This window comes from Bacillus sp. TH13, from assembly GCF_016651175.1.
Taxonomy (GTDB): domain Bacteria; phylum Bacillota; class Bacilli; order Bacillales; family Bacillaceae_G; genus Bacillus_A; species Bacillus_A thuringiensis_S.
The window spans coordinates 57672-107051 of the sequence record NZ_JAEKEJ010000022.1 but is presented as its reverse complement, the minus strand read 5'-3'; the positions used below and the strand labels follow the sequence as shown (position 1 = coordinate 107051).

Below are 49380 nucleotides of genomic sequence, written 5' to 3'. Positions count from 1 at the left end.
CTATAAGTTCCTTATTTATATTGTTTTGAATGTATATTTTTATCGCGTAAGTTGAGGGTATTAGGGGATTTGGCGTGAAGTCAATGTTTAAGGGGAAATGAAAGTAAACTAATATTGGGGTAGCGTCCCGAAAATGCGGATTTACAACGTTAAGCTGTTTTATAGTGTAAAAAATGAAGAACTTAACAAGGATAAGGTTTTTGAGACAAGTCATATGGGACATTTTTAAGCCTTATTTGTTACAAAATCGATTAAATCCCAATAGAGTAAACCCTATTGATACAAGGTTTTTCCCTTAACGTTGTAAATCCGCATAAATCTGACGATACCCCATATTCAAAAGTTTTACATTTAATAAAAACAAAAAAGAGTCCTGTGTTTATTAACGGGTTCCCTTTTGGGAGGGAAGACAAAAAAATAGATATCTACTCAGCCCAAACAACAACTTTTTGTTATTTATACTTGTAGTTTAAATAACAAAAAAGGACGGATATTTCGTCCCTTTAATTTGATCCATACTTTAAAAACTCATTTAGTGATGAAAACATTACTTCTGGTTCCCAATCACCCTCGCCGTGCATTGCGGTCATTACAGGATAATTTTTATCTTCAATATCTACAAAAATCGGGTCTCCTAAATTTTCATCGTATCCAATTACATACCAAGTTTCTTTCCAATCACCTTCACTATCCCCAGTTAAAGAATTATCTTCTTCATCTACACTGTATCCTAATTGTCCTTCTTCAAATTCCTCTCTTGAAAATAGGTGAATAGATATAGTTTCAATTTCAGTGTCATCAATTTCCAGCTCAATTTCAAGATTGTCCAACGCTTCAATCTTATCTAAAATAATCTTTAAATCCTCATTTAACACAATATATACCTCCTGATGTGAGTTACTATCTAAGATAGATTATATCATTTCCATTCCATCAAAAGGATACAGGCTAGAACAATTGCTTGCTATATTTCTTAGCGAACTGATTGGGACTAATAAAGGAATGAGAGGATGTTAGGGAGGAGTTTGATTTTCTTTTTATCAAATGTAAACAAATATTTAAAAGTTTACTTTCATTCTATAGGCGCACTTATAAGTGTGTTTAACCTAGATAAAACCTCGCTATCTTGTCATTAGGCCTAATATAATAAGCCAAAAATCATACTGATCCTATAAAACAACAAATAAAAAAGTGCAAAATCTATCTACAGATTTCGCACAAAAAAACAGATGACAGATAACAGATACAATCACTCGAAACATAGGAGAGTGTTTCAACACTTATTATAACCTATATATTTATATTTTTGCGTATTAATTTGAAAATATGTAATAATCCATCTTTTTTATTTTGAATTTTCTTTTTATTTTAGTTATACTAAACAATAAAGAGACAAATCTCCCTTAGGCTGTCAATAATTATGCTAACGAAACACACCCAAAATCAAAAAACCAATTCCCGTGTAATGGAATTGGTTTTTTGATGTACAGTTCATTCAAACAACAACTTGAACCCACTTTCATTTTCAATCTAATTTTATCATAAAAAACTCGTATTCCTTATATTTTTCTAACAAATAACTGAAAATCTAACAATTGTAGAAGATTTGAAATGCATATTTTAAAGTTTAATCTAAGTATAATTTAGAATATTATGTCTTAATCCCCTTTTTCGGGGGATGGGAAAAAACATCCAGATTGTATATATTCTTGATAAATCTTTTATGAATCTATTTCTGAAATGTTTCGTTTTTTCATTTCAGTTTCAATGAGATCTATTTCTTGATACATAGCTGTTGAAAGAATTCCTTTTGCTATGTTTTTATTAATTTCTATAAAAAAACCTACTAAAAGAGCATCTGATAATTGTTTATATAAAGACAAAAATGTTTCCTCCTCATAAAAAATCATACAGATAAAACACTGTTATTTACTATATATTCTATAAACTAAATTTTCACCCTGGTTTACTTAGACGGAATATTGGTGAACAAAATTAATAATTGTATGTGTGTATATACTATATCTTAATGTCATGATTTCAGTATATATATAATATATTTCAATTTCTAATGTAAACAAATATTCAAAATTTTACTTTCGAATTGATTATAAAATGAGCATGAAATAAAAATGGTATTTTCTTTTACACACAAAAATCCTAGTAGTAAAACAGCATTGTGGGAATTAAACAAAAGGTTCTTAAAACCATTAAAGTGTTAGTTAACAAAGCTGATGGTAGAGCGAGAATTAAATAATTTAAAAAAACTTTGCTACATATGTAGCAAAGTTTTTTCAGAGTGTTGGGAAACCCTTTAGGGTTCCCCACACTCTGGAATCATTTTGATTTTAGCGAATAAAAACAACATAAAATAATAGAGTTTCAAAAAAATAGCCCTCCACCAGACCTTTTTTGGTCAGATGGAGGGCTATTTTTTTCATGTTTTGACAAGTTGCGGTAAGATAAGCCTGCATTTGGACAGACTTCAGCCCCCGAAATCGAGCATATCGATAGCCATGTAGTTCTTTGGCGTCCGCAAAGCTTCGCTCTATAGTTGAACAGCGTACTTTGTACAACTTTTTCCCTGTAACTGTTAGTTTGTTTTTTCTAGCGATATCCTTATATTTCTCCCATATATGATGAGTGATAACTTTTTGTTTTTGTTTCTTTGAAAAACATACCTCACGTAGCGGACAAACAGCGCAGTCTTCTGGGTTGGATTTATAGTGACGATATCCTTCACGATCCGTTGTCGCATACTCTAAAATACACCCCATCGGACAAGCAAATGCATTCATTTCTTCTACATATTTAAATTGGCTTTTTGGTACTTCTTTATTTCGTTTTCCAAATCGACGATACCCCATCACCATAAATATATTTCTCTCCGATAATTTCTTACAGATATACCCTGTAAAATAGCCTGCATCAAGAGCTACAGCTTCCACTTTAAATCCGAATTTATCAATTTGAGCTTGTAGACGTGCTAAATATGGCTCGGAATCTGCCATATTTCCAGCCGTTACATAGGTATCTGTAATAATATTGTACTTCGCATCAGTCGTACGATGGTCTAAGAAATGAAAACCGTTCGGTTTTCCATCTCTCATTAAAAATCCACTATCTGGATCCGTAGTACTTATACGAGTTTTTTTAGTGGGAGTATCACTTTCCTTTCTAGGTTTTAATTCTTTTTTTCGTGTACCTCACGATCTTCAATTACCGCAGCTTCTAGTTCATCTATATAAAACTTTGCCTTTTCTTTTTTATATTTATGTACAAACTTATTTTTATTAGCATTGGCCTTAATGTGCGTAGAATCTGTCATCAGCGCACGTCCTCCCACCATCCGGTGCTCTGTCGCTTGCCTCACGATCTCATCAAAAATTTCTTCGAAAATATTTGTATGAATAAAGCGAGTACGACGATTCCAACTGATTGTAGAATGATCTGGAATAGTATCTGATAGAGAAAACCCTAAAAACCAACGGTAGGCGATATTCGTTTTAATCTCTTTTTCCAATTGACGCTCCGAACGAATACCGTAAAAATATCCAATAAACATCATTTTAAATAAAACGATAGGATGGATTGACGGACGTCCATTGTTTTCACAGTAATAAGGGCGTAACTTCTCTTCAATAAAATCAAAACTAATTGTCGCTTCGATCGCACGAAGGAAATGATCTTGTGGAACCAACTCTTCTACAGAAACAGATACACGTTCATCACGATGATTTTTTAAAGCACCCATCATAAAAAATCTCTCCTTTACCTCTTTTTATCAGTGTTGACACATAAAAAGAGGTTCAGACACAAAAACAGGCTGTGGAGAAGACTTTCTCCACAGCCTGAAAAAACTTTGCTACATATGTAGCAAAGTTTTTTCTTAGCGTACCAAATTTGCGTTATGTTGACGACCCCAAATAGCGCAATAAAAGCCCTGGTTTTGATTGCACCAGGGCTTTTGTTGCTTACATGAAACTCTTTCTATTGCTGTTTATTCCAAAATTGAACGTATCTATGTAGGGCCTCAACGCTTTTTAATCCTAAAAACGCTTTAATTTCAATGGGTTTCATGCCATTTTGTAGCCCATTTAATATAAAACGGTTCCGTAGCATGGTAGGCGTGACATGAATTTCAGCGCGTTTCGCTTCTTTCTGTAACATGCGTTGTACAGCGATTCGAGTTAAAGCGGCGGGTTGATCGTTTTCATAGTCCCAGCGGAACGTTTGCGGGCCGAAATCAAAAGCTACAAAAAAGGGGTCACCTGTTTGCTGGCGCGGTTTTACAAGGTTAGGAATCTTGTTGTAATAAGATAAGGCAAGTTTTACATTTTCTTTTGAAAGGGTAATAGATCGCTTGTAGGCGTGTAGTCCTCCTGGGGTAATGGTATTCGTTCCAAAGTGTATATCATGCATGGATAACGTTAAAATGTCCTGGATAGATAGCCCATAATCTAACATGAAATGAATTAATAAAAGGTTTCGTTCCAAAATAAACTTTCTTCCTGACGCCTGGTAGTCGGTTAATCCGTTATAACTACGCATGACGCGGAATAGTTTTTTTATTTCTTGATCCGATGCAAAGTGTTTAGAAGTCAGTCCAGGAGGGGAGACATCACTTTTTAAATCCTGGGCCGCGCCATGAAATTGTAAAAAATTAATCAGAATACCTCGTACACGCTTGATATTAGAAATTGACGCCCCACGTTCCTTTTTAAGAGCTGTTAAGTATCCTTCTAATATATTTGTATCAAAAGAACGAAAAAACGATTCTGGAGGTAATTTGACGTGTTTCTGAATCCATGATGTAAAAAGCGTGAGATCGTAGCGGTATTGTTTAACGGTGGAAGATTTACGGCCATGTTTTAACAAATCAGAAAGGAAAACATCAACAGAAAGTTCCCAAGTCATGTTTACATACTCCTTTGTCCTAAAAATTGTGTACCGCAATTATATACGAGAAACATATAAACAAGCAATAGGGGATTCTAGGTCGAGGTGTGTGTTTTGTTGCTTGTGGGATTCCAGGGCCAGGGCATTGCGGGGCTATGCGGAGACATATAGGCCTGGCTAGACAGGGTGTGGGATTGTGATATAGGTGGATATATAGATGTATTGGAATGAGTGGAAGGCGAATGATGGGCCGATGTTGAAGGAGGACGATATGCGAGGAATGGGAATGGCCGCCGCCCCGCCTACGTAGTTTTTTGAAAATCTGCCTGTCAACGGAATCTGATTCATAGCTGAATCAAGATACCCTTAACAGGAGAGCTTCGTTTTTCTTTTTCTTTACGTATGTAGAATAAAGCTAGCGTTTATGTACATCAACCTCAATTTGCACTCATGCCGAAATGATGCCGCTTTTCATCATATATACATAACATAGACATCATATTTGCATCACTTTGGCATAACATAGACAACATTCTTTTTGCTGTATGCTTGGATAGAACTAGGATTGATAATAGGTAAACGATTATCATGATATGTAGGAAAAGAAACGAATAAAGCTACTAATTAGTAAAGTGTTTGTTCGGAAATAGGATGAACAACTGAAATACTGTAGATTTATATATTAAGTGAAGAGAAGATTTTTATTTTCATATTTTGATCAATTTTGGGATGCTATGTAGAAGTTTATAAAAAAGAAACTCTCGATATAGGAAACTCCTTATTATTAAATCTTGTTTTTAAAAATTAAAAGCATTAAATACATTAGGATTTATTTTTGCTCAATGAGCCTTACTCTCACAAGGGATTAGAAAATTCTTCTTATTTAATTACTGATTTAAAAGCAGGTTCAATTCGAGTATAAATTCATAGTGGATTTGTTGTGAAAAACGCCCTTAATTTATAAAAGTATAATAGATTGATAATATGTTTAATCTATTAAAATAAAGAAGGGCATGATAAAAAGCCTTGTTAGGTATGAATTTTTTGAACAAGGCTATAAAACAATTATTTTTTTGTAAAAAACGAGATTTACGCGTTTGGATCAAGCATCTTTTTGAATAAATCTAACGGGAATGTACTCTTATTTGATTTTCTCAATCCTATATTTCTTATGTTTTCTTGCGCTTGTTGCTGTCTACGCTTCCTATTTGCAGTTAACTGTTTTGTATAGATTTTCATGAAATGAGCGGGCGTACTTTCTTGTGATTTGTTTATCTCAAAAAACTGTACACAATCCTCAAAAGTCTTTCTTGCTTCCCAATCTACGTCTGGCAGCATACGCAATGCGATTGTATAAGCATCTTTTTCAGTAATATTTGTATCTTTACTTATGATATACATATAAAGTTTCTTTTGATCTTCGCTCATAAACTCATCCATTTCGCGGAATCGTAGTTCTAGCTTTTCACCCGATTTAGGGGCATTCATTGGCTGTTCTTTTACTTCTACTTCTTCATTTGTAGGAGCAACAGACTCCAATATATCTACTCCCTGGCATGTAGGTACAGTTGGCTTTTCGGTTTGATCTGTAGGTTTCTCCTGTTTTTTACTTAGTTTTTTAGATAGAAACTTTGTAAATGTAGAAAACATATCAATTGAAAACGCCCATTTTTGCTTAAAGTATTCAATGATTTTTAAATAATTGGTATTGAGGCTTAATATGTAAATAGATGGTGCCTTCTTACCATGACGTCTTGTTTTGATTTGATGGCATACCTCGAGGTCCTCTAACCACTTCAGAATAAAGTTGATGATCGGCACAGAAATACCCGACTTTTCACTGATTTGATTTTGTCTCATTTGAGAGTAGCCTTCTTGTACTAGGTAAGATAAAACAACTTCTAATGCCTTATAGCGGCGTGGTGTTTGTTCGAAGTATTCTTTAGTGGTTTTACCTTCATACTCGAACAGAATAATATCAATAGCTTTAATTACTTTTTTAACAGATTTATTGATAGCACCTGTACGAACATGAACAAGGTTTGGACTTAATTCTCGTTTTGCTCTACTCAGCAAAAAGTTATTTAGTAGCATGAAAAAACCTCCTATTTTTCCCACCTAAAATAAACAGAAAAATGCTGGAAAAACAGAGGTTCTATATTCACATTACATATACAATATGGTATAATTTCAGTATCAAGTATGATACTAAAAAAAATCATATAAATTTTTTATGTGAATGAACCCTGTTAGGGAGCTTTTATCTGGTGTCGTCGCCAAACTTCAGCCAGATAAAAGCTCGAGGTGGGTTTATTTTTTTTGTTGTTATATTTGTATTGTAAAACGTTCCTCACAAAATATCAATAAAAGATGAATAAAACCTATTCGAAATTCCAATAAAAATTTAAAGAATTTTCAGAATTTTCAGTATATATTTTTTCAACCAGGTTGGCAAAGATTCGTAATATTCTAAAATAAAAAACATGAAGATATGTTAAAATTTTGTAAAGGGCTAATAGGGTTTAGTGAGGAGGAATTGTCACTATGAACGAGATCATTACAAAAGAATTTACAATGAAACATCTTATGGATGAAATATCGCAAAAAATAAACGAAAAATATACATTACGTAAAATAGCTAAATTATCGGGGGTAAGTAGAGAGAAAATAACTAGGGCAATAGAATGTAAAAATAAATATGAAATGAAATTAGACAGCTTTTTAAAAGTTGTTAGTATTTTATATGATAATTTAGAAGTAAGGCGTCAAAAAATTAATACCTTTATACTCTTAGTAAAAAGCCCTTTGAACATTAGGAAAGCCTTGTGTTATTCGCATGTTTCTGGTGATTATGAGATTATAGATGGATTAATAAAAAAACATATTAATACCGATAGTGTGAGTCAGTACCTGTTAATCTATGATTTATTTAATCGAAGAAATAAAAATGAAATTAAGGGGCAAAAAATAGTTGATGAAATTAAAACTTTAAAAATTTCTTCTAACGCAGAGTGTCAAGCGTTATCAAATTTGCTTTATACTGTGGCTATGTATGATGAGGATGAATCAAATGCAGTTGCTCCCTTTGCAAAAGACGCGGAAAAATTTATAAAAGACATTAAACAGACATATATAAAAGATCATTTATATATGCAATATAGAGAAAGGCTTGCTTATATATATTTATTGAGTGACAAAATTGATAAATGTAGAGAAGTCTGTGAATCGATCATAAAATCAGACTTAGAAATTCCGATGATTAAGGCTGTTGCAAAAGGGTGTTTAGGAGAGAGTTACATATATGAGGACCCTTTGAGGGCAGAAATGCACATGGAATCAGCTTTGGAGCTTCTTGATAATATCCATGTCCCTAGAAAGTCTCAAAAATATTTTGCTTTTAAAACAACATTGGCACATCTGTATATCGAAAATAATTTTAATCTTCATAAGATTGATTTTGATTATATTCATATTGGTGAACACGCTCATTATGAATGTATACATGGAAATCGAGAAAAAGGGCTTGCAATGTATAAAATTTTGGAACAAAATGGATTTAGTGCACATCAATTATATTCTTATTCAAAAGTAGTTGGAGACATACAAGGTTTAAAAGAGGCATTAATATCTTTTGAAAGATCTGGAAACTTGTTTTATGCTAGAGGTGTGAAACAAGCGCTATTGAAAAGCGAGGTGAATTTAGTTGACTAAATATTTAATGTGCATGTTACTTATCTTAGGGATTTCAGTAACTTCTTTACATGACGAACCTGTTCAAAAGTTTGCTAAGGTTCAAGATAATCCCTCTTTAACTACATCTTATATGATGGTAGACCCTGGGACTGGTTGAGTTTAAATTTAAAAAACTGAATTTTGAAATGATTAGACGCTACTTATTGTAGCGTCTTTCGTACTTTTTAGGGGGTGGTGCGATTTTTGATTCTGTAAAAAAAATATACCACCTTGACGCTGATTCTTAAATTATAAGAAAAGGACGTGGCATTGTCATGGAATTAAATATTCAATGGTTAGAGCAAAATGTTAAGAATAATTGTGGTACAACTGATGTATACACTATTTTCAACCTATATATGGATTTAATCCAAATATGTAAACAAGAAAGTACAAGGGAAAATATAGAAAAGACAGGCTAATTTAAACATAATTATTTTAACTAAACTTATTTGATCTTTTTTTGAGATTTAAATTCATTCATATAGGCGATCAATTTTTTCTCTAATTCGGCTCTATGCTCATCTGGAACACTTATGTATGTTTCAAATAAATTTTTAGATAAGCGCGAAATGAGCTTTAATGTATCTTCATCCCTAACGGCCGCTTCTGGATTCAATAAATCATTTATACTTACTTTATAGTATGAAGCTATATTATTGAGCGTGGAAATATCAGGTTCTCTAAATCCATTTTCCCAGCCAGCATAGGTACTATAGGGAGTATTTAATTCTTCGGCGATTTTTTTGCGACTTAGTCCCTTTAATGATCTTAGTCTTTTTAAGTTTTCTTCAAGTGGTTTTAGTATATCTTTTTTTTCTAGATTTTTTATCATATCTAGTTTTTGATTTTGTATCTCTATAGAATCTGATGAAATTATTTGTGTATTAACTAATTCATCAATAAGAAGGTCATAGTAAATAGAAAACTTTTTTAAAGATAGCAAATCGGGTTCCCTTAAATCATTTTCCCAATTGTTATAAGCATAATAAGAGATATTAATTTTGGAAGCTAGCTCTTTTTGAGTTAGCTTTTGTGAGTTTCTGAGATGTTTAAGGTTTTGTCCTAGAAATGTATTGGTCATAATTAAACTCCTTTGCATGGATTTTAAAACAAAATTGCGTTTTTGAATAAAATTTATTCGTTTTGTGTTGACTTTCGGCTTTAAGCCGAATACAATGTAATTAAGGGAAGGGAGGGTGAAAAAATGCTAGCGTCACATGAAAACAAAACCGTTGTACGAGAATACAGGGAATCCAAAGGTTTAAGTATTAAGGAAGTTTCCAAAGGCGCTAAGATTCCGATCGGCACATTATATGATGTTGAAATTGGAAGAAGGAGTCTGAAAGACAATAAAGCTAAAAAAATAGCTGATTTCCTTGAAGTTCCGATCGAGAAACTTTTCAGACCAACATATTATCGTGCAATACCCATCACAGAATGAATAAAAATCATGTTATTGATTACATCTATCTAAGTGTATTGTAAATGAAATTCGGCTAAAAGACGAAATAATTATGACTAAAGTATATTGTTCTATATTTAGAAAAATAAAATTCTAAATATTCTGTCCTTTGAAAACTGAATAATCCTAAAGGAGCTGTAAAAAATGGTTTTGAAACGATCGCATCAAACACTACTACTCTTTACGAGTGTACTTTTATTCGTTATGAGCTTCTTGATTCCACTGAATCAAGCCAGTGCGGAGGTAATCAATCGAGAAAGGTATCAGATGGATTGGGCCTATAGTCCGCAGTATGGGAAAGATGTTCGTACAGAGTTTCTAAAGAACGCGAGTGGTCAAATTGCGTATTGCCTAGTATACGGTTTAAAATCCCCAAATGGAGAGGATTTACCCGAAGCGGGCAAAACAGATGATGTATCCTATCGCGTCTTAATGAATGGGTACCCACAGAAAACACCAGAAAATTTAGGTGTTGCCAATTGGAAAGAGGCCCATTATGCAACGCAATTAGCTCTTTGGAATGCACTTGGCCAAATTTCCGTTGATGAATTACAGTTCAAGAATGCGGCTGTTGAAAAAGCGGCAAAGAACATTATTCATGCGGCAAATCAAAGCCAGGATACACAAGATGTCTGGATGAATGTCATTCCAACGGATAAACAAGAAGCACAATTAAACGGTGAATATTTTGAAACAACAACATACAACGTTCAAACAAATGCAAAAAAAGGTACATTCCACGTAGAAATGAACAATGCACCACAAGGCACACGTATTGTCACAGAACAAGGTGAAGCAAAAGAAACGTTCCAACTAGGAGAAAAGTTCCGTATTCAAGTACCAAAATCCTCTAAGAGTAGTGAACTATCTCTAAAAGTCGTTTCAAATCTAACAAATGTTCATGCAGTCGTATATAAAGGAACAAGTACGATTCAAGATGCAACTGTACTATTAGAGCGCAGTACAGAACAGGTAAGCACAGACTTACAAGTATTCTGGAAAGCAAATGGCGCCTTAAAAGTGATGAAAGTGGATGAAAACAAAAAGCCGCTACCAGGCGCAGTATTTGAAATCGCAAACAGCAATCAACAAGTTATGGGAACGATTACAGCTGATAAAAACGGTATCGCTGAAATGGGTAACTTAGAACTTGGCACATACACTGTAAAAGAAGTGAAAGCACCTGTTGGATATGTGTTAGACGCTACACCAAAGCCTTTTGAAGTAAAAACAGGTGAAGTTGCTGTTGTAGAAATGAAAAATGTACAAATCAAAGGAAATATTGAAATTAAAAAGATCAGTGACACAGGCAAGATTCTCCCAGGCGTTGAATTTACAGTATTTACGCCAGAAGGAAAGGCAGTCACAAAAGTAACAACAGATCAAGAAGGAATTGCGAAAGTACATTCTCTTCCGTTTGGAAAGTATTACTTCCAGGAAACGAAAGGATTAGAAGGTTACTTATTAAATCAAACAAAGTATCCATTTGAAGTAAAAGAGCATAATCAAACACTTACGTTTGAAGTGAAAAACGATCAAGTAAAAGGAAATGTACAGCTCTTAAAAGTAGATGAAGACGGAAAAACGAAATTAGAAGGTGCTGTTTTTATCCTAGCTGATGAAAAAGGTAAGAAAATCAGTGAGCATAAGACAGACAAAAACGGGTTAATCAAAATTGATAATATCCCATTCGGAAAGTACCAATTCATTGAAAAGACATCACCAGCGGGCTATGTACGGGTAAAAGAGCCGATTCCGTTTAGCATCACTGAAAACGGGAAAACAATTGAGCTAGTTGCAAAGAATACGAAGATTAGAGGATCAATTGAAATTACAAAAGTAGACGTAGCCGATGGAAACAACAAGTTACCAGGTGCAGAGTTTACAATCTATAACGAGCAAGGCCAGGAAGTTGTAAAAGGAAAAACAAATGAAGAAGGCATTGCAAAGTTTGAAAAATTACCAGCTGGTAAATACACATATAAAGAGACATTCGCACCAGAGGGATACTTAATCAATGAAGAAACATTCTCCTTTGAAATTAAAACAGATGGTGAGATTATCAAACATGTTGTAGCAGATCAGAAAAAAGAAGTTCCACCAACACCAGAAACGCCACAACCAGAGCAACCGGAACAACCACAGCCAGAACAACCAAAACCACAACCAGAGAAGCCACAAACACCACAGGTCATTGAAAAACCTGTACCAACACCAGAGAAACCACAACACATTGTAAAACAACCACAACCGATGAAAGAACAACCTAAGAAAGTAGAAAGCCATTTACCAACAACAGGCGGCAAAGCTGAAAATCCATATTGGAAATGGATTGGTGTTACATTTGTCGTTCTTGGAAGCATCCTAGCTGTTTACGCATTTAGAAAACGTAAGAATCAAGAAGTGTAAAACACTCTCAACTGATAAGGGAGGGCGGGATCATGTGCATATTTGATGTACATTATCAAATCAATAATAGGAAATATACGAAATCATATTTACTTGCATTGGTGGAAGATGGGTTTCAGTTGCGAAAAAATATCCAACATGTTCTATTCAAAGAGCACCAACAAGAAATTAAGATTCTTTCTACAGATTTAGAGGAATTAGATTTAATAGCTTGATAAAAAATTGATACGAATGGAAAGGTGAGATTGCTATGTGTGGAACATTTATTGGAAGAAGTGCACAAATTCCAGCATTTAGAAAACCGAAATGGTATGACATGAGTAAATCAAATTCCATTGTTGTAGAGAATGAAGGGAACAAAATGAATCCTCAATTTGTATTTGAAGAAGAAAATAGAAATATCCTGGTACGAGGTGGAACAGGAAAAGGAAAAACAGGTTTGATGAAGCAACTTCTTACCCTTGTCATGGCAGATCATCAACAAGCGACTGTCTTAGACGGGGAGGGAGAGTATAAAGAATACGAAAAAATGGGTGCTCACATTATCACCTTTACATCAAAAGATTCTTTTCTAAGTAAAACCGAAATAGAAACATGCAAGAAATCGGATGTCGTTATTATAGATGAAGGATTAAGGTTGTATTCCAATAATCCAGAGGGATTCATCAATCTTTTAGAAGAACTAGAGGAACTGAATGTAAGAGTTTTTGTGAGTTTTCAAGCGATACCAGAAGAGTTATTGCACAGATTTGATGTGTATTTAGAATTAGACCCACTCATCGCTTAAAACTATACAATATTTCTATTTAACGATATAGAATGATAAAACAATACAGGAGGTTTTTTCATGAAACCAATTAAGCATATGCGAAGTAAACGCGTGTTTTATATTGGTCGAGGTCCACTCACAACTCATACACCTTCAACAAATAAGCGTACAGAAGAATGGACGGGAAGAATGGGAAAAAGCATGATTTTCTCTTCTCTCTTAGTCACGCTAGACCCTTATAAAAAAGCGCACAAATCATAATATTCATGGGAGGACATTCTTTCACTGAATATCCTCCCCACTTAAAAGGAGGAAGCAAAATGGGAAAACAAGCGTATCAAAATCGTCAAGAATGCTGGGAAACGTTTTGGAAAGAACAAGTAACGGTAGATGGTGAATTAGATATCGAACAAGTAAAACAAGAACTCTTCAACTATAAAACACTCTTAGATCAAATTAATCAACCTCAAAACGGGATCATGCAACCTCAAATTTTAATTCAACTAGCCGCAGAAGAACGAACACAAAAGCATCGTGAAAAACAATTCGCCCTTGCATAAGGCCATTTCAAGGATAGAAAGGAAGTGAAGAAGTGGCGCACAGCAAGCTCGACAAAGAAATTGAAAACTTCATAGAAAAGAACTGGAAAATGCTTTTAGGTATAGGAGCTGTCGCATTTGTCTGGTTTTCTAAAGAAAAAATCCTCACAGAATTGATGAAGCTGGTGCCAACTGTAGTCGGTGTGTTTCGTGGGATTGTCTTATTGATTCTGTTAGGAATTATCATACGAATTGTCTTACATGGCATCTATTTATACCTAGAAAAGAAGCGGTATCGATATGTATTATTCATCCCTCACATAGATGATGAAGTTACACCAGATAAGCTAGGGCAAATGATTCGGCATGTACATGGTTCGGGGCGAAAACCTTTAGAACGTCTGTTAAAAGGTCGCGATTGGTACCGCATGACGATGTATCGTCCAGAGGGAGAAAATGAGCGTGTTCGCTTTTATGTAGGCGGTCCAGAAGATAAAATCAAACAGGTTGTGCAAGCGATACAAAGCGCCTATACCCACAGTGAAATTTATACCGTCCCAAAGGAAGAAATGCCATTCCCAACAAGAAAAGCGGTAGGGGGACGGATGGTATTAAAAAGAAAGCGGCTAGATGCCACATTATCACTAGCACGCTATACACGTGATGTATTACCGATGTTAGGAAGCGCAATGGAAGAAAAGACATGGATTGATATTGCTTTTACACCAGATAACGGGTATCAGCTGACAAAAGGGATTCGAAAAGCAGAAAAGGCCATTCGAAAGAAGAAAAAGCATGGGCTAGATGCCTTTGAAAAAGAAGAAATTCGCGCATTAAATAAGCGATTTGCCAAAAATGAAGTGGCGTTTCGAGTATCTGTTTCATTCGCAAGTGACTATTATCCTGGTGTACCTGTTATTAAGAACTTAGGGCATATGGTAGCAAGTGTTATGGCCGATGTGAATGAGCTTAGATACAGAAGGTTTAGACGCAGTATGCCAGCTGTACCACATCCCGTATATGGAAAAATGATATGGACGGGATCAGAGCTATTAAACTTGTTCCATCTTCCGAATGTAACGGGGGATAAAAACAGCAAGACAGAGCGAAACATCTTGTATTTAGATAAAGGTGAAAACATGATACCAAATGATTTATTGGCCGAAGGCATTTCAATTGGCCATGTGATGCATCCCTATATCAAGGACCGATTAGTAAAAATTCGAGAAGACTTTTTCAAGAATCATGGCTACATTACGGGGAAAGTTGGGTCTGGTAAAAGTACCATTGCCATGAGATTGATGCAAAGTGTCATTGATAAATGGTTAGAAAATCCGAATAAAGCGGGCGGATTATCTCTATTTGATCCAACAGAAGATTTGGCATATGTAGCAATGAATCGACTCTTAAAAGCGGAAAAGGATGGGGAAAAGGTGGATTGGAGCAAGGTTCACTTTATCCGTTTTCGAAACACAGATCACCCGCCAGCTTTGAATTTGTTTTATCGTTTTCCTAATGAAGATATCCAAACAGTGGTTGAATCCATTATGGAAATGATTAAGTTAATGATTCAAGGGCAAGCCCAACAAACAGAACGATTACTAAGGGCGATTATTGGGACGTTACTTTGTGATAAGAGTCAAATTCATACGATTTTAAGTATCCCACTATTCATAAGTGATGAACTGTTTCGGGCGAATGTAATCGCCAATTTACAAGGGCCAGAACAAAAATATTACTCTCACTTTTGGAAATATGAAGTGGGAAGCGCGTTAGAAGACAGCACACAAGCGATTTTAAACCGATTAGATATCTTCCGTAATACGTTGTATTTAAAGCGTATGTATGGGCAAACAGGCTTTTCCTTAGAAATTCGGAAGTGGATGGATGAAGGGCACCTCATCTTTTATGATTTAGCAGGAATGGGAAAAGAAGATACATTACTGACAGTCGGTTACATTTGTAATCAATATCACCGTATCGCCCAACAGCGGCCGCATGGTTCCAAACTACATTTAGGCGTGATCGATGAAGCTCATGACGTGCCAGTACCCGTTCTTCCGAAAATCATTGCGAAGGATCGGAAACATGGATTTGGATTATGGGTGATTACCCAGCAAGTTTCGGGACAGTTAGACAGAGAGCTAACAGACATGTTAACAGAGGCGGGCGGAAATTACTTTGTATGTAGGCAAGGTCATAATTCCGCAAAGACGTTAGAGGGCATTATGCAAAAGCAATTCCGTACAGAGTATTTGCAAAACCTTCCTAACTTAGTTGTAGCCATACAAACACAAGATTATATCAGAGGTGAAGCAAAAAATGTGTGGTGTACCATACGTGTTCCACCATTAGACCGCTATTTACCAAATGGAAAAGCGGCCAATTACAAAAATGAAAAAGAAATTCATGCATCAAATGAATGGACCAGATCAAAGATTCATTCTTTAGAGCAACAAAATGGGAAAGCAGGATTAGAAATTGACAAGGAAATTGATGAGTTCCTATATGGAAAAGGCAAGTATCAACAAGCCGAAAAAGTCAATTTAACAAAAGAAGAACCTGTTGTGACATCGGGGTTTGATGAGTTAGAAAAGAAATTATCTTCTAATGAAGAGGTGAAAGAACCTGTTTTAGAAACAGAGCCAGTCGAACCCGCACACCAAGCGCAAATTATCCCATTCCGAAAACAAGCTACGACAACAATAGAAGTAAAGAAAGAAGATAAGCCAGTAAAAGAGCCTGTTACAACAATCGAAATAGAAAATGTAGAAATAAAAGAGGATACACCGCAAGAAGTGAGCATTTTCGATAGTTGGGAAAAGGAGTAAGGGGCATGGGAAACATTTTATTTCAAATTTCAGATGAACAACTACTCATGAGCTTGCATACACACATCTACTTGGATATTGAGTACATTCATCAAAAGGTGTATGTGGATTATACAAAAAAATCTGTAACAAATCGTTTATATAAGCTAGAGCAAGCGGGCTATATCCGTTACGAGTATTTACCTGTTACATCATCGAGAAATCAGAAACGAAAAGTTGCGAAACCTCAACGCATTTATACATTAACACCAAAAGGAGTTGAAATGGTTCGTGGATTTCGAGGGGAAGTGCATTGGAAAAATAGTTGGTCCAAACGCTCGGCATCCTTTGTATATCACAGTTTAATGTTAGCGAAAATTGAATGTGCCATGACATTAATATCGAAGCAAGAAGAAAGATTGGAACTAAAGGAATGGATCAACGAACCGCGGGCCACATTTCAATATGCAAAAGGAAAAAGTCGTGTCATACGTCCAGATGGAGTTGCAGTGATTGGGTTAAAAGAAGAGATCGATAAAAACATTGGTGTATTTATGGAAATGGAACGTTCTTACGGATCAAAAGAAGTATTAGAAAAAAAGATTATCCGTTATAACGATTTCATGGCACAAGAAGGAAAAGCGGCAGAGTATCGGACGCATATTGGTATGGGTTATGAAATATTACAATGGCGCCTGGTATTTATCGCGGGTAGTGAAAGTAGAGAAAAAGAATTGATTCGATATTTAAAAGGGGTAAGTAGTCCAGAAATACCAGTGTTTATCACACTGTTTCAAGATATATTGCAAGACCCATTCGGTAACATTTATTGCAATATTCAGAATATTAATAAGAAAGTGAGGCTGTAAAAATGTGTTTCGGTTTATTTTATCGATAAGCGCCAGTATTTTTCTGTTAATTGTCTTTTCAGATTGGTTATTTGAAAGAGTACCAGGATCAAGAGAAGCCTGGGAAGTGGTGAAAAGTAAAGTGGTGGAAATTTACTATACGCAAGGATGGGAAGGCGTGTTACTTCTCTTCCTGGTGGTAGTGGGAATATGGAAGATGGCCGATAGTCGATTATAAGGGGGAGATAAACGATGTTTACACATAAAAACACTTATGAAAGAGGAAGTTTAGAAGAAACTGAAGTTCAATTTCTAGCAGAAATCTATGAGGGAATGGGTTGTGAGGAAATACATGAGATTTGTTTATCTCAAACAGATGTATATATGCAAAAGTTTTATCTGATGGAAAATGGAAAAATTATCGAAATAGAAATCGGATTAGATACAAATGAATTGGAATGGAAGTGCGATGGGATAGAGCTTACAAAAGAAAAAGCAATGTTAGAAATTGAACATGAAATCAGCTGTTATGACATGTTCCAGCAAGCACGGATAGACAAAGGGTGGATGTTTAAAGAAAAGGCAAACAAGTTTCTTACAGTTTTAAGAGAAAAGGAGAGTGCATGATGGACGAATTGGAAGGTTTAGAGTTTGTAAGGGCGTTTCGGGCTACAGATGGGGCGTCCTTTGAAGTGGGGAAGCATGAAGACAAACGGTATGTGGTGCATGCTAGATTCCCATATATCACAGGCAGTCAAACGAAACTCAACAATTTTATCAATTATGCAAGAAATGAAATACAAGATGAATCAACCGCGGTTGGCATGGCTTCATTCGCTTGTGATTGCTACGAACGATCTTTACGCCAGTACCGAAATTGAAAGGGGGATGAATATGCTTCAAAAGGTGAAACAGTGGTTTGCAAAAACATTTGAAAGTAAACAAGGGAAGGCAAGGAAAGCAAAAAGGCTTCCTTCATATAAAGGCCGCTTAATTGGGAAATGGACCTTTTGGCTCCTGTTTTGTTGGATGCTAATTGTATCCATTACAACCGTAGTAAAAGGAAAGGGAGATACACAAGCAAAAGCCAGTACCATTCCAAAAGAAGTCACGCAAAAACAAAACCTTGCCTCGCGTCCAGAAGCGATTGAATTTGCGCGCGGATTTGCAAAAGAATACTTTACATGGCAAAGAGGGGATGAAGGCAAGAAGAAGCGTTCAGAGCGCTTACAACTCTATATACCGAAAACACTTGATCCACAAGTCGGTTTGGATTTTGCAAGTATCCAATGGGATTCCCATTTTCTATACGCAACTGTATTAAAAGTAGATGAGGTCACAGATAAAGAAGCAAACGTAATTTTTAAAGTGAGATACAAATTAAGCCGCATGAAGGCAGATAATAGCGGTCCAGAGGATAAGGAGGTGATCCAGCAAGTGTCGGTTCCTGTTCAATCAGATGGAAAGGCTTTTGTCATTAGTGGATTCCCTCAAATTGTCAAGGTAAATGAAAAAGCAGAAGTACCAGAAGGAAAAGAAGAGAAAGACCGAGAGGAAGTCCATGAACTCGCTGTCAAAGAAGATATTCGAGAATTCCTACCCACTTTCTTTAAATCCTATACCACCGCAACACAAAAAGAACTCGCGTATGTGTTAGCTAATACGGATATTAAAGGGTTAGAAGGAGCCATGAAATTTGAAAATGTACTTTCCTCTAAGATTTATCCAGGAAAAACAAAAGGCACGTATGAGGTACAAACAGAGGTATCTATGATTGATCCGCATTCTGAAACGAAAATGAAAACAGGTTACACGTTGTTTGTCAAACAAGATGGAAAGCAATGGATTGTAAAAGATTTAAAAACAAAATAGGAGAGGGGCATGTATATGTTTAGTATAAATCATTTTGTGTTAGGAATCGGTCTGGAAGGATTTTTCGAAATGATGAAGACACAAGGAACATACGCGTTATATTGTGCGTTTATCATTGTTATCTTGATCGTAGCGGCAAAGCGCGCATGGGGAAAAGCGATCACGTTAATTGTTGGCGGCGGGATTGTCGTATTCTTCATTAACAAACCAGATGCATTAAAAACAATCGGAACGTGGTTAGGCGGATTGTTTGGCGTCTAAGTAAGGGATGGAAAGGAGGGGAGCTACATGAAGGAAAAAGAATCAAAATCTATCATTGTCTATTGTTTCGGAAGCTATATGAATTATATGCGAAGACAGTACGAAATTATGGGGTATCGTCTTCCGCGTGCGGTTACATGGAGGGCACTTGGTTATTTTGCGGCGGTAGAAGCGGGGCTTGTAGCCTTCCGCTTCCTTCCTCCCTTTAAATGGATATTTGGGGATATGATCGATCAAGTTTGGCTCATGTATTATGGTGTGATTCCTCTTTTCCTCGTATGGGGTGCAGATAAATATAAAACAGATGGAAAATCACTTTTCTCTTTTGTTCGGTCCTGGATCACATTTCGTTTACGTAAGCATCAAAGTAGCCGATTAGTGGCCTTGCCGAAATTTAAAAAACATGTGATTCGTGGTCATGTGTGTGTGCAATATAATGTCAAAGATATACCAATCGTACATGTATCAAGTGAAGAAGAAGAGAACGACATACACGCTTATAACCTAACATTTTTACACCAAAAGGAGGAAATGAAAGATGTTGAAAACGATGAACAGATCACCATTAAAGCACGTTGAAAAGAATTTAGCGTTTAGTACAGACGGAAAAGTATCCGCAGTATATGAAGTAGACGGATTCGAATACGATCATCAAGACGAAAGCACGAAAAAAGTATATTATCGCAATCAACTCGCTCTTTTTACCCATCAAGAATATGATATCCACTTGCTTGTGATTCCTCGTACAACAAATTCAGATGAAATTCTGGATGAACATATTTCCACTTTAAAAGGGCCAATGGCACCAACAGGACGCTTTCTTTTCAAAAAGGTAAAAGAATACTTACGAAATGCGGCCATTGTGAAAGAGAACATGGAATATCGTTTTTTCATTTTAGTACAGCTGAACATGGAACAGAAAGAAAGACAAATTCGTAACCCTGTCGTAGAAACATGGAAGTTTATGAAGAAGGTAAGGGAAGGATTTGCAGAGACAGCCCAAAACATATCGGGTATGAATGTGACGGATATTTTAGAAGAGGAAATTGAAAATTATTTAGAAGTAGAAGACGTGTTATTTAGCCAGGTTAGAGGGGCCTTTCATAATACAAGACGTGCGAAACCGTCAACAACGCGCTTTTTATTCCATCATAACTTCAAACGTGGCATGAAAGAACTGAATCGGGATCAAAACTGGAAAGTAGGTTCTACAGTTACCTTGAAAAATGAAGAAGGAAAGGCGGTAAAAGTACGTCGGCCAGATTTACAAGAAATGGTGCACTTAACGGATACGGTGATTGATGAAAGCCCAGGGCGCTCTCTGATACTCGAAAGACAAAATGAAGAAGGGGAAATGGAAACCTCTCATGTTGCTTTTCTTGCGGTGAAAGATATGCCCGAAATATCGGCTTTTCCTGGTGGAGAGTGGATTTATCGCATTCAATCTCATTCATTAAAGTTTCCTGTTGAAATGAGTATTCGAGCGTATCATTTAGAAAACCAGATGGTTACCCAAAAACTTTCGAACAGTGAACTGGAATTAAACGATCAACGCCAACAAGCGATGGTAGGTGGTCGCACCACAGATTTAACAATTGATCGTAAAGCAAGAGGCGTCAAAATTGTAAAAGATCGATTTGAAACAACGGGAGCACCTGGATATGAATTAAGTGTACTGTTTTGCGTGTATGCCGAAGATGAAAAAACATTAAAATCACGTGTAAATACGCTCATTACAGAATATCGCAAAATGAAAATTGAATTGGTCAATCCATTTGGAGAACAGTTAGCATACTTCTATGAGTTCTTACCAGGTTCTAAACGTTATAATACGGACTTCAAATTGTTTGTGGAGCCAGGTGTACTTGCAATGGGCATGTTCGGGGCCACAACACAAATTGGCGACAATCAAGGGTTTTACATTGGAAAGACAAAAAAATTAAATCGTCCTGTTTTTGTTCGTCCCGAACTAGCGGCGAAAGCATTAGATAACATTGTAACAGCATTTGAAAGTTTATCGGTTATGTTTGCAGGGCAAACAGGGAAAGGGAAATCGTTCCTAATGAACTTACTCGCTTTCTGGATTGTGATGAGTGGCGGAAGGGCATTTATCATCGATCCAAAAGGGGACCGCACAAGGTGGCCAGAATTATTGCCAGGGTTCAATGAGGATACCTTGCAGGTATGGACGCTTGGGAAGAATAAAGAGGATGCGGGCTGTTTAGACCCATTCCGAATAAGTGCAACGATAGAAGACGCAAAGAGTTTAGCACTTGAAATTTTAACGTTCTTATCGGATGTAGGTTTAGAGGATATCAGATATGACTATTTATATAAAGCTATTGAACGAGTGGCGGAAAAAGAAGATGCATGCTTAACTTTGGTTCGTGTAGAACTAGAGGAAATGAAGTTAGAACCTAATTTGTTGCCAACTGAATTAGAAAAGTTAAATGCTCTCACAAATCGTTTAGCAACCCTGGAAAACGTTCAGTTAGGAGATTTATTGTTTGGTAAACAAGGTCAAGATTACCGCGTATTAAGCCTAGAACGTCCATTACAAGTGTTACAAATTCAAAATTTACGTATTCCAAAGACAACAGAAGGAAACAAGAATGTGGGGGATCAATTGTCTCGTAGTATCTTAATTGCATTAGCGGCATTTGGTAAATCCTTAATGCATTCCGACCGTAGCATTTTCAAAGTATATCTACAAGATGAAGCGTCTAGTATTCTAAAAAACAAAGAAGGGGCGGAGTCTTCTGACAAAATTATTCGAGAGGGACGTTATCACAATATCGGTCTTTATTTAGGAACACAAAACGCATCGGATTACCAATCAAAAAATAAAGAGATTGCGAATGTGGGTATGAAATTCTGTTTTGCGCTGAAATACGATAAGGAAGCGGAAGAAATGTTGCGTTATTATAACTTGCCAGTTACAGAAGAAAATATCTTGATGTTACGCCAGTTACGACGCGGCGAAGCTTTATTCCAGGATATTTTTGGCCGAACAGCTATTGTAGAAATTGATCCTGTTTTCCAAGAATTAAAGACTGCATTTGATTCCTCTACGAAAACAGACGAAGAACGCGCACAACAATTGGCGTAATTCGTATTACAATACAGATAAGAGTATTCTAAATTATCTGTATATGGAGGATGGAACGATGAAAAAATTACGTATGTTATCGGGATTATGTGTAGCAGGAATGTTGATGGTAACAGGTGTTGCGGGTTGCTCAAATGAAACGAAAAGCAATGCGAATCAACAAGAGAGTCAGAAAGAACGTGACATGAAAGAAGCGGATAAAGCCGCGATGGAATATGTAAGAGCTTATATTGAAATGGATTCAAATAAGATTAATGATTTGTCATATAAGAAATATGATTTAGGTAAAGATGAAGTTATGCATCCTGGTGCTAGCAAAGGAATGAAAGAACGATACGACTTATATCGATATGATTTGAAAGAAAGTGAAAATGAGTATTACTATCGTGTAAAGTATTTTGATCCTGTAGAAAACGCCCAAATGGGAATAAAGTTAAAAATGATAAAAGACAAAAAGGACGGAAAATGGAAAAATTACGAATGGAACTGGGATGGCCATAATAGTTTAGATTCTATTGTGGGAAGTATAGAACCAGTTCATATTCATAAATGGGGGCAAAAGGAATGAAAAAACTTTTCTCTATTTGTATGATTCTTGTAATCTTTTTACTACCGTTAGGGCCTCATGTGGCCCTAGCGGAAGATACAAAAACAGAAGAAAAACAGGAACAAAAAGGAGCACGAATCTCTGAAAATCTATTTAGTGGGTATACAGATGGTATTTACAAAGATAAGTATTATGAAATTGATACGTACCAACCAAAAGAAGATGAAAAAAATGTATTTCAAAAGGTTGGCGGGTACTTGTTTGGCGATGATAGTGTAGGAAAAGACTTGCAAAGAATGTTATATACAACCTGTCAATGGTTTGGAAATATGGCCTTTCAGTTAAATGTGATTCTCGGCCAATTAACAATCTTTTTAGTCGATCAAGCGTTGAACCTGGATATTGTAGATGCGGTAGCGGATAAATTAGGAGCGGCTATGCAAAATATTGCGGGTATTGAAAAAGGCGGCTTTTTATCTTCTGGGCTATTCCCAGCAATTATCGGCATTGCATGTGTGTTATCAGCTTGTTACGCAGGCTATATCTTCTTTATTAAGCGCCAACCATCAAAAGGTTTAAGTGAGTTAGTGAAAACGGTACTTGTTATTGCCTTTATTGTTACGTACATTGGAAACGCAAGTACGATTTTAAAGAGTGCGAATACGATTAGTTCTGAAATTAGTGTGACAGTATTAGCGAAAGCAACGGGAACGGTTGCGGGTGATCCAGGACGTTCCAAAGCGGACGCGATCTTTTCAGTGAAAAAGCAAATTTGGGATTTGTTAGTTGAACGACCATATTTATTTTTACAGTATGGGGAAGATTCAAAAGAAAAATTAGGTGCTCAACGAGTAGATGAGTTGTTAGCGAAACCTCTAGGAAAAGATCGTGACGACTTGGTACAAAAAGAAGTGAAAAAAGGAAATCAAATGATGGTTATTTCCTCTGTAGGAGAGCGCCTTGTATTTACAGTTATGTACTATGTTGTGAATACATTCGCAGGTGTTCCAGTAATCGCGTTTTGCTTACTAATTGTAGCATTCCAATTATGGTTCCTTGTCATGAGTATTATTTCACCGATTGTTATGGCGGTTGCCCTATTGCCAGGACATCGACGCGTAATTGAAAGCTGGGCTTCACAATGGATTCGCCCATTGGCATTAAAAATCTTTATGTCTGTTATGCTGGTCATCATCTTTACAATAGCAGAACTACTATACGTATTACCAGAAGCGGGCGTTGCAGGGTATGTATCTACAATGATTTTTCAAATTCTTGTTTTTGTTCTTTGCTACCTGTTTAGAGGAAATATTGTTGCGGCCTTTAGTCGAGCACGTGGCGTGTATGAGACAGTCACAAATATATCTCTTATGACTGAAAACTTTGTAGATAAAGGAAAAGAGTACGCTGGAAACACAATGTCTTATATTGGAGACAAAATGGGAGCACATTTTAACAGCGCGGCTGAATTAGCGGCGGCAGGCGGCCAGTTAGAAAATGCCGGGACAGACGACGAAAAGACAAAAGCCAACCCGTTAGTGCAAGCGAATATACCGAATGATTTACCAAATAATCAAACGGAACAAGAAAAAGAAGAGAATAAAAAGAAAGGAAATCTTATTTCCTTACAGGATCGTGATAAAGAAGGGAATTTACCACAGCAGGAAGAGGAAGGAAAAGAACAAACGACACCAGGTGAAGAAGAGGCACCAATGCAACAAGACCTTATCAGCTTAGATAAGGAAGCATTAGAACAAGAAATGGAAGAACAACAAGAAGGAACAGAAGTAGAAGAATCAGAAATGGAAGTTCAACCAGAACTTGTATCTTTAGAAGATGAGGAAATTCCAACAGGAGAGGAAATGCCAGCTGATATAGAGGGATATGAAGAGGTACAACCAGAAGTGCCAGAACAAGAGGTACCATTAGAAGATATTCCGACTGATATAGAAGTATACGAAGAGGTACAACCAGAAGTACCAGAACAAGAGGTACCATTAGAAGAGGTTTCAACTGATATGGAAGCATATGAAGAAATCCAAACAGAGGTACCAGAACAAGAAATACCACTAGAAGAAGTTTCAAGCGATATGGAGGCATATGAAGAGATTCAAACAGAAGTACCAACACAAGAACTTCCATTAGAGGAAGTGTCACCAGATCATGAAACATATGAAGAAATCCCATCCGATATCCCACAACAAGACATTCCAACAGAAGAAATTCCGATGGATATTTCAAGAGAAGAAATACAACCAGAACAGGAAACTTCAACACCTATTCCACAACAAGAAATTTCAACTCCAATTGAAACAGAGTCAAATGAACCTTTAATACCAGATACAATTCGTGCAGATGTAAATGAGGAAGGTGTCATTGTACCTCATACACCAGAAACAACAAGTGCAGATATTCCAGATGCTATTCCTGCAGAAGTGAATGAAGCGGGGGAGATTGTTGCAAAGAAACCTGATATAGATGTCGAGTCAACTGTACAGGAAACAAATTCTTCTGATTCATTTATCCCAACGGAACCTATTTCTTCTGATTTGACACCAGTAAATGAGAAAGAAGTAAGTAAAAATGAGCCGATTCAAGAAAAAGCGGTAACGATCGATACGCCAGATATACAATATGGAGCTGTAGCCGCGGGAAGTGAAAACTGGATGCCTTCTACTGATCCACAAAACTTAGATAACTTAGATGATTTGGAGCCACCAAAAAAAGATGAGTAGAGTCCTAGACTTTTAGGACTTTACTATTTTTTTACGAAAAAAGGAGCGATATAGCTATGAAACACTGGGGATTAACGTGTATGAAAATGGTGAGTATCAGTATTTTTCTTTGTATCGGATGTTTTGGGTGGATGAACATAATCATTCTTTTCATACAGAGAGAATGGCCGACAGATTTATTAGGATGGATTGGTTTAGGATTACTTATCTGGTATACACTCATTCTTCTCACTCTTCAAATTATCCATAATGAGTTACATTGTCGTATTGATGATAGAGCGAAATTAGCGTTTTTCATTTGGTTTGTAGGAATCGGTCATTTTGGATTACTACATTTTATACAAGACCAGCAATCTACTGTTTTAACGTTACTATTTCATGTTTTAGCGATTATACCTATTCTTTTGGCCCTTACATATGGGCTGATTGTTCAAAAGTATTCCAATCAAACTTGATACATGTTGTAAGGGGGGAGGGATGATATGAGACCAGAAATAAAAGAAGTTGTAGATAAAACGGTACAAGAAGAGATTGCACAAGAACAAAAAAAGAAGAAGAAAAAGAAATCCTGGTTACTGACATTTCTTTTTGGGAGTTCTACTTTCACGATAGGATTGTTCGTTTGTATTGGATTTCTTTTATTTATTGTTTTAGGGCAAGGCATTGGCAAAAAAGAAGAGGAAGCACCAGCAACCATCCCAAGTAATGGAATGACAGTCTGTCGTCCAGGTGGAAAAACAGTGACACCAGAAGAATTACAGCCCCATTTAGGAGGCGTTTTTGCAGGGAATGCACAAACCTTTTTAAATGCGGGAACACAAAACCAAATCGATCCCGTTTTACTAGCGGCAATTGCAAGATTGGAAACGGGTAATGGTACTTCTAATGCAGTAAAGAACTATAACAACCCTGGTGGCCTCATGGACCCTAGTAGTTCACAAATGAAAGGGTTCATGAAATTTGCCACCTTAGATGAAGGAATCAACGCTATGGCCCGAAACTTATATAAAAACTATATCGGTATGGGGATTACAACTATAGAAGCAATAGGCGCTAAATACGCACCACCAGGCGCCGCAAATGATCCGCATGGTACAAATGGTTTATGGCCTGTATTAGTAACAAAGTTTGTTACGCAAATGGGCGGCCTTACTTTTAATTGTGAAGCGGGAAAGCCAGGCGGCGTTGTAGATACTGGATCAGCAAGCTCACAAGGGTTTATTCGTCCTATCGCTCAAACAACGATTACAAGCCCATTTGGACCACGCTGGGGCACAATTCATAAAGGTATTGATTATTCTTGCCAGGACGGTGTCACCGCAATTGCCGCGTCGAAAGGTGGCGTTGTAGAGTGGGCGAAATTTGGCGCTTCTGGTTCGGGTTTTGGCGGCTATGGAAACGTAGTTGTCATTAATCATGGGAATGGATATTGGAGTTTATACGGTCATATGTCGTCTATTACTGTACAGGAAGGGCAAAATATTGGAGTTGGTCAACAGGTAGGAGTTTGCGGAAGAACAGGGCAGGTAACGGGGCCACATCTTCACTTTGAGATCAAAACATCTTTGATGTTTGGGCAAGTCGACCCAGCGCCGTATTTGCCGAAATAAGCGGAAAGAAAGGGAGGATTCGGGATGAAACAGGGAATCGTTGGTTTAGTCATACTTGTACTGGTGGGTATCAGTTTATGGTTATGGAATCAAAATCGCACTTTACAGCACAAAGTCGAGCAAACGGAAAAGAAATGGACGGAACAAGTAAAAGAGCTAAAAACAGAGAATCGAGCATTGGAAAAGCGCGTGACAGTTTTAACAGAAAATACCCAAGATAAAGGGCAAGAAGTGGCGAAACAGTTTGTAGAGCTGTTAATACAGAATGATAATAAACAAAAAGAAAAGCCAGGGTTTGAGAAAATCAAAGAAATGATAACAGGAGAAGCACGAAACAAATTATTAAACGCGCCAGAGGATGAACATAAACATATAGAAGATGATGGCTCTATGCATATTCAAACGAAAGCAAAGATAACAGATATGTACTATATCAAAACCGCTGATAATAAAGCGGATGTAACAGTTAAATATGATTATCTTGTAACGGTTGATGGAACAGAACAACAAGAAAAACATACCATGAAATTGAATTTATTGTTAGAAGGTGACAAGTGGTTTGTAGAAAATTATGAGTTCCAGATCAATACAGGAATTGAAGGACCATAGAGAAAGGAATGAGGGGAGTTGGTGAATCAAAATGTATTGCATCATATCGGGTATGAAATATTGCAAGAAACGTTTGTATTGATTCGAAATGTATTTTCCTATTCAGAGCAAGATGAATCCAGTGTGACATATGTGCAAGAAATTGCGGATGCCTTGCATAATATCCCGCATTCAATTCAGAAACAACATGATAAATTCCTAGAATTTGAGTTCAAACTGTTAGAAGAAACATTAATGCAAATGGATTTTGGAAAGGTTGCCGCACAAAATATTCCTTATTTTAGAATGTATGCGGCACGTGTACAGCAATTATTACAGAAGCGCTATGAAGAGGTTTAATCGAGTGGAAATGGGGCGATAAAGAATGGTCGTATTGGGAATTGGGCTGTCAGTTTTGCTGATAGCCTTTTTGTTTATCCAAGTATATCCGTTTCACGAACAAAATTTAGAACAAAGAAAATATGATGAATATGGAATTTGGAATTTGAATCATTATTTGTACAGGGGTATGTCTCTATGTTTCGCACCATTTTTTGCAGGAAAACACATGGCAATGGGGATTGAAAATCATAGGTGCAACTTTTTTTACAGGCTTTTCAATTGGATGTGTTGGAAAACAAAGTATATATGACTTTCAACACAAAAAGTTTCCATTTCAGAAAAAATGACGTTTCAGATTCGTTTGTGATTTATTTTAGAGAGGGTATCAATATGTTTAGTATCGAATGAGTTTTCACTCTTTATTCGGCCTTTTAAACGGCTTAAATGAGTTTTTAGAGGAAAAGGGGTGTGGGAATGATTTTTTAAAAGTTATTGCATATATTTTATTAAGTATAGGAGTTTGTACAGTTGTTTTAGCAGGAATAGCCGCGATTGTAAAGAAACAAATGATAATCGCAAATATAAATCTATTATTGGCCATGTATTATTTTTGTTCGGGAAGTCTTCTGTATTTGTGCACGTTATGGGAAACACAAGATATTTTCCTACAAGCCTTTGTGATTTTAATTGTAGGAATTTCGATCATCCGATTAAGAAAAAGCTGGTATGTACCGCAAATGCGTAATCTTCAAAAACTACAAGAAGAAGCGACAAGTAAGAATGATCTGTGAGGAAATCCAGGGGAAAAGGAGTGGAGAAAAATTGATACATCAATATGAATTGAACTTTTCAGTGATGTATAGTGGCAAGGTAACAGACTCACAATCTACGATTATTCCAGCAAGTTCTTTAGAGGAAGCAAATGAAAAATTACAATCGGAAGTAAAGCGGCGATTAGGGAAATGTAGTATAAAAGTGAATGCGGCAAGTTTATGTGTTTCAGAGGATAGTCGGTATGCAATCGAACAAAAATAAAAGGAGAAAAGTCTTGTTTCTACAGCAAGGCTTTTTATTATTTTATGAGCAGCTGATCTTGATGTGAAATTCCTGTTATAAAAGGGGATTAAGTTGCGATTTTGAGAGGTGGACAATCTTTTGGTTTTTTGAGAAAAAAGTCTTGGAAATGTTGAAATGACAACGTTTTTCATCGTTCAGGTATATGTACTTAAGTTATGCACTCTAAAATAGACTTAAGCACATATATTTAGACATATATGCTTAAAGGTATGTGGCTAGTATTATATTACAGTTGGAGAGCAATTAAAAAAAATGACACACAAATCCTTTTGTTTGGATAAGAAATAAGGAAAAATGGTGTTTTTAATGATCGGATTGGATAGAAATTTAAATATATTGAGCTATTTTGTATGAATTTATGTATTGGCATTTTTGTTTGTATTTTGTATACTAAACGTGAGTTTTTCTTACAGTAGGCAATCTTTCAGTTTCTATGAAACGCAACTAATCTGTTAATTATGTATGGTGTCAAACAAGCTCTTATGTCAGTGGATATAAGAGCTTGTTTGCATGTGTATCCCTCTTTTATGTACAATGAAAGAAAAACATCTTATGAGATGGGGAGAGGAAAACCCATGTCCAATCAACAATTAGTGAATTTACGCATTGATTTTGCTTTTAAACAATTATTTGGCACAAGTGGAAATGAAGATATTCTCATTGCGTTTTTAAATGCTTTGTTACAAAATTCTTTAGAATCACCCATTGTCTCGTTACAATTAGAAGATCCACACTTGCACCGAGAACATGAGGAAGATAAATTATCGATTTTAGATATTTCCGCTACATTAGATACAGGAACAAAGGTAAATGTGGAAATTCAATTGAATAATAATCATGATATGATTAAAAGAAGTCTGTATTACTGGGGAAGATTATATACATCTCAATTACAAAAGGGGATGTCTTATAGTTCTCTTCACAAAACCATTACGATTAATTTGTTAAACTTTGTGATGTTTCCAGAATATGAAGCGTTTCATACAACAGGAATCCTATGGAATCAACAACAACAAAAGAAGTTAAGTGATGATATTGAAGTTCATATTGTGGAGATTCCAAAACTTATGCAACAGTGGCAGAATGAACAAATAAATCCCTGGGAAGATTCGTTTGTTCGATGGTTATTACTACTTCCAGCGAATGAAGATGAACATTTAACCCAAACATTGGAGGATATTGCGATGAACCAAGACCCTATTTTACAAAAAGCTATGAATAAATGGGAACGTATGAGTCAAGATTCTTCTTTCCGACAAGCGTATGAAGCAAGGGAAAAAGCGTTGATGGATGAGGCCGCAAAGTTTGCTTATGCAGAACAAAAAGGTATTGAAAAGGGCATTGAACAAGGGAAAGTACAGCTTATTCGTGGTATGCACAAAAACGGAATGCCAATAAAAGATATTGCGAAATTTACGAATTTACGTATTGAAGAAATACAAGGAATTTTACAATCATAAATAAATTAACAAATAACACCTACAGATATATCTGTAGGTGTTATTTGTTAATGACCGTCCCCCCTGGAAGGTAATGACCACCAGCATTTTTAAGCGCATATTTCCAACCTACACCTGGTTCATCAATATAATAACCAGTGTTTCCATCTGCGTATTTATAACTTATATATTTCATTTGAATTCATCCCCTCTTTGTTAATACTTATATAGTCGTTCAGACCAAATTTAAGCGCCTTATCTCTCGAGGATTACTTTAGTATTTTCGTTGCTTAGCCATGTTGATAAATGGTTCATATGTACTTGTTTCATCAAAAGGATGCCCGAAACCATATTCATCTTCTCGTGCATGATAACCATATGTTGCAATACCTACACCTTTCGTGTTGTTTTCTGGAAAATAGATAATGACTTTTGCTTCTTCGGGATTAGATAGGTGCAGAGAAGCATATATTTTTTCTATTAAGTATTTATTAATTCTATTGATTACACTTGTTCCTCTTGTACCCCAACCGATATCATCATAAATATGTAATAAGTGATTTTCTGTATCGACATATAACTCAAAATGATTATATCCCATATTGTGAAAGTTTTCTGTGATTAAATGGAATTGATTGTCACCGATATTTGGAAATAAAAACAAATCATAGGTATCACTAGCAGTAATAACAATAGCTTGTTCATTATTTGATGATTTTTTGAACATGATAAATGCCCCCTTAAGAATATTTTCGTATTATAAAAGTAAGTTACTGTTTAATTATATCTTATTTCACATAATATTTGATTTTATATATTGTGAGATGTGAAAATAATTAGTTTTACAAAATATGCAAAATGAAGAATTTATTCGTAGCAATATTAAAAGTGGTCAAATTAAAACGTTTATAAGTATCACTAATAACGAATATACAAATTTTATAATAAAATATTATCTAAAGCATAATTGTGGGCGTATTCAAACGGAACTTTTAAAAGGCATATTAAAAAATCCTAAAGTTCTTAAAGATTGGACTTATTTTGATTTGCAGTAGAAAATCAATCAGAGATTTATGGAATTGAAGTTATTATAATTGCCCCAGCATATACGATTCAATGAGGGACAAAAACACCCTATGAAGAAATATGATATTAGGCATTCTTCATTTTATAAACTTGCTAAACAGTATGAAGAAGAAAAAAGGAAACCTAATAAATAATTAATAATGATTCAGGGGGATTAAATGGAGCATAATACAAAAGTAAGGATTTGGAATTACGTTTAATTTTCATATCGTAAAAAACCTAATTTACAATTAACCGGATATGTAGTGAGTATTCCACAGAATATAATTGTTGTAGATGTTTTAGAAATGATGAAATGTATGAGATAGATTATATTAGGCAGGTAATAAAACATGGTTGCTATAATAAAGTGGTTCATAAGTAAATAAAAAATAATGTTTCATAAAAAGTACTCCTAAATTTATCTAGGAGTACTTTTTATGATGAAGTTACTGGATTTCTTGAGATGATGAATACCAACTGTTAGATCGTAACATATACATTGAGAAAAAGCATCCAAATAGGATTACTTTTAAGAATTAAAATTTAAAACGTTTTTTGTAATTAATAAGTATAAAATAAACAAACATAATGTTCTATGTTTGCTTGTTTTATATAATATTGTTTTACATGTTTTATATGTTTATATGTTTTAAGAACATATAAAACGTTGGTATATAAAGGTTTTCGCCATTTTAATATAACAAATCTGGTTTCAAAGGTAACAAATTTGGTTTCAAACATAACAGAAGTGGTTTTAAACATAACAAATTTGGTTACTTTAATATAACAAAAATGGTTTTAAAGGTAACAAATCTGGTTTTGACTATAAAAAAATGGTTTAAATATAACAAAAATGGTTTTAAACATAACAAATTTGGTTATTAAAAATTAACTATAACAAAACAAGTATATTTGTTATAGTTATTGTAGCGATAAAGGTAGTAAGGAAAGGACGTATGTAGATATGTCTCTAAAGAAAGATTTGCAGATTAAAGAGAATAATATTGTTTCGAAATCCAATACGTTAATTGAGGCAAATTCACGTTTGAATTTAGTGGAACAAAAGATGCTACTTTGCTTGGCTAGTAATATTGAACCAAGTGATAGGGATTTTAAAACATATACATTCCCAATTAAACAATTTCATGATTTACTCGGTTTGAGTGGATCAACTAAATATACTGAGCTAAGTAAAATTACAAAGGAGTTATTGTCAAAAGTAATTGAAATTAAGGTAGGAGAAGAGTTAATACAGGTATCTTGGCTTTCTTCAGCGATTTATAACAAGAATAAGGGTACAATTGATTTACGCTTCGATCCATTATTAAAACCATTTTTATTAGAATTAAGTAGTAAATTTACAAGCTATAGACTGGCCAATGTCGTCAAATTGAAAAGTACATATGCTATCCGTATTTATGAATTATTAAAACAATATGAAAATATAAAAGAACGTATAATCAGTATTGAGAACCTAAGATATTACTTAGATGCAATTGATGTATACCCTAATTATGCTAACCTTAAACAACGTGTATTGAAACCTTCTCAAAAGGAGCTAAATCAAAAAACAGATATTTCTTTTGAGTTTGAAGAAATTAAATTAGGTAGGAAGGTACAAAAGATTAGATTTATTATACGTAGTCAAAAAAAGAAAGATGTCGATTTAGTCCACTTCGAAAAAAAATTAGATCAATTTCAACAGCCAAATACATTTGAACAAAAAATTAAACGTTTTGAAGAGCGATGTAAAGGAAACGTATATCCTGCAGTATTAGAGAAATGGAAAAAACATGAAGATCTTGTGCTAGAGATTATTGATGATATACGATTCCGTTCAGATATTGACTCGCCAATTGGTTATGTAGAATATATGCTTAATTCCCGATTAAAAGAACTATCAGATATTAAAACGTTAAATCAAGATACTAACATACAAGAGGATTTGCTTAATAATACATTGGAAATGGATAATATTATAGATACAGTAATAGCAAAGTACTCAACGTCTAAAGGAGCTATAGCTACATTCTTAGTCAAAGATACTGCTATTAATGAATTAATAAAAATTTGTACATTAGAGGAAGCGGAAGAATGTTGGAAAGAAAAAGAAGAATTTGTTATGGATACAATTTATGAAAGTATGAAAAGGAATAGAAAAAAAAGAAGATAACATACTTTCTATATTTGGAATAACGTTAGGTAAGGTTATTTAAGTCCGTATGTAACATTTCATGTAAACCGATTTGGAAAATATAGATTAGATTCAAATCGCCGTCCACCAGATATTGAATTTGATATACCTGTATCGCTTCCTCCAACTGAAAAGGCAGGTAAATAAAAAGAAAGAGAAATGATTATATGAAAACATCACTTCTCTTTCTTTTTATTTACGAGTGGCTCCAACAAGAAGGAATGGTTGCCGTACCCCATAAATGATTACTTTTTCATCCATGCATCTACTAATTTTTTATTCTTTTTTATCCATTTTTCAGCGGCCTGTTCAGGGTCATTCGATTCATTAATCATGGTCATCAACGTTCCGAGTTGCTCATCGGTCATGTTCCAGTTATCAAAATACTTTATAAGCTCTGGATAATCTTGTTCAAATCCTTTACGAACAGAGTAATAAATATCATCTTTTTCTCCATACACCTTTTTAGGATCTTTTAAATATTTAAGATCAAACTCTGAAAAAGCCCAATGTGGATTCCATAATGTTACTGCAATGGGTTTCTTTTGACTATATGCTTTTTTTAATTCACTCATCATAGCGGCTTCTGAAGATTGAACAAGATTTAGCTCTATCCCATATTTGTGTATCGCTTTATCTGTTAAGCCCATTAAACTGCTACCAGGTTCAATACCAATGATTTTGTTGTTAAATTTATCTTTATTTGCATTCAAATCCTCAATACTATTGATATCTGTCATGTATGAAGGAACAACTAAACCAAGACCAGTACCTTTATACCACGCTGACTTTATTACAACATCATCTTTATATTTTTCATATAATGGCTTATCAGTAATTGGTAGCCAGACTTCTAAGTTGGCGTCCACATCTCCTCGTGCTACCCCGGTCCAAACGGCTGCCTTTTCTAAATATAATAATTCAACTTTATAACCTTTTTGCTCAAGTAATACTTTCCACATATTTGCTGTAGCTATGTTTTCTTTCCAACTCGTTACACCAATTTTAATTTTTCCCTTTGCATTACTGTTCACGCCACTACAAGAAGTAGTAATTATGCTAATTAATAATAGTATGCACAGAAGCCATATTTTTTTCTTCATCAAGCTCCTCCTAGTCTCTATGATTAGATATTTCTTCTTTAATTAACGCAGAAAATTATTTCAGTAAAGCTAAATACTTTATAATTATAAATAAATATTTTATAATTATAACTATCAATAATATAAACTAACTATTAATAGCTTAACAAAAAAATAAAAAAAGTCTTTGATGAACTATTGTAATGTACTATTTGGTTTAAAAATAGTTACAGTATTTGTATAGAGTCAAAGAAAAGGAGTGAAAGAATGAAAGAAACGAAATTACGTGTTGAAAACGTTACAAAAGTATTTGGAAAGAATCCTTCTAAAGGAATCGCTTTACTAGAAGAGGGAAAAAGCAAAGCTGATATATTAAAAGAAACTGGTATGAATATTGGCGTGAACCAGGCAAAATTCGATGTTTATGCTGGTGAAATATTTGTCATTATGGGATTATCCGGTAGTGGGAAATCTACACTTGTTCGCATGTTAAATCAGTTAATCAAACCGACTTCTGGCCATATATATATTGATGGTGAAGATATCGCAACAATGGGAAAAGAATCTCTTCGAAAAGTAAGAAGAAACAAAATGAGTATGGTATTTCAAAAATTCGCCTTATTCCCTCATCGAACGGTTTTACAAAATGTTGCATATGGTTTAGAAATACAAAAAGTATCAAAAGAAGAACGAGAAACAAAAGCGTTAGAATCTCTAAAATTAGTAGGTCTAGAAAATAATAAAGACAGTTATCCGGAACAACTTAGCGGTGGTATGCAGCAGCGTGTTGGTATCGCAAGAGCACTAGCAAATAATCCAGATGTCCTACTGATGGATGAGTCATTTAGTGCGTTAGATCCAATTATTCGAAAAGAAATGCAAAATGAATTATTAGAACTGCAAGATAAAATGAAAAAAACGATTATTTTTATTACACACGATCTAGATGAAGCACTCCGAATTGGTGATCGTATTGCTTTAATGAAAGACGGAGAAATTGTTCAAATTGGAACACCAGAAGAAATTATGGTGAGCCCTGCAAATGAATTTGTAGAGCAATTTGTTGCTGATGTAAATTTAGGAAAAGTTTTAACCTCTGAATCCATTATGAAAAGACCGGAAACCTTATTAATTGATCGCGGTCCACGTGTTGCACTCCAAATCATGAAAAATGCTAGTGTTTCTAGCGTATATGTAGTGAATAAAAAACATGAGTTTTTAGGTGTCTTAACTGCTGATAATGCTAGTAAAGCTATTAAAAGACAAGTTCCGATAGCGGATTTATTAGTAACAGACATTCCTCCTGTTTATTTAGATACTCTATTAGAAGAAATGTATATAAAAATGGTTAAGGCAAAGTTACCTCTTCCTGTTCTAGATGATAAACATAGATTACGAGGGATAATAAAGCGTGAAAGTATTATTCAAGCTTTAGCAGGAAATATAGAGGAAGAGGTGAATGATAATGAATAGTATTCCAAGGATTCCTTTAGGAGAATGGGTTGATACACTTGTTACAAGTTTGTATCAGCATTTCGAAGGGTTTTTCAAAGGATTTTCTTTTATTATCGGAGGATTTGTTGATTTATTAACAAATCTATTAATATTTATCCCAGCCATTATTTTTATTACAATCACATGCCTATTAGTTTGGTACACCTCCCGTAAAATTTCACTTATAGTATTTTCTTTAATTGGATTTCTGTTTATCCTTAACGTTAACTATTGGGAACAGACCATGCAAACACTAGCGCTTGTCTTGACGTCTGTTATTATCTCTATCATTATCGGTATACCAATTGGGATTTTGGCATCTCAGAACGAAAGGTTTTCCAAATTTTTAAAACCAACTCTTGATTTTATGCAAACAATGCCTGCATTTGTTTATCTTATTCCGGCAATTACATTCTTTGGTGTTGGAGTAGTACCAGGTATTATTGCATCTGTTATTTTTGCAATGCCACCTACTATTCGGTTTACTGAGTTAGGGATTAGGCAAGTACCAGAAGATTTAATTGAAGCAGCTAATGCCTTTGGTTCAACATCGTCACAGAAACTATTCAAAGTACAGCTTCCACTTGCAACGGGAACAATCATGGCTGGTGTAAATCAGAGTATTATGCTTTCTCTATCAATGGTTGTCACTGCATCTCTTGTCGGTGCACCAGGTCTTGGCGTAGACGTTTATCGGTCGGTTACACAAGTTAATATAGGTATGGGCTTTGAAGCAGGCCTTGCTATTGTAGTAATTGCAATTATATTAGACCGAATTACACAAGGTTTTCATAAAAAATAATTATAATTTACATACTAAAAGCTATCATTTGAAACCGCGAGAAATTTATTGCTTAAAGCTGGTGCAAGTAAGGTAATATTAGTTGGTATTATCCCTTTTAAGTAGAAAGTGTAAAAAGACTACATTCTTAATGTGGAATGTTACACTATACTTGAAGGGATATTTTAATGAAAAAAAAGAACAATATTTCAAAAGTATGGAGGTTAAACCAAAATGAATGATTTTCATATATATGAAGAACAAGCGGATGTACTTAGAAATATTGCACACCCTGTCCGACTTCAATTACTTCAGGAACTGATACGAAGAGGTGGTTGTACTGTGACCGAACTATATCATATGTTGAAAATTCCCCAAGCCACTACTTCTCAACACCTTGCAAAATTGAAAAGAGCTCGTATTGTGAGAAGTATTAATCAAGGAACAGTGAAAACATATCAGGTATGTCATGAACAGATACATCCAATTGTTAATATATTAATGAATACGAGATAGACGAAGAGTAATTTCAATTTCTATTAATGTTTCATGAAGTACTGGATATCTAACCAAATTAGTATGGCGAGGATTAAATTTATCAATTTACTATATATTACATTTATGTAAGTGTTGTTATAAGGACGTTTTTTAAAACTTTCCCCTAATAAAGTTTTGAAAGAGTTGTCTCAGTATTCTCCATGTTGTAAATATGCCAAGAAAAGAGAATCCATTTGGGTTCTCTTTTTCTTTTAAATTTGAGTCCTTAACCTCAAATTTAAAAGACGCATTAATAATTGTGATAATTTAACAGAAAAATCACCTTAACATACAGCAAATACAAAAAAGACCGGATATAATATCCGGTCTTTACTTCAGGCTGTGGAGAAAGTCTTCTCCACAGCCTGTTTTTGTGTCTGAACCTCTTTTTATGTGTCAACACTGATAAAAAGAGGTAAAGGAGAGATTTTTTATGATGGGTGCTTTAAAAAATCATCGTGATGAACGTGTATCTGTTTCTGTAGAAGAGTTGGTTCCACAAGATCATTTCCTTCGTGCGATCGAAGCGACAATTAGTTTTGATTTTATTGAAGAGAAGTTACGCCCTTATTACTGTGAAAACAATGGACGTCCGTCAATCCATCCTATCGTTTTATTTAAAATGATGTTTATTGGATATTTTTACGGTATTCGTTCGGAGCGTCAATTGGAAAAAGAGATTAAAACGAATATCGCCTACCGTTGGTTTTTAGGGTTTTCTCTATCAGATACTATTCCGGATCATTCTACAATCAGTTGGAATCGTCGTACTCGCTTTATTCATACAAATATTTTCGAAGAAATTTTTGATGAGATCGTGAGGCAAGCGACAGAGCACCGGATGGTGGGAGGACGTGCGCTGATGACAGATTCTACGCACATTAAGGCCAATGCTAATAAAAATAAGTTTGTACATAAATATAAAAAAGAAAAGGCAAAGTTTTATATAGATGAACTAGAAGCTGCGGTAATTGAAGATCGTGAGGTACACGAAAAAAGAATTAAAACCCAGAAAGGAAAGTGATACTCCCACTAAAAAAACTCGTATAAGTACTACGGATCCAGATAGTGGATTTTTAATGAGAGATGGAAAACCGAACGGTTTTCATTTCTTAGACCATCGTACGACTGATGCGAAGTACAATATTATTACAGATACTTATGTAACGGCTGGAAATATGGCAGATTCCGAGCCATATTTAGCGCGTCTACAAGCTCAAATTGATAAATTCGGATTTAAAGTGGAAGCTGTAGCTCTTGATGCAGGCTATTTTACAGGGTATATCTGTAAGAAATTATCGGAGAGAAATATATTTATGGTGATGGGGTATCGCCGATTTGGAAAACGAAATAAAGAAGTACCAAAAAGCCAATTTAAATATGTAGAAGAAATGAATGCATTTGCTTGTCCGATGGGGTGTATTTTAGAGTATGCGACAACGGATCGTGAAGGATATCGTCACTATAAATCCAACCCAGAAGACTGCGCTGTTTGTCCGCTACGTGAGGTATGTTTTTCAAAGAAACAAAAACAAAAAGTTATCACTCATCATATATGGGAGAAATATAAGGATATCGCTAGAAAAAACAAACTAACAGTTACAGGGAAAAAGTTGTACAAAGTACGCTGTTCAACTATAGAGCGAAGCTTTGCGGACGCCAAAGAACTACATGGCTATCGATATGCTCGATTTCGGGGGCTGAAGTCTGTCCAAATGCAGGCTTATCTCACCGCAACTTGTCAAAACATGAAAAAAATAGCCCTCCATCTGACCAAAAAAGGTCTGGTGGAGGGCTATTTTTTTGAAACTCTATTATTTTATGTTGTTTTTATTCGCTAAAATCAAAATGATTCCAGAGTGTGGGGAACCCTAAAGGGTTTCCCAACACTCTGAAAAAAGACCGGATATAATATCCGGTCTTTACTTATTATTGATTAATTGGATTTTCACAATATTTCTTTGCAATTGCACTTGCCATATCAATTGCCCTTTGTAGAGTAGCGTGTTTAGAACTAAAATCATAAGGCTCAAATCCAAATTCTTCATAAATTTCAAAGGAGATGCTTGTTACAAGTCTATACTTTGAAGGGATAGCTTCATTATCAATTGTTAAATGGAAATCATAACGATCATCAAAACATAATAGTTCAACTTTGAATGTATTATGTGTGCTTGCTTGGCGAAATTGATAATACTCAACTGGATATAAATAATCACCTTCATTTTTGTAGTTAAAGTCTTTAAAAAAAATCTTAATCAACGCCCCTCGTGTGTTTTTTGGGATATTTCCTATTTTTATCATAAACTCTTACCTATTACAAAGTACATAATTATTAGATTTATTATTTATAATTGTTTCAAAAACGATGGTTTTTAATAATCATAAAACGAACAAAATTTAATCTTTACAAATCGCTTAACTACGTTATCAAAACTATTATCAAAATCATATTAACTTTAACCCCCCTTTATGATAAAGTTGTCTTGTAAAGGTTAGGTGATTTCATGAATTCATACATTTATGGCTACGCAAGGGTAAGTACTCAACAACAAGATTTGATTCGTCAACTAGACATGCTTCAAAATTATAACTGTACTGAAATTTTAACTGAAAAAATAACAGGTACGAAAAGTGATCGTCCAGAGCTTACTCGATTAAAAGATAAAATTAGACCAGGTGATACATTAGTTGTTGAAAGCTTTTCTAGATTAGGAAGAAGTACCAAAGATTTAATTGAACTTGTTGATTTTTTCGAGAATAAGGGAGTTAAGCTAATTAGTATCAAAGAGCAATTTGATACTAATACACCTCAAGGAAAATTGATGTTAACAGTATTTCAAGCATTCAGCCAGTTTGAAAGAGACTTAATTTCTCAACGTACTCAAGAGGGACTTGAAAGTGCAAGAGCGAGGGGGAGAGTCGGTGGACGTCCTCGTGTTAAGGATAGCTTCATTCAAAGGGCATTAAAGTTATATGATTCTAAAGAATATAGCATACAAGAAATTGTAAACATGACAGGTATTAGTCAGGCTACGCTTTACCGATACATACGAAAAAATAAATAAACTGAAAAAGATGAATTTGCTTATATAAAGAATTACATTATAAAATAGTAAGAAGAATAGAAAGACAGGGAGAGGAAACCCATGTCCACAAAATTAGTAAATTTACGTATTGATTTCGCTTTTAAACAGTTATTCGGAACGAAGAGATTTTAACTGGATTTCTAAACGCTATCCTAGAAGAATCTTTAGATGTACCTATTGTATCTCTACAACTAGAAGATCCACATCTTCATAAATCTTATGAAGATGATAAGTTATCCATATTAGACTTATTAGCAACATTAGACAATGGCACGCAAGTGAATATAGAGATACAGCTTCGAAATACACATGATATGGTCAAGCGATCTTTATATTACTGGAGTAAACTCTATACGTCCCAAATGTAAGAAGGGATGCCGTATCGTTCGCTACGCAAAACAATTACCATTAACTTATTAGATTTTATATTATTCTCGCAGGATGATTCATTTCATACCGTAGGACAATTATGGAATCCCAAAAAGAAACAGATACTAAGTGATGATATTGAAATTCATTTTGTAGAAATTCCAAAATTGGTCAAACAATGGCATGAAGAAAAAGTAAATCCATGGGAAAATGTATTTGTTCGCTGGATGTTACTATTATCAGCACATGAAGATGAACATTTAACTCAAACATTGGAGGAGATTGCAATGAATCAAGATCCAATTTTACAAAAAGCGATGAATAAGTGGGAAAATATGAGCCATGACTCTTCTTTCTGAACAGCTTATGAAGCTCGTGAAAAGTTACTTCTAGATGAGCAAGCTAAGTTAGCACATGCTCGAGAAGATGGCTTAGAGGAAGGCATTGAAAAAGGTATTGAGAAAGGGAAAATTCAATTAATTCGTGGTATGCATAAAAATGGTATGCCATTAGAAGACATTGCAAAATTCACAGGTCTAAGTACAGAAGAAATACGAAAATTACTATTGTAATATGTATTATTACAAAAACTTTGCGAAAAATATCGCAAAGTTTTTTATTTAGTCCTTTAAACATCAACTGCTTAAAATATTTTCCCTTTTTTAGACAGTTTACTTTTAATTTATATTAGTGTGATTTTAAAGTAAGTTGTACCGTTTGTAAAAAGTTTGATTAAAAATCCTGTATAAGGCCTCACCATACATGTCCATCAATTTAAGAAATGTATACACCCAAAAAACAAAAAAATGAGTTGATTTCTCAAGATAACTAACTGTAGAGAAAGAGGATTTTCATTTAGGGGGTACTTCAAAACCTTAGCTTGATGGCGAGGGGACGTTATCCCATTAAGGAGTTTTTTATATTGAAAGCAACGGATATATTATTATACATGTCAATCAATATGCTAAATTACATATCTAAAAAAGTATAATTTGTTAACAATTTCAAAATAATGATTATCCTTATAAAATTCTGTTAATATCAAACTTGTACCTATATAAAAGAAGGGGATGTTTATATGTTTAAAAAAGTTATATTAGGGATATCATCATTAGCAATGGCATCTGTAGTTGGTTTAGGAATGGCACCGGAGGCATCTGCAGGACCAGCGGCACCTCTAACTTCTTTAAGTGTAGTGAAAGTAGAGTCACAATTGGGTGGGGTTGAATACATTAATCCTAATAGTTTTAGTACAACTAAAGATCATGGGGGAAGTTACTTATATGTTTACACAAAAGAAATAGGGTATGGCCAGTTTCCTTTTGCAAAAATGAATGGATTTGATGTGAAAAGTATTGGTTCACAAATAATTGGTGGTAATCCTATTGTAGGTTGGGAATATAAATGGGATGCATCAAATCATCAAGAAGGGACTTTTGAATATCAAAAGACATCAATAAACTATCCAAGAGATACGTGGCGTACTTCACTATATATTAAATAGTCAGTTTTATATATTCGTAGCATAAAAATCCCTGCACCTTGTGTGGGGATTTTTTCATAAAGAAAAGACACCTTAAGGTGTCTTCCTCCGACTTAAACCACTTTACTTTTAATAATATGTATTGGAATTCTATCCAAATACAATTTTATCATATTTTCCGCAAAATGAAAGTGCATTCATTAGCCTGCTTAATGGTTTTATCCATAACTTCTTTATATGTATTAAACTCTTTATTTTTTATATCACTATTTATCTGTGAAAGGAAATCGCCTTTAGCGTATATAGGAAAGAATAGTATTGGAGCTGAGTTCCCTGGCTCATCATAGTACTTCTTAGCTTTCTCTAAATCTTCTATCTTACTAAATGGGGTAGTGACAGGGTAGTTGTCATAGACCGCAAAATAAGTAAGGTTGAACTAACAGTAGCATTAAAACCATCTATTATCATAATTAATATAGAAGAAACTTATTCTAAATGGAAAAGTGGGGAATAACAGCTATTATATTTATGGAAATGTTAGAGCTAAAGAAAAATACGTTTTATAAAATAATGAAGGAATATGAGAGAAAAAAGTAGCATCTTTCCTATTAAAAATCCAGCTTTTCCCTGGCTGTAAGAATCCTGGAGTTTTTGCACCAGAACAGTATTATATATCGAGAAAAATAAAAGACAACTCTAATTAAGAGCTGTCTTTTTGTGTAATAAATTTTAAAAAATCTGAAGATATAAAAACGAATATAATACGTTATGGTTATTATTATAACAAAAACGAATAGTATTTTGAATAAAAAAATATTTGAATGAGCTATTGGGATTTTTGTTAACAATGTTCAAAAATAAACTTTTTGTAAAGGTTTTCTTTGAATATAATTATTTATTTTTAAAATATAATCATGGTTATTGTATTTCAATGGTTTCCTTATAAACCTTAGCTATATATTTAACAAATCAATGACGGGATAGTGTATGAGTGAACCCATGCCCATCAACTTAAGGAATGTAAACATCCCCAAAACAAAAAATGAGCTGACTTCTCAAAATAACTAACTGTAGAGAAAGAGAATTTTCATTTAGGAGGTACTTTTATGCTAGAAAAAAGGCTTAGAAGTTGAGTAGCTCAAAAATTAAATTAGGATAATCCGTAATTATATGCTAGACTTGGTTAACCATTTGATTTACTGTTTTCATGTCCTTTACGAGTGGGGGGGTTAGTTTCACAGAAAAAAGAAAAGCAGACTCCCATAAAAGAGCCTGCCTTCCCCACTTTGTAAAATTAAGCAGCTTTACGTACGTTTGAAGCTTGAGGTCCACGTTGACCTTGCTCCAAATCAAAAGTCACTGCTTGACCTTCTTCTAAAGTTTTGTAACCTTCGCCTTGAATCGCTGAGAAATGAACGAATACATCGTCTCCACCTTCACGTTCGATGAATCCGAAGCCTTTTTCGCCATTAAACCATTTTACATTACCTTTTTCCATTTGTATTGCCTCCTAGTGTGTAAACACACACAATGTAATACTATCCTTGCTCTCAGTGATCATAAAGGTGAAAAGTTACAAATCCGTTACACCGAACAAAAATAATTCATTTTAATAATAACATTTTTTGTAATAAATGTCAAGGTAAAGAAAAGACATTAAGGTCATTATTTCTTTATGATAATCATTGCTATACATACCCCTGTTAGAAAATGAAACTTTATTCGATAGCCGTAAGTTTCGTGAAATGTGTGACATGGGTCGGTTGATTGAAGATCAATTTTTATCTTTGCTTTCCTATGTTGCAGATCAAGAGCGTAAAAAAATCAATCAGTGACGAGCGGAGGGGATTGCTGTAGCTAATTTAGGACGTCCTCAGGTGAACCTTTCAACCCTAAGCAAACAACAAATGCATATATAGAAGAAACTTATTCTAAATGGAAAAGTGGCGAAATAACAGCTACTATGTTTATGCAAATGTTAGAGCTAAAGAAAATACGTTTCATAAAATAATGAAGGAATATGAGGAAATAAAGTAGGATCTCTCTTATTAGAAATCCTACTTTTTCTTTGGTTGTAAGAACCTTGATGTTTTTGTATCAGAATAGTATTGTGTATATCGAAAAAAATAAAAGACAACACCAATTAAGAGTTGTCTTTTTGTGTAATAAAATCCCCAAAATATGAAAATATACAAACGAATATAATACGTTATGGTTGATATTATAACAAAACCGAAGAGTATTGAAAATAAACCTTTTATAAAGGTTTATTTTCAATATGATTACTGTATTTCGAGGGGTTCCTTATAAATCTTGGCTATATATTTTACAAAATCAATGACGGGATAGTATATGAGTGAACGGTGCTGCGTAAAGCGAACCCCTGCTTTTTCCATTTTTGAAATGAGTTGTTCAACTTCCAACTCTTTTTGTTGTATTCTATTATAATTTTGATATACAATGTTTTTCCATTGATAGGAAGAGCCGTGAAAATAACTTTCTCCTTTTACCCTGTGGCTAAATATAATTTCTATTTTTTCTCTACGTTGTTTTTCCTTCATATGCGCTTCCGTTGACTGCATGTTTATCGCCTCTTCCCTTTTTTGTTGTATAACAAAATTTGGTCTAACCCACCATACATAGCCAATGTACATTGTTCTAGTTGGGATTTGTCGTGTAAGGCTATCTCATCCACTGTATTTGGTTTTCAAGTGCTTAATCTAATATATTGGATTTACATCTAAATAAGTTGTTAGTGTGTATAAAACACTATCTATCTTTATTATAAAGCGATTCTTTATAAGCATGCACCTTTTTACACTCACGAAGATTTATAACATGACGAGTATCTTCATCCATGAATGTTATTCTGTATTTACTGAGGTTAGTTTCTTTATTTAGGCTAACTAACATATTGTATGCCTCAGTATCTATTTTATAAAAAAAGAAAATAGATGTAACGGTCCCCTTTATAATAAAAAAATCCTATAAAAACATAGCGCTCTTAAGGAGTTTTTTTACAAATTTATTATGTTGGACTTAAAAAAAGGAAAGTAATATTTATTTGTAGAAAATTTTTAAGGATAAAAATGAATGTAAAAATAGGATGACTATCTATGATAAGAAAAGGGGGCACTTATATATGCTAACAAATGATTTGGATTTCCGATTAGAACCACGTTTAAAAGAACTGTATGAACAACATAAAATAAGAGCGCAGAAGATAGACTGGGGTTATCATGAGTTTTTACCATGGGATAAGGGAATGGACTTTAAAAGAGTTCCTTGGGATGAAAGTCAAGTTACTCTTCCTTCTGGCGTAATTACGGCTATTGAAACAGCTTTATTAACAGAAGTGAATTTGCCATGGTTTACAACGTATTTATCTGCGACTTTTAAAGGATCTCTTTCTGTTATTACAGACTTCATTCATACTTGGACCTCAGAAGAGGATCAACATTCGAATTTATTGGAGACATATTTACTACTCACTCGAAGTGTGAATCCTAAGCGAATACATGAATTAAGAAAGTCAGTCGTTGAGGGTGGATTTGAGCCTGATTTTCATACACCAATCGAAGCCATGACGTATACGACGCTACAAGAACTTGCAACGATGGTGTTTTACAATAATGTCGCTAAGGTTGCAAATAAGCATGATCCGGATCTTGCTACATTATTACGCCGTCTTGCAAAAGATGAAACACTTCATTATGCGTTTTATCGAGACGTTATTCGAATACATTTAGAATTGGAACCAAATTATTGTTACCATATTGCCAATGTGATTAGGAATTTTAAAATGCCAGGTGCTGTCATGCCTGATTTTGAAAATAGAATGGCTGTGATTGCAAAAGAAGCGAATTATGGACCACTACAATATTTTGATCAAGTACTTGATGTAGTGGTTGAGTATTGGGGGTTAAAAGACTTACGACCAATTGCACCTTTAGCTGAAAAAGCAAGAATTGAGATTTTGGAATACCACACAAGATTGAAAAAAATACGGGATCGATTTGGTCGTTTTCAAGGGAAAACTGATCTACGTTAATGAGTAGAGATTTCAGAATATAAGCGGGGAAATTCGCCTTCCCTTTATGGGAAATCTGACACACTCCTTATTGTTTTGGGGGTGTTTTTTACTTAATTTAATTTTTGTTAAAAATCAGTTGACGATAAAAATGTTTTTATGATATTATAAAATATTTGATAAAAAAACAAATATATGTTAAGGTTAAGAAGGTTACCATATATGGAGGTGGATTATATGTTTCAAATTGGCGATAACATTGTTTATCCAATGCACGGAGCAGGTATAATTGAAGCCATAGAAGAAAAAGAATTTTCAGGGGAAAAACAACAGTATTATGTGATAAAAATGTCAATCCGTAATATGCAAGTCATGATTCCTACGGGAAAAATATTGAGTTCGAGTATACGACCAGTTACTGATATACTTGCATTAAAACACATTATACACATTTTTCAGCATGGAGAATCAGATGAATTACTACCGTGGAAACAAAGGTATAAAGTGAACACGGACAAAATAAAAACGGGTGAAATACAAGAAGGTGCTGAAGTTGTACGTGATTTAATGCGTATGAAGAAAGAAAAAGCACTGAATACAAGCGACAAAAAGATGTTGGATAACGCACATGGATTTTTGATTAGTGAACTAGGATTAATTAAAGGGATTACTGAAAATCAAATAAAAAGTTTCTGTTAAGGTTCATTATAGATAATGTATGACATCTCCCGAAAATATCCTGAATTTTCGGGGAATATGATGATTATTAAAAGTAAATCATTTCAAAGACATTCAACTTCTTCAACTCACTTTTAGAGTAGAAACCTCTTTTGTTATTACTTCAATCTAATCCATTTTTATTTTAAAATTTCTTTTATGAAGGTTCGAACTTTCATCAAATAACTCGATCAAATAGTCACTTGATTTTTGCAGTCCTGATTCACACTGGCACGGCCAAGGAGCCGTAAGGATGAAAGAGAGGTAGGGCTTTCATTGTTTTAGGTATATATATATCTAAGTCATTATTTCTAGAAGAAAACACAATCAATCTCATCTCAATCTGTAAGAATTTCTTACATGTACTGAGACAGTGAATCGTAATTGTTTAGCTTCTTTTCATAAGAGAGATACGCGAGTTGGTAACATCTAAATATATGGTCAACGATAAAAAATGATGGGATTTCTGGAACTAGACCCCATTTTTACAATTTATTTCACATAATAAAATTACATGAAACAATAAGAAAGAGTGAAGATATGAAACACATGCGAACGCAAGAATTAAGTAACGAGTTAAAGAAGCGGAAAGGGATTACTTCTGTTAAGGTTGAGTCTTATGAAAAAATTGAAGTTGGTGGGATTCTTGTAGATGGACCGGCTGTTATTTTAATTAATCAAGAATACCTAAAAATTGTTGAATCAAGAAAAGGATGATCCTTTACGAAAAGGGATGATCCTTTTTGTTTGCTGCAGCTAATATGGGATATACATAACTTTCATCTAATGTATTGGGGTTAAAAGGAAGGAGAGGATCGGTATTATCATAGTGGTAAGCTTAATATTGGTAGGGTTTCTTTTTATGTTATATAAATTAGTTGCTTAAAAAATCTAATTATTTGAACCGATAGATTGTTTTCTTTTTAAGGGCGAGATTTATTTTATAGGAAAATTGATAATTTTAAGGAGGAATTTAGATGTATGCAAGGAAACAACGCATAAAATACGAGAAGATGTCAAAGAACTATGAACGGATTTCTTTAGTTTCGTTGCTCCTATTAATTGTACTTGTTTGTAGTAGTGTAATTATCGTAGGAGCTACAGGGGGGGAATATGGAGTGTTTTTGTTGGTAGCGATTTTACTGAACGCACGTATTACGAAAGAATCTCAAAAAAAGTATGAGCAGTATGCTAATAAAGGGCATATTTAAAATAATACATATTTTGAAAAGAACAACCTGAATGTACATTCAAAATATCCTTATACCATCACCTATTAACTAGCAAAAGGAACCTTATTAAAATGTTAGTTTCGTTCCTATAATGAATTATCCTTCTAGCATATTTAAAAGATTTACATCATATATTAAGAGAAAGAATGTAAGTTAGAAAGGAGTCTTATAGAATGAGTTATTTAGAGGGAAATGATTTTAGTGAACAAAATAGGGTAAGTGTACCTAATCCCTACGTATATCAGACATTACA

Annotated in this window: 48 protein-coding genes and 6 pseudogenes (1 of these 54 cut by a window edge); 41 read left to right on the top strand and 13 right to left on the bottom strand. The window is 34.6% G+C overall.

Annotation, left to right across the window (positions count from 1 at the left end; genetic code table 11):
• Positions 1–503 precede the first annotated feature (503 nt).
• From JFU02_RS07790 to JFU02_RS07770, 5 genes are all read right to left on the bottom strand, one after another.
• Positions 504–875 (bottom strand): hypothetical protein, encoded by a 372-nt coding sequence (locus JFU02_RS07790; protein WP_417896907.1) that lies wholly within the window; start codon positions 873–875, stop codon positions 504–506.
• An 846-nt stretch (positions 876–1721) separates the two neighbouring features.
• The gene (locus JFU02_RS07785; RefSeq protein ID WP_201070622.1) at positions 1722–1883 is read right to left on the bottom strand and encodes a hypothetical protein; all 162 of its coding nucleotides are present in this window, start codon (positions 1881–1883) and stop codon (positions 1722–1724) included.
• Positions 1884–2348: 465 nt separating this feature from the next.
• A protein-coding gene (locus JFU02_RS07780) for an IS1182-like element ISBth7 family transposase (protein ID WP_097821175.1) occupies positions 2349–3757 on the bottom strand; the annotation gives its coding sequence in 2 pieces (ribosomal slippage) (positions 2349–3199 and positions 3199–3757; 1410 coding nt in all).
• 233 nt (positions 3758–3990) lie between these two features.
• Positions 3991–4917, bottom strand: a complete 927-nt coding sequence (locus JFU02_RS07775) for a tyrosine-type recombinase/integrase (RefSeq protein WP_201070620.1) — start codon at positions 4915–4917, stop codon at positions 3991–3993.
• Positions 4918–5988: 1071 nt separating this feature from the next.
• Positions 5989–6993: a Replicase RepFR55 gene (locus JFU02_RS07770; RefSeq protein WP_201070618.1), complete on the bottom strand. Its 1005-nt coding sequence runs from the start codon at positions 6991–6993 to the stop codon at positions 5989–5991.
• 450 nt (positions 6994–7443) lie between these two features.
• Here JFU02_RS07770 and JFU02_RS07765 point away from each other — a divergent pair, with 450 nt between their 5' ends.
• Positions 7444–8610 (top strand): AimR family lysis-lysogeny pheromone receptor, encoded by a 1167-nt coding sequence (locus JFU02_RS07765; protein ID WP_201070616.1) that lies wholly within the window; start codon positions 7444–7446, stop codon positions 8608–8610.
• Positions 8603–8749 (top strand): hypothetical protein, encoded by a 147-nt coding sequence (locus JFU02_RS07760; RefSeq protein ID WP_000170514.1) that lies wholly within the window; start codon positions 8603–8605, stop codon positions 8747–8749. The genes JFU02_RS07765 and JFU02_RS07760 overlap by 8 nt, the downstream gene beginning before the upstream one ends.
• Positions 8750–9079: 330 nt before the next feature.
• On the opposite strand, the gene JFU02_RS07755 is transcribed toward JFU02_RS07760, so the two are convergent.
• Positions 9080–9715: a helix-turn-helix domain-containing protein gene (locus JFU02_RS07755; RefSeq protein ID WP_000185547.1), complete on the bottom strand. Its 636-nt coding sequence runs from the start codon at positions 9713–9715 to the stop codon at positions 9080–9082.
• 123 nt (positions 9716–9838) lie between these two features.
• Between JFU02_RS07755 and JFU02_RS07750 the strand changes: the two genes are divergently transcribed.
• The 23 genes from JFU02_RS07750 to JFU02_RS07640 all read left to right on the top strand — a co-directional run bounded on the left by JFU02_RS07750 (position 9839) and on the right by JFU02_RS07640 (position 31072).
• Positions 9839–10075, top strand: a complete 237-nt coding sequence (locus JFU02_RS07750; RefSeq protein ID WP_000881199.1) for a helix-turn-helix domain-containing protein — start codon at positions 9839–9841, stop codon at positions 10073–10075.
• A 165-nt stretch (positions 10076–10240) separates the two neighbouring features.
• Positions 10241–12505 (top strand): SpaA isopeptide-forming pilin-related protein, encoded by a 2265-nt coding sequence (locus tag JFU02_RS07745; protein ID WP_201070613.1) that lies wholly within the window; start codon positions 10241–10243, stop codon positions 12503–12505.
• A gap of 32 nt (positions 12506–12537) precedes the next feature.
• Complete coding sequence (locus tag JFU02_RS07740; protein WP_061139529.1) at positions 12538–12720, top strand: hypothetical protein; 183 nt, start codon at positions 12538–12540, stop codon at positions 12718–12720.
• Between the two features lie 35 nt (positions 12721–12755).
• Positions 12756–13292, top strand: coding sequence for a type IV secretion system DNA-binding domain-containing protein (locus JFU02_RS07735; protein WP_062821402.1), 537 nt, complete (start codon positions 12756–12758; stop codon positions 13290–13292).
• Positions 13293–13352: 60 nt separating this feature from the next.
• On the top strand, positions 13353–13535 hold the full coding sequence (locus JFU02_RS07730) for a hypothetical protein (RefSeq protein WP_201070600.1): 183 nt from the start codon (positions 13353–13355) through the stop codon (positions 13533–13535).
• Positions 13536–13594: 59 nt separating this feature from the next.
• Positions 13595–13834: a hypothetical protein gene (locus tag JFU02_RS07725; protein WP_062821400.1), complete on the top strand. Its 240-nt coding sequence runs from the start codon at positions 13595–13597 to the stop codon at positions 13832–13834.
• A 32-nt stretch (positions 13835–13866) separates the two neighbouring features.
• The gene (locus JFU02_RS07720) at positions 13867–16644 is read left to right on the top strand and encodes an ATP-binding protein (RefSeq protein ID WP_201070597.1); all 2778 of its coding nucleotides are present in this window, start codon (positions 13867–13869) and stop codon (positions 16642–16644) included.
• A gap of 5 nt (positions 16645–16649) precedes the next feature.
• Positions 16650–17492: a replication-relaxation family protein gene (locus tag JFU02_RS07715; protein ID WP_201070592.1), complete on the top strand. Its 843-nt coding sequence runs from the start codon at positions 16650–16652 to the stop codon at positions 17490–17492.
• Positions 17493–17723: 231 nt separating this feature from the next.
• Positions 17724–18098, top strand: a complete 375-nt coding sequence (locus JFU02_RS07710; protein ID WP_061139524.1) for a hypothetical protein — start codon at positions 17724–17726, stop codon at positions 18096–18098.
• Positions 18095–18352, top strand: coding sequence for a hypothetical protein (locus JFU02_RS07705; protein ID WP_061139523.1), 258 nt, complete (start codon positions 18095–18097; stop codon positions 18350–18352). Before JFU02_RS07710 ends, JFU02_RS07705 begins: the two co-directional genes overlap by 4 nt.
• Before the next feature lie 13 nt (positions 18353–18365).
• Positions 18366–19343 (top strand): conjugal transfer protein, encoded by a 978-nt coding sequence (locus JFU02_RS07700; RefSeq protein ID WP_106102600.1) that lies wholly within the window; start codon positions 18366–18368, stop codon positions 19341–19343.
• Between the two features lie 9 nt (positions 19344–19352).
• Positions 19353–19604, top strand: a complete 252-nt coding sequence (locus JFU02_RS07695) for a TcpD family membrane protein (RefSeq protein WP_061139521.1) — start codon at positions 19353–19355, stop codon at positions 19602–19604.
• 27 nt (positions 19605–19631) lie between these two features.
• A complete protein-coding gene (locus JFU02_RS07690; protein WP_201070581.1) occupies positions 19632–20183 on the top strand; it encodes a TcpE family conjugal transfer membrane protein in 552 nt (183 codons plus the stop codon).
• The gene (locus JFU02_RS07685; RefSeq protein WP_201070578.1) at positions 20143–22713 is read left to right on the top strand and encodes an ATP-binding protein; all 2571 of its coding nucleotides are present in this window, start codon (positions 20143–20145) and stop codon (positions 22711–22713) included. The genes JFU02_RS07690 and JFU02_RS07685 overlap by 41 nt, the downstream gene beginning before the upstream one ends.
• A gap of 58 nt (positions 22714–22771) precedes the next feature.
• On the top strand, positions 22772–23281 hold the full coding sequence (locus tag JFU02_RS07680) for a hypothetical protein (protein ID WP_106102603.1): 510 nt from the start codon (positions 22772–22774) through the stop codon (positions 23279–23281).
• Positions 23278–25995, top strand: a complete 2718-nt coding sequence (locus JFU02_RS07675) for a CD3337/EF1877 family mobilome membrane protein (protein WP_201070576.1) — start codon at positions 23278–23280, stop codon at positions 25993–25995. The genes JFU02_RS07680 and JFU02_RS07675 overlap by 4 nt, the downstream gene beginning before the upstream one ends.
• Before the next feature lie 56 nt (positions 25996–26051).
• Positions 26052–26450 carry a hypothetical protein gene (locus JFU02_RS07670; protein ID WP_201070573.1) on the top strand — a complete coding sequence of 133 codons (399 nt, stop codon included), beginning with the start codon at positions 26052–26054 and terminating at the stop codon, positions 26448–26450.
• Between the two features lie 27 nt (positions 26451–26477).
• Positions 26478–27605, top strand: coding sequence for a peptidoglycan DD-metalloendopeptidase family protein (locus tag JFU02_RS07665; protein WP_201070570.1), 1128 nt, complete (start codon positions 26478–26480; stop codon positions 27603–27605).
• A gap of 24 nt (positions 27606–27629) precedes the next feature.
• Complete coding sequence (locus JFU02_RS07660; RefSeq protein WP_201070567.1) at positions 27630–28214, top strand: hypothetical protein; 585 nt, start codon at positions 27630–27632, stop codon at positions 28212–28214.
• Positions 28215–28232: 18 nt separating this feature from the next.
• Entirely contained in the window at positions 28233–28553 is a 321-nt protein-coding gene (locus JFU02_RS07655) for a hypothetical protein (protein ID WP_201070565.1), read from the top strand.
• Between the two features lie 386 nt (positions 28554–28939).
• Positions 28940–29326 carry a hypothetical protein gene (locus tag JFU02_RS07650; RefSeq protein WP_242488070.1) on the top strand — a complete coding sequence of 129 codons (387 nt, stop codon included), beginning with the start codon at positions 28940–28942 and terminating at the stop codon, positions 29324–29326.
• Positions 29327–29357: 31 nt separating this feature from the next.
• Positions 29358–29570, top strand: a complete 213-nt coding sequence (locus JFU02_RS07645) for a hypothetical protein (protein WP_201070563.1) — start codon at positions 29358–29360, stop codon at positions 29568–29570.
• Positions 29571–30187: 617 nt separating this feature from the next.
• On the top strand, positions 30188–31072 hold the full coding sequence (locus tag JFU02_RS07640; protein WP_201070561.1) for an Rpn family recombination-promoting nuclease/putative transposase: 885 nt from the start codon (positions 30188–30190) through the stop codon (positions 31070–31072).
• A gap of 40 nt (positions 31073–31112) precedes the next feature.
• On the opposite strand, the gene JFU02_RS32440 is transcribed toward JFU02_RS07640, so the two are convergent.
• Together JFU02_RS32440 and JFU02_RS07635 are read right to left on the bottom strand one after the other, a co-directional pair.
• Positions 31113–31247 (bottom strand): hypothetical protein, encoded by a 135-nt coding sequence (locus tag JFU02_RS32440; RefSeq protein WP_262984020.1) that lies wholly within the window; start codon positions 31245–31247, stop codon positions 31113–31115.
• A 78-nt stretch (positions 31248–31325) separates the two neighbouring features.
• Positions 31326–31778: a hypothetical protein gene (locus JFU02_RS07635; protein ID WP_201070559.1), complete on the bottom strand. Its 453-nt coding sequence runs from the start codon at positions 31776–31778 to the stop codon at positions 31326–31328.
• Between the two features lie 517 nt (positions 31779–32295).
• Here JFU02_RS07635 and JFU02_RS32080 point away from each other — a divergent pair.
• Positions 32296–32501, top strand: a pseudogene (locus tag JFU02_RS32080) (DUF2187 domain-containing protein).
• A gap of 582 nt (positions 32502–33083) precedes the next feature.
• Positions 33084–34292, top strand: coding sequence for a replication initiation protein (locus tag JFU02_RS07630; protein ID WP_201070556.1), 1209 nt, complete (start codon positions 33084–33086; stop codon positions 34290–34292).
• 266 nt (positions 34293–34558) lie between these two features.
• Here the strand turns inward: JFU02_RS07630 and JFU02_RS07625 are convergent, their stop codons facing one another.
• The gene (locus tag JFU02_RS07625) at positions 34559–35416 is read right to left on the bottom strand and encodes a glycine betaine ABC transporter substrate-binding protein (RefSeq protein ID WP_201070553.1); all 858 of its coding nucleotides are present in this window, start codon (positions 35414–35416) and stop codon (positions 34559–34561) included.
• A 246-nt stretch (positions 35417–35662) separates the two neighbouring features.
• Here JFU02_RS07625 and JFU02_RS07620 point away from each other — a divergent pair, with 246 nt between their 5' ends.
• From JFU02_RS07620 to JFU02_RS07605, 4 genes are all read left to right on the top strand, one after another.
• Positions 35663–36868 (top strand): quaternary amine ABC transporter ATP-binding protein, encoded by a 1206-nt coding sequence (locus JFU02_RS07620; RefSeq protein WP_064472721.1) that lies wholly within the window; start codon positions 35663–35665, stop codon positions 36866–36868.
• On the top strand, positions 36861–37691 hold the full coding sequence (locus tag JFU02_RS07615; RefSeq protein ID WP_002144230.1) for an ABC transporter permease: 831 nt from the start codon (positions 36861–36863) through the stop codon (positions 37689–37691). Before JFU02_RS07620 ends, JFU02_RS07615 begins: the two co-directional genes overlap by 8 nt.
• Positions 37692–37904: 213 nt before the next feature.
• Positions 37905–38186 (top strand): ArsR/SmtB family transcription factor, encoded by a 282-nt coding sequence (locus JFU02_RS07610; protein WP_044784718.1) that lies wholly within the window; start codon positions 37905–37907, stop codon positions 38184–38186.
• Positions 38187–38640: 454 nt separating this feature from the next.
• Positions 38641–40048, top strand: a protein-coding gene (locus JFU02_RS07605; RefSeq protein ID WP_201070550.1) for an IS1182 family transposase whose coding sequence is annotated in 2 segments (ribosomal slippage) — positions 38641–39200 and positions 39199–40048 — 1410 coding nt in all. Because the reading frame shifts where the segments join, the coding sequence is not laid out codon by codon here.
• A gap of 88 nt (positions 40049–40136) precedes the next feature.
• On the opposite strand, the gene JFU02_RS07600 is transcribed toward JFU02_RS07605, so the two are convergent.
• Entirely contained in the window at positions 40137–40511 is a 375-nt protein-coding gene (locus tag JFU02_RS07600; RefSeq protein WP_048567256.1) for a hypothetical protein, read from the bottom strand.
• 203 nt (positions 40512–40714) lie between these two features.
• Here JFU02_RS07600 and JFU02_RS07595 point away from each other — a divergent pair.
• From JFU02_RS07595 to JFU02_RS07585, 3 genes and pseudogenes are all read left to right on the top strand, one after another.
• Positions 40715–41272 (top strand): annotated as a pseudogene (locus JFU02_RS07595) (recombinase family protein); the annotation flags it as partial.
• Positions 41273–41356: 84 nt separating this feature from the next.
• Positions 41357–42237: pseudogene (locus JFU02_RS07590) on the top strand (Rpn family recombination-promoting nuclease/putative transposase).
• A 506-nt stretch (positions 42238–42743) separates the two neighbouring features.
• Positions 42744–43169, top strand: a complete 426-nt coding sequence (locus tag JFU02_RS07585; RefSeq protein WP_201070548.1) for a DUF4879 domain-containing protein — start codon at positions 42744–42746, stop codon at positions 43167–43169.
• Between the two features lie 148 nt (positions 43170–43317).
• Here JFU02_RS07585 and JFU02_RS32075 read toward each other — a convergent pair.
• A pseudogene (locus JFU02_RS32075) lies at positions 43318–43533 on the bottom strand (hypothetical protein); the annotation flags it as partial.
• A 90-nt stretch (positions 43534–43623) separates the two neighbouring features.
• On the opposite strand from JFU02_RS32075, the pseudogene JFU02_RS32070 reads away from it, so the two are divergent.
• Positions 43624–43745 (top strand): annotated as a pseudogene (locus JFU02_RS32070) (recombinase family protein); the annotation flags it as partial.
• A gap of 697 nt (positions 43746–44442) precedes the next feature.
• Here JFU02_RS32070 and JFU02_RS07580 read toward each other — a convergent pair.
• Positions 44443–44646: a cold-shock protein gene (locus tag JFU02_RS07580; protein ID WP_044784723.1), complete on the bottom strand. Its 204-nt coding sequence runs from the start codon at positions 44644–44646 to the stop codon at positions 44443–44445.
• A 196-nt stretch (positions 44647–44842) separates the two neighbouring features.
• Between JFU02_RS07580 and JFU02_RS31810 the strand changes: the two are divergent.
• Positions 44843–45185 (top strand): annotated as a pseudogene (locus tag JFU02_RS31810) (recombinase family protein); the annotation flags it as partial.
• Between the two features lie 245 nt (positions 45186–45430).
• Here JFU02_RS31810 and JFU02_RS07570 read toward each other — a convergent pair.
• Complete coding sequence (locus JFU02_RS07570; RefSeq protein ID WP_103945652.1) at positions 45431–45730, bottom strand: hypothetical protein; 300 nt, start codon at positions 45728–45730, stop codon at positions 45431–45433.
• Positions 45731–46290: 560 nt separating this feature from the next.
• Here JFU02_RS07570 and JFU02_RS07565 point away from each other — a divergent pair.
• The 5 genes from JFU02_RS07565 to JFU02_RS07545 all read left to right on the top strand — a co-directional run.
• Positions 46291–47199, top strand: coding sequence for an acyl-ACP desaturase (locus JFU02_RS07565; protein WP_103945653.1), 909 nt, complete (start codon positions 46291–46293; stop codon positions 47197–47199).
• A 216-nt stretch (positions 47200–47415) separates the two neighbouring features.
• Positions 47416–47877, top strand: coding sequence for a CarD family transcriptional regulator (locus JFU02_RS07560; RefSeq protein ID WP_201070546.1), 462 nt, complete (start codon positions 47416–47418; stop codon positions 47875–47877).
• A gap of 558 nt (positions 47878–48435) precedes the next feature.
• Complete coding sequence (locus tag JFU02_RS07555) at positions 48436–48612, top strand: BC1881 family protein (RefSeq protein WP_201070544.1); 177 nt, start codon at positions 48436–48438, stop codon at positions 48610–48612.
• A gap of 260 nt (positions 48613–48872) precedes the next feature.
• Complete coding sequence (locus JFU02_RS07550; protein WP_201070540.1) at positions 48873–49106, top strand: hypothetical protein; 234 nt, start codon at positions 48873–48875, stop codon at positions 49104–49106.
• 194 nt (positions 49107–49300) lie between these two features.
• Positions 49301–49380, top strand: the 5' end (the start) of a protein-coding gene (locus JFU02_RS07545) for a YuzF family protein (RefSeq protein WP_103945656.1). Its footprint extends 154 nt past the window's final position; 80 of the gene's 234 nt are visible here — the first part of the coding sequence; it begins with the start codon at positions 49301–49303; its stop codon lies off the right edge, out of view.

What these genes read in the sequence shown, in the direction of transcription:
- JFU02_RS07740 (WP_061139529.1), top strand. Translation starts at nt 12,538, where the DNA reads ATGTGCATATTTGATGTACATTATCAAATCAATAATAGGAAATATACG.
- JFU02_RS07725 (WP_062821400.1), top strand. Translation starts at nt 13,595, where the DNA reads ATGGGAAAACAAGCGTATCAAAATCGTCAAGAATGCTGGGAAACGTTT.
- JFU02_RS07685 (WP_201070578.1), top strand. Translation starts at nt 20,143, where the DNA reads ATGTTGAAAACGATGAACAGATCACCATTAAAGCACGTTGAAAAGAAT.
- JFU02_RS07770 (WP_201070618.1), bottom strand. Translation starts at nt 6,993, where the DNA reads ATGCTACTAAATAACTTTTTGCTGAGTAGAGCAAAACGAGAATTAAGT.
- JFU02_RS07550 (WP_201070540.1), top strand. Translation starts at nt 48,873, where the DNA reads ATGTATGCAAGGAAACAACGCATAAAATACGAGAAGATGTCAAAGAAC.
- JFU02_RS07745 (WP_201070613.1), top strand. Translation starts at nt 10,241, where the DNA reads ATGGTTTTGAAACGATCGCATCAAACACTACTACTCTTTACGAGTGTA.
- JFU02_RS07570 (WP_103945652.1), bottom strand. Translation starts at nt 45,730, where the DNA reads ATGCAGTCAACGGAAGCGCATATGAAGGAAAAACAACGTAGAGAAAAA.
- JFU02_RS07750 (WP_000881199.1), top strand. Translation starts at nt 9,839, where the DNA reads ATGCTAGCGTCACATGAAAACAAAACCGTTGTACGAGAATACAGGGAA.
- JFU02_RS07665 (WP_201070570.1), top strand. Translation starts at nt 26,478, where the DNA reads ATGAGACCAGAAATAAAAGAAGTTGTAGATAAAACGGTACAAGAAGAG.
- JFU02_RS07635 (WP_201070559.1), bottom strand. Translation starts at nt 31,778, where the DNA reads ATGTTCAAAAAATCATCAAATAATGAACAAGCTATTGTTATTACTGCT.
- JFU02_RS07715 (WP_201070592.1), top strand. Translation starts at nt 16,650, where the DNA reads ATGGGAAACATTTTATTTCAAATTTCAGATGAACAACTACTCATGAGC.
- JFU02_RS07630 (WP_201070556.1), top strand. Translation starts at nt 33,084, where the DNA reads ATGTCTCTAAAGAAAGATTTGCAGATTAAAGAGAATAATATTGTTTCG.
- JFU02_RS07660 (WP_201070567.1), top strand. Translation starts at nt 27,630, where the DNA reads ATGAAACAGGGAATCGTTGGTTTAGTCATACTTGTACTGGTGGGTATC.
- JFU02_RS07600 (WP_048567256.1), bottom strand. Translation starts at nt 40,511, where the DNA reads ATGATAAAAATAGGAAATATCCCAAAAAACACACGAGGGGCGTTGATT.
- JFU02_RS07555 (WP_201070544.1), top strand. Translation starts at nt 48,436, where the DNA reads ATGAAACACATGCGAACGCAAGAATTAAGTAACGAGTTAAAGAAGCGG.
- JFU02_RS07560 (WP_201070546.1), top strand. Translation starts at nt 47,416, where the DNA reads ATGTTTCAAATTGGCGATAACATTGTTTATCCAATGCACGGAGCAGGT.
- JFU02_RS07580 (WP_044784723.1), bottom strand. Translation starts at nt 44,646, where the DNA reads ATGGAAAAAGGTAATGTAAAATGGTTTAATGGCGAAAAAGGCTTCGGA.
- JFU02_RS07700 (WP_106102600.1), top strand. Translation starts at nt 18,366, where the DNA reads ATGCTTCAAAAGGTGAAACAGTGGTTTGCAAAAACATTTGAAAGTAAA.
- JFU02_RS07625 (WP_201070553.1), bottom strand. Translation starts at nt 35,416, where the DNA reads ATGAAGAAAAAAATATGGCTTCTGTGCATACTATTATTAATTAGCATA.
- JFU02_RS07585 (WP_201070548.1), top strand. Translation starts at nt 42,744, where the DNA reads ATGTTTAAAAAAGTTATATTAGGGATATCATCATTAGCAATGGCATCT.
- JFU02_RS07670 (WP_201070573.1), top strand. Translation starts at nt 26,052, where the DNA reads ATGAAACACTGGGGATTAACGTGTATGAAAATGGTGAGTATCAGTATT.
- JFU02_RS07610 (WP_044784718.1), top strand. Translation starts at nt 37,905, where the DNA reads ATGAATGATTTTCATATATATGAAGAACAAGCGGATGTACTTAGAAAT.
- JFU02_RS07705 (WP_061139523.1), top strand. Translation starts at nt 18,095, where the DNA reads ATGATGGACGAATTGGAAGGTTTAGAGTTTGTAAGGGCGTTTCGGGCT.
- JFU02_RS07765 (WP_201070616.1), top strand. Translation starts at nt 7,444, where the DNA reads ATGAACGAGATCATTACAAAAGAATTTACAATGAAACATCTTATGGAT.
- JFU02_RS07675 (WP_201070576.1), top strand. Translation starts at nt 23,278, where the DNA reads ATGAAAAAACTTTTCTCTATTTGTATGATTCTTGTAATCTTTTTACTA.
- JFU02_RS07730 (WP_201070600.1), top strand. Translation starts at nt 13,353, where the DNA reads ATGAAACCAATTAAGCATATGCGAAGTAAACGCGTGTTTTATATTGGT.
- JFU02_RS07755 (WP_000185547.1), bottom strand. Translation starts at nt 9,715, where the DNA reads ATGACCAATACATTTCTAGGACAAAACCTTAAACATCTCAGAAACTCA.
- JFU02_RS32440 (WP_262984020.1), bottom strand. Translation starts at nt 31,247, where the DNA reads ATGAAATATATAAGTTATAAATACGCAGATGGAAACACTGGTTATTAT.
- JFU02_RS07690 (WP_201070581.1), top strand. Translation starts at nt 19,632, where the DNA reads ATGAAGGAAAAAGAATCAAAATCTATCATTGTCTATTGTTTCGGAAGC.
- JFU02_RS07640 (WP_201070561.1), top strand. Translation starts at nt 30,188, where the DNA reads ATGTCCAATCAACAATTAGTGAATTTACGCATTGATTTTGCTTTTAAA.
- JFU02_RS07565 (WP_103945653.1), top strand. Translation starts at nt 46,291, where the DNA reads ATGCTAACAAATGATTTGGATTTCCGATTAGAACCACGTTTAAAAGAA.
- JFU02_RS07620 (WP_064472721.1), top strand. Translation starts at nt 35,663, where the DNA reads ATGAAAGAAACGAAATTACGTGTTGAAAACGTTACAAAAGTATTTGGA.
- JFU02_RS07650 (WP_242488070.1), top strand. Translation starts at nt 28,940, where the DNA reads ATGAGTTTTCACTCTTTATTCGGCCTTTTAAACGGCTTAAATGAGTTT.
- JFU02_RS07615 (WP_002144230.1), top strand. Translation starts at nt 36,861, where the DNA reads ATGAATAGTATTCCAAGGATTCCTTTAGGAGAATGGGTTGATACACTT.
- JFU02_RS07710 (WP_061139524.1), top strand. Translation starts at nt 17,724, where the DNA reads ATGTTTACACATAAAAACACTTATGAAAGAGGAAGTTTAGAAGAAACT.
- JFU02_RS07680 (WP_106102603.1), top strand. Translation starts at nt 22,772, where the DNA reads ATGAAAAAATTACGTATGTTATCGGGATTATGTGTAGCAGGAATGTTG.
- JFU02_RS07775 (WP_201070620.1), bottom strand. Translation starts at nt 4,917, where the DNA reads ATGACTTGGGAACTTTCTGTTGATGTTTTCCTTTCTGATTTGTTAAAA.
- JFU02_RS07695 (WP_061139521.1), top strand. Translation starts at nt 19,353, where the DNA reads ATGTATATGTTTAGTATAAATCATTTTGTGTTAGGAATCGGTCTGGAA.
- JFU02_RS07735 (WP_062821402.1), top strand. Translation starts at nt 12,756, where the DNA reads ATGTGTGGAACATTTATTGGAAGAAGTGCACAAATTCCAGCATTTAGA.